Genomic DNA, 54,867 nt, shown 5'->3' with positions numbered 1-54,867 from the left:
GACCGCTCCCAGGTCTTCGAGCGCGTCTCCCTGCTCAGCCAGGATTTCCAGCGCTGGCCGGTGACCGCCGCGATGAACATCCGCCTCGGCCGCCCCGCCCACCCCGCCACATCGCAGGACCTGCAGCCGTCGGTCGACTACGCCGGCGCCGCCCCGGTCATCGCCAAACTTCCCGACGGTCTGCGCAGCCTGCTGGCCCGCATGTTCCGCGGCGCCATCGAACTCTCCGGCGGCGAGTGGCAGAAAGTGGGCCTGGCCCGCACCCACTGGCGTAGTTCGACATCGCAGGCGGACAGCGTCCTCATCGTGGACGAGCCCACGTCCGCGCTCGATCCCGAGGCCGAGATCGAAGCGTTCGACCGCATCCGGCGCCTCGCCGCCCCGAACCGGGCCGTCGTCCTGGTCACCCACCGCATGTCCGGTGTCCGCCACGCCGACCACATCTACGTCCTCAACGCGGGACGCCTCGCCGAACACGGCACACACGACGAACTCATCGCCGCACGCGGGCGGTACGCCGCCATGTTCGACGCCCAGGCCGCCCAGTACGCGCCCACCGCCAGCATCCCGAAACCCGCCGCGCCCACCGTCCCGGACCCCGCATGAGCCGCTCGACCGAAAGGCCCACCGTGACGACACCCACCGCAGCCGCAGCATCATCGGCGCCCCCCCTCGTCCTCATCCGTGACGGAGGTGTCCGGTCGTACGCGAACCGAAGAGCCCCGCTGCACTGCCGTCCCCAGCCCCGCTATCGAGAAGGGTGCCTCCGCACATGTTCACCACGCAGGATGAATGGGACCGCGGCTACGCCGAAGGGCGCCGCTACCGGCTGCTCACCGACGCCGAACGCTCGCTGCTCGCCACACATCTGCCGGCCGCTGCCGGGAGACGTGCTCTCGATGTCGGGTGCGGGACCGGCGAACTCGCCGCACACCTGTCGTCAGCCGGGTACACCGTTGACGCCGTCGACTGGTCCGAGACCGCGCTCGCCGAGGCCGGCACCCGCTACCGCGAGGCCGCTCGCTGGCTCCGTCTCGACGTCGAGGAAGACGACGGGTCATCGCTGCATGCCAACGGCTACGACCTGATCACCCTTCGATTCGTCGCTCCCTTCCTCACGTCCCGCGACCGCACCCTGGACGCGCTGGGCCGGCGGCTGCGGCCGGGCGGCGCCCTCGTGCTCATCACCCCGCTCGCCGCCGAAACTCCCGCCGAACGACGCGCCATCGCCCTCGACGAAGGCGCGCTCGCACGACTGCAGAACCAGTGGACGGCGGCGGAGCGCCACGACACCGACGGGCTGGTCTTCCTCATCCTGCGTGGGCCACGCCAGGACAACGGGGAAGGCGACGCCTCCCGACGTCGGCATCACTTTCCCTGAAAAGGTGGGTTTCATCTTCGCTGGAGGCAGGCTCAGCACGAAGCAGCTCCGCCAGATCTGCACGGAACACAGCTGCTGAAGGAGCGAGAGCTGGCTGCCCGGAAGCGGGGCGAGGCCCTGGCGTCACCAGTGCGACTGTCACCTGCCCGGGCACTGGCTGGGGTGCCGGCGAATACCGGCTCTGGCCCTGACAGGGTTGGGCCGTCGCGAGCCACCTGAGGGGCGGGTACGGCCTGCTGTACCGGGAGTTGGGGTGCGTACCGCAGTGATCGGTCGTGGTCTGCCTGGTGTGCTGGGGAGCGTCATCCCGAGCGTCATCCCCCGCAGCCCGAGAGGTCACTGCTGTGAGCCATCAGGTATCTGTCGACGTCGTTCGTCCTCCGTCGGACGCTGGTCCGCGGGGGCGCGTGCGCTTGCGAGGCCGTATCCGGCGCCGTCCGCTGGTCTGGTTCTTCTCTCTCGCCTTCCTGATGAGTTGGATGGCGTGGACGCCGTACGTGCTGTCCGACAGCGGCCTGGGTGTCCTCGGTTTCAGTTTTCCGGTCGTGCTCGGCACCACGCAGCTCGTGGGTGTTCTTCCCGGTGCCTACCTCGGCCCGATCGTGTCGGCTCTGGTGGTGACGGCGGTCGCCGGGGGTCGTCCGGGGCTACGGTCCTGGGTCGGGCGGATCACGAAGTGGCGGGTCGGCTGGCGTTGGTACGCGGGCATCGTCGTCGCGGTGCCTGCCGTACTCACCCTGGCCACCACCGTACTGTCCAGTCGGCTCCCGGTACTGCCGGCCGCCACGGTGCTGCTCGCGCTCCTGCCCGGACTGATCCTGCAGATGGTCACCACAGGACTCGCCGAGGAACCGGGCTGGCGCGACTTCGCCATGCCCCGGCTGCAGCACAAGTACGGCCCCTTCCTCGGCACGCTCGTTCTCGGCCCGTTGTGGGGCGTCTGGCACCTGCCGCTCTTCCTCACCGAGTGGGGCGGATGGCCGGACGTGCACTGGAGCGCGCCGGTGGAGTTCATCGCCGCCACGACCGCGTTCAGTTTCGTCATGACCTGGGTGTTCAACCACACCGGGCAGAGCCTGCTGCCGGCCATGCTGCTGCACACCAGCGTCAACAACTTCTTCTCCTTCGGCTGGTCCGACGTGTTCCCGACGCTGTCACCCACGTTCACCACGCATGCGTTTCTGGTGAGTTCCGTGGCCGCGACGATCGTCCTCCTCGTCGCCACCCACGGCCGGCTCGGCTGCCCGCCTGCCCGCCCGGCGGGCTGACGGCTGCCTCGGCTAACCCCGTTGCCGCGCGCCCTCCAGGTACTGCAGAACCGCCGCCACCCGTCGGTCCGCCCGGTCCGCCGGGGACAGGTCGAGCTTGGCGAAGATGCTGCGGATGTGCTTGTGCACGGCGCCGTCGGTCACGACGAGCCGCTCCGCGATGGCGCTGTTGCCGAGGCCCTCGGCCATGAGGGCGAGCACGTCCCGTTCGCGGGGGCTGAGGCGTTCCAGGCGGGTGTCCCGGCGGGAACGGGTGAAGAGCTGGGCGACGACCTCGGGGTCGATGGCCGTGCCGCCCGACGCCACGCGGTGCAGGGCGTCGAGGAACTCCTCCACCCGGCCGACCCGTTCCTTCAGCAGGTAGCCGAGGCCGCCGACACCGCCGGTGAGCAGCTCGGTGGCAAAGCTCTGTTCCACGTACGCGGACAGGACGAGGACGGCCAGTCGGGGGTGGCGGCGCCGGGCCTCGACGGCGGCGCGGATGCCCTCGTCGGTGTGGGTGGGCGGCATGCGGACGTCGAGGATGGCGACGTCGGGTGTGTGCTGGTCGACGGCGTCCAGGACCTCGTCGGCCGTGCCGGTTCTGGCCACCACGTCCAGGCCCTCCGCGCCCAGCAGCAGGGCGAGGCCCTCGCGCAGCAGCGGGTCGTCCTCGGCCATCACGATTCGCATGTCGGCAACTCACTTGTCCCACGGGACAGTTCGGGGCGGTCAGGTACCGGTGGGCAGATCCACCTCGAGAACCGTCGGGCCGCCCGGCGGGCTGGTCACGCGGAGCGTACCGTCGTGGGCCGCCACCCGGCGGCGGATACCGGCCAGCCCGGTCCCGCCCTCCTCGTCCGCGCCGCCCCGGCCGTCGTCCTCGATCCGCACCTGCAACCGGCCACCGCGCGTGCGGACGGTCACCGCGGCCCGCGTGGCGCCGCTGTGCTTGGCAATGTTCGTCAGCGCCTCGGCCACCACGAAGTAGGCGGTCGACTCGACCGACGCGGCGCACCGTTCGCGCGTTTCCGCGTCGGTCCGGCACGGCACCGCGCACTCGGCGGCGAGTCCGGCCAGCGCCTCGGCCAGGCCCCGGTCGGACAGCACCGGCGGCAGGATGGAGCGGGAGACTGCCCGGAGTTCGGCCAGCGCCTGCTCCGCCGCGCTCTGCGCACGTTCGAGGAGTTCGTCGGCACGCCCCGGATCGCGGGCGGCCATGCGGCGGGCCGCGCCGAGCAGCACGGCGACCGTGACGATCCGGTTCTGCGTGCCGTCGTGCAACGAGCGCTCGATACGCCGCAGTTCGGTGGCATGGGCGTCCAGTGCGGCGGCACGGCTGGCGGTCAGCTCGGCCACCCGCAGGGAGAGATCGGTGTCGGGGCCGGCCGCGAGGAGGCTGCGTCCGGGGCGGGCCTGGAGGCGGGCCATGCCTGGAGTCAGCCCCAGGATCACCGCCATCCAGCCGACGCCCAGCAGGCTCACCGACAGCGCCCCGGGCCAGGAGTGCACGGTCCCGAACCCCAGCGACGTGCTGGTGGCGCCCGCCGGCAGCACCGGCCACACCAGCGGGAACAGGCTGTCGCGGAACGCGGCCAGCGGCAGCCACAGCCCGAACAGCCCCAGCAGGAGGCCCAGCGTGGAATGGCGCAGCAGCCAGCGCAGTTCACGCCGGGTGGCCGGGTCGAGGAGAGCTGCCCGCAGCCGGGCCGGCGGCGGGTCCGGAGCGTGAATCCCGGGCCCCCAGCGGGCGAGGCGTTTCCTTTCCTGGCCGGCCACAGCGTGCAGCGCGCGCAGCGCGAGGGGTGCCGACAGCAGGCCCACGCCGACCGGCGCGGTCACTGCGCAGACTGCCATCAACACCATCACCGCGAGTGCCGACACGGCCGTGCGGAGCCCGGAGACGAGTTGCCGCAGCGCTGACGTGGATGTTCTCAGGGCCCGTACCAGGACTTCTCGAAGGCTGTCGGCCGTGTCCTGCGGGATCGTCGTCATGCTCGCTCCGCTCCTGTGCGCGCGGACGACCCTATGGCTCGCGCGGCTTCGGCGTGAAGTGCAGCAGGCTGTACTCCCTCTTGGGCGGGCTGCGGGATCGGCCCGGAGGGCCCGTGATCCCCGACCGCGCACCGTTCGGATTCCTTGCCCTGTTCAACGGTGATCCCCAAGCCGGTCAGCGCGTCGAGTACTGACAGGTGATCTTCCCGGCCGTTGGGTCGGCCGATAGGTTCGCCCCATGGGATCACCACAGGCGGGCGTGCATCACTCGGCTTCGTCCTGGCGGCAGCCCTGCCCTCCGGCGGCCTCCGCCGAGCGCAGCACGCTGGTCGAAGAGGTCGCCAAGCGCGTCCTGGCTCTCGGGCAGGGGCGCCTGCTCGTGGGGATCGACGGCTTCACCGCTGCCGGCAAGACGAGCTTCGGGCATGAAGTAGCCGAGTGGATCAGTGCCGCGGGGCGGCCAGTGCTCCGGGCGACTCTCGACGACTTCAAGAAGCCGTGGAGGGACCGGCACCTGTACGACCGGGAGTCCGGCGAGGGCTACTACCGCAACGCGTTCGACTACGAGGCGGTCAGGAACCTGCTGCTGAACCCCTGCCGGTCGTCGGGAGCCACATCCTGCGTGCTGTGCAGCATCGACCCGCTGACCCAGCGAGACCACTCGTCGCAAACGACGCCGCTCGGTGCGGACGTGGTGCTGATCATGGACGGTGTCTTCGCGTTCCGGCCCGAGATCAACGAGTACTGGGACTTCCGGGTCTGGTTGCGGGTGGATGCGGAGCTGTCCGTTCAGCGGGGTGCCGAGCGTGACCAGGACTGGGCCGGATCCGAAGCGGAGTCGGTCCACCGCGACAGGTATCCGGTGGCCGAGTGCATCTACCTCCAGGAGGTCGACCCGTTGCCGATGACGGATGTCGTCATCGAGAACTCGGTGTTCGAGAGTCCACGGATCATCGCACCGTGACGTCGGCTTGACGCCGGGCAGAGCAGGCGCCGCACCCGCTGCCCTGCTCCCCGCGCACGGGCTCCGCCGCCGACGGCGGCCAGTTGTGCAAGTTCGATCCAGTGCTGGAGGTCGAAGTCCGCCCGTGGGTTGCTGTCGGGGAGCCGCCAGTAGGAGCCGTCGGTTGCCGCGATCATCCCTCGCTGTCGTGTACGCCCGGCGGCGGCGTCAGGCGGGAAGGGTGAAGGGCGGGTGCGCGCCGTTGAGGAAGTAGTCCCCGATCTCGCGCAGTCTGTGGGCGACCGGCTCACGCAGGGTGTGTGTCCGGGCGTTGCGCCAGAAGCGGTCGAAGCCGGGCCGCGCGGCAGCGGCGTCGGCGCCGATGACGTCCAGGGCGCGGGTGGTGATGTCCTGCGCGGCCCGGGAGGCTGCGGCCTCGGCCGCGCTCGCGACGACGGCGATCTCCGCGCACTCCTCGTCGTCGAGATCCTCGCCCTGCGCGAGGCCGCGCGACAGGGCGTCCACCGCCTGGCCGGCGAGGGCGGACGCGGCACGTGCGGCGACGGCGAGTTCGCCGTACAGGGTCAGCGCGTACGGATCCTGCGGGGGGCTGCCCGGCCAGGGCTGGGGCGAGAAGGGCTGCCAGGGCGACCGTACGGCCCTTCCGTGCTCGTGGACCTCGGCCAGCAGTCCGTCGGCGATGCCGAGACAGAGCTGCGCGGAGACAAGACGCGCGGTCGGCACGGCCAGGGAGGCGAAGGGGGACAGGACGCCCTCGTCCGGCGAGAGGGAGCCGAGCACGTCGTCCGCCGTGACCGGGACGGAGTCGAACTCCACGGCGCCTCCGGCTGCCAGGCGCTGGCCAAAGATGTCAGCGCTGCCGGCGCTCACCACACCCGGGCGGGTGGGGTCGACGAGGACGGCCAGCGGCTCACCGGTGCCGTGCCTGGCGGCTCGGACCACCAGCCTGTCGGCGATCCCGACTCCGGCGGCGTACCTCTGGTAGCCGTCCAGCAGATGACCGTCCGCCGTGGGGGTCAGGATGAGCGGTGGTTCGTTCGAGGGGATACCGCCTCCCCAGCACCACTGTCCCGCCGTCGACTCCCGCTCGATGCGGGCGGCACGGGTGGGGCCGGCGAAGAACCGGGCGCTGAAGGACAGGAAGTAGTGGTTGCCCAGCAGGTGGCCGATGCCTCCGTCGGCCGCGGCGATGGTCCGGACGACCGTGTAGGCCGTGCGCCAGTCCGCGCCCCCTCCCCCGTGCTCGGCCGGTGCCAGCAGTGTCAGCAGCCCCGACTCCCGCAGCCGTACGACCTCGTCGAGCGGTGGCTTGCCGGCCCGTTCGCGCTCGACCGCGTCCGTGGCGAGGTCGTCCGCCATCTCGCGGGCTGTGTGCGGCCAGTCGGCCTGCCCGGCTCCCCCGTCGGCCGACTCGTCCGCCGTCACCGTCATGTCCGCACCCGCTTCACGCGACCGCGGCTGCCGCTACAGCTCCCTGCTGCGGTCACGCGGTGGCCGCCAGCAGCGTCGCACGGCCGCCCAGCGCGGCGGAGAACCGGTCCGTGACCTGCGCGAGAGCCTCGGCCGAGCCCGGTGCGACGGTCAGTGTGCCGTCCTCGCCCACCGTGACGTCCTTGTCGAGTGTGAACGAGCCCGAAGTGATGTGCGCGGGGCCCATGGAGGCCAGCACCGGGCGCAGGGCGTAGTCGATGGAGAGGACGTGCGCGGTGGTGCCCCCGGTGGCCGGCGGGAGGACCGTCTTGCCCGCCAGGGCGTACTGCGGGAGCAGGTCGAGCAGTGACTTCAGCAGTCCGGAGTAGGCGGCCTTGTAGACGGGGGTCCCGATCACCACTCCGTCCGCCCGCTCGACCAGGGCGGCGGCCCGGGCGATCGCCGGGTGGCCGAAGTCGGCTCCGAGCAGCGCCTCGGCGGGAAGGGCGCGAACGTCCAGCGGGATCACTTCGTGCCCCTGCGCGATGAGCCGCTCGTCCAGGTGGCGCAGCAGCCGGGCGGTGCGGGAGGTGGCGGAGGGACTTCCGGAGACGGACAGGACGGTGGCCATGCGAAGACCTTTCGGTTCGTCGTTGCGTGTGCGGGCGGCGGCCAGGCGTGAGCGCCGACGGGACCGAACTCCGTTTCCTGCGACTCCAGTTCGCGCCGCTTGTAGGCCACGATCCGCTCCCGGCGATCCGGACGCTGCCGTTCGACAAGTGGGCCGCGGTGGCTCCGAGTTCGGCGAGCAGCACACCCGGGCGGGCCCGGACGCGCGGCGGCGATGACTGTGAGCCGCTGCTTGGTGAGCAGCGGGGCGAGGCATCACGAAGGGAGGCGGCCGGGACCGGAGTTCATGAGAGGAGATCGCTGAGGGAGCGAGTGGGAGGGTTTCCCTCCGTGCGCTCAGACCTGGCAGCGACAGCAGGCGCTGGAGACACGCGCGAGGTCGACGTGGCGTCGCCGCGTGAGGTCCGGTCGCTTCATGTCACCGATCGAACCAGTGGGGAGTCACGCGGGTCAAGAATGCCTGGCCGTGATTCCACATGGTGAGAGTCGCCGGCGCTCACCACCCCGGGCGGCTGGAGGGCGCCTTCCGCCAGGATCCGCGCGGTCGGCAGCGCCGGACCGCGCGGATACCCGCCCCCAGCCTGATCGCAGCCGTCGCCGGCCGCAGCAAGGTCTCCCCGATCGGGGACCGTCGCATGGCCCACAGGGGCCGCGGGTGTCACGACCTCACAGCTTGTCCAGGTTGTCGCGGCTGGTCATGAAGTGCTTGCGGCCGCCCGCGTACCACGACACGAGCGCGAACAGACCGACCACGGCCACCGCGATCGGCGCATAGTTGAAGCTGTCCACGTTGACCGGCCGGGTCGGCGGCAGCACGAACAGCACACAGATGATCACGACCCATACGATCGCGATCCAGCCGACCAGGCTGCTCCACTTGCCCAGGTGCCACGGTCCCGGAACGAACTCGTTGCCGCGCAGGCGGCGCAGCAGCACCGGCGTGACATAGGCGATGTAAAGGCCGATCACCGCGATCGAGGTCACCGCCAGGTATGCGGTGGTGTTGAACAGCGCCGGCACCGTCAGGATCGCCGAGAGCGTCACGCAGAACCAGATCGAGTTCGTGGGCGTCCCGGTGCGCGGGTTGACCTTCGCCCAGATCCTCGATCCCGGAAGCGCGTTGTCGCGCGAGAAGGCGTAGCTCATACGGGAGTTGGCGGTCACCGAGGCCATGCCGCAGAAGAACTGCGCGGCACACACGATGAACAGCAGGAACTTCGCCATGCCCGGATTGTTCAGCGAGTCCAGGAAGACCTGTGCCGGCGGCAGCCCCGTACTCGACTCGGCCAGCTTGTCCAGCCCCGCGGAACTCTTGTCCTGGATCGACGCGGTGATGGAGTAGAGCAGGATGAAACCGCCGATGACCGATATCACCACGCTCATCACGATCCCGCGCGGCGCGCTGCGGGCCGCTCCCCTGGTCTCCTCCGCCACGTGGGCAGATGCGTCGTACCCGGTATAGGTGTACTGCGCCATCAGCAGGCCCATGAGGAAGACGTAGATGCCGGAAGTCCAGCCGGTGGCGTTGTGCCAGCCTGTCAGCGTCCACCCGGCGGACTGGTGGTGCTCGGGCAGCGCCCACAGCACGGCGACGATGACCAGGACGCCCACCACGTGCCACCAGGCGGAGACGTTCGACAGGAACGCGACGAGCTTCACGCCGAACGTGTTGAGCAGCGCGTGCAGAAGAATGATCGCGAGGAACAGCAGGAAAGTACGGCCGGCAGTGACCTCGGTGCCCCAGACGAGGTTCATGAACGCCATCCAGGTGGTGGCGCACCCGAAGTCGATCGCGGCGGTCACGGCGACCTCGCCCATGAAGTTGAACCAGCCCACGAACCAGGCCCAGGCACGCTTGTTGCTCCTGGCCAGTTCACCGGCCCAGAAGTAGAGACCACCCGCGGTGGGGTAGCGCGAACACACCTCGGCCATGGCCAGCGCCACACACGTCACGAAGACACCGACCACCGCCCAGCCGAGCACGATGGTCGACGGACCGCCCGACTTCAGCGCGATCCCGTACGACGTGATGCAGCCCGCCAGGATCGAGATGATCGAGAAGGACACGGCGAAGTTCGAAAACGCGGACATACCGCGATGAAGTTCCTGCTTGTAGCCCATTTCCGCGAGACGGGCAGCATCCTCGTCCAGCTCTATCTCTGGCTGGACTTCTTCTTGCGCAGACATCCGCGACTCCTCATCGACGAGGGAAGAGGCGAACAAAGTGGCGCACGACACACCGCTTGTCAATGGCCTGGTCTCAAACCTTTTCCGAACGCGGTACAGCGGCTCGACCGGGCCGCCGGGGAGGCATCCATGCCTCAGACCCTGCTGACGTGCCGGAACAAGCTTCGGCAGCGGTCCACGACCGGAATCAACTGACGGAGCATCAGTCGAAAAGTGGGAGCCGACGCTGGCACTCGCCCGCCTCGGTTTGGGGATGAGTTCGGGCAGGCCGCCTACGGCGGCCTGCCCGAGGGTGCGCGTGTGCTGGGTGTACGGGGATGTCAGTCGGGCAGGCGGTCGATCAGCCAGCTGCCGAGTTCCTCCGTGACGGCCGTGTGAGCGGTCGTGCCGGAGGAGCAGAGGAAGTCGTCGACGTCGCTGTCCGACGGGTCGAGTGCGTCGATGTCCGCGTAGAGGTCCTTCTGCGTGTCGATGTCGCGGATGGAGACGGCGCTGACCGAGGGTACGAAGCAGACCTCTTCGTGGCGGAGGTCGACCTCGGCGCCGAACTTCTTCAGCGTGTCGGCGAGGATCCCGTAGGTGCGGAGGGTGCCGCCGGGGGCGCCGTCGAGCTCCGGGAAGCCGGAGGTCTTGATCGCCTTCTCGGCCTTGGGGAACCGCCGCTTCAACTCGGCGACGATGACGTCCTTGCCCTGGGCCTGGGTGTGGAAGGTCGTGCCGGGGTAGATCCGCTCGACCTTCAGGGCGGTCTCGCCGGGCGGCACGGACGGGCCGGTGCCGTCGCCGCGGCCGTTGGCGAGGGCGAGGATGCGCGGGATACGGGGCCAGTTGCCGACCTCCGCCAGCTTCTGGAGGAACTCCGTCCGCTCCGGCGCGATCCCGATCTCGCCGCTCTTGGGGTCGTAGTGCCGCCAGAGCGTCTGCCGGGCGGCCGGGCTGTTCATCTGCCGGGCGAAGTCGTTGGTGCCGGAGATGAAGTGGGCGAACGCCTGGACGCCGGCCGGGATGACGGCGCCGCGGTGCGGGCTGTCCCAGGAGAAGTACACGGCGGTGCGGTGGTCCGTCCGCTCCGCCTCCAGCTTGGCGAGGGCGTAGCGGGTGACCAGGCCGCCCATGCTGAAGCCGCCCACCATCAGCCTTGCGCTGCCGAGTTGCTCGGCCTGCGTGCGCATGATGCACGCCTTCGCGGCCTGGGCGTTGTCCAGGATGGAGGCGCTGCGCTCCTCGAAGCCGAGCAGGATGACGTCTCGGCCGCGGCGGCGCAGCTCGCTGAGGAAGGGGTGGTCGCGGTCGAGTCCGGCGTAGAGCCACTTCAGGTCGCTGCGGCCGAGGTTGAAGCCGTCGGCCATGATCACCGGCCGCATGATCCCTTGGTGGCGCTCGCCGTAGAAGACGTGCGCGAAGCCGTTCGGCAGCTGCCACTGCTCGTCCGGCTCCGGTACCGGGTAGGGCAGCTCGGTCGGGGGCGTGGAACTCAGGGGGGTGGGAAGGGTGAGCTCTCCGACGCTCTGCTCGGCCTTCTCGTCCTGCTGTTCGGACACAGCCGGTCTCCTGTTCGGATCCACGCAGGGCGCAGCAGTCCGGCGGGCCCGGACTGGGAGGCTGCGAACGGCGCGAGGATCGCGACCATTTTCAGCACACAGGCCACCGCTTCTCCGGACGCCGCTCCCTGTGTCCCCCGTTCGAAGGCACCGCTGAGGGTGGGGGCTTGAAGCGGACAGCTGCCCGACTGGGGCGCCCGAAGGATTTTCGGGTCACGGCGGCGCGTCGGGCACGAAGACGATCCGGTCAGACGGAAGCGGGGCCGAGACCGGTCCGAACGTCTCTTCGAACGCCGATACGCGGGGTAACGCCCGTTACCTCCGTGGCGAAGGCGGCGGAATTCGGACTCGGGGGCGGAGTTGAACCCTTGGCCAAATGTTGAACTTGCAAGCATTAATTGCGTCGGCCTAACGTGTCGTCGTTCGTCTCCGTCCCCCTCGAACGGTCCGTGCACGGACCGGAAACAAACCGTAGGAGCCCCCCACATGACCGCGCACCTCAACATGGCCAAGCCCTATGTCGTCGGGCTGTTCCGCATCGTCTTAGGGCTGCTCTTCACCTGCCATGGAGCCGCCTCGCTCTTCGGCGTCCTCGGTGGCGCGCCGGGCACCAAGGGCGGCACCGTCGCGACCGGTGCCTGGCCGTTCTGGTTCGCCGCGCTGATCGAGCTCGTCGCCGGCGCCCTGGTGCTGCTCGGACTCGGCACCCGCGGTGCCGCGTTCCTGGCGTCCGGCTCGATGGCGTACGCGTACTTCGATGTGCACCAGCCGTCCGCCCTGTGGCCGATCCAGAACGGCGGGGAGCTGTCGGCAATGTTCTGCTGGTCCTTCCTGCTGCTGGTCTTCACCGGTTCCGGAGCGTTCGGCCTCGACCGGCTCATAACCTCCCGGCTCACGGGCGGGCAGGAGACCGAGCCGACCTCGGAGCCCGTCACGGCCTGAGCCCTCACCTGCACTGCGGCACTCAGCCAACTGCAGCGCGGGTCCCCCAGTGGGCCCGCGTTGCGGCGCGGTCGGGACCTGTCGTACGGCAGAGCCCTGAAGTGTGCGCCGCGGACTTCCTCGCCCGGGACGCGGGGGCTCGGGCGGAAGCCCTGCTCGGTCGCCAGTCACAACCCCTCGCGGACCTCGCCGAGCGGGATACGCAGGTGGAGGCTTCGCTCACGCGGGTCAAGAACGAGCCGGACCTCGTGGCGCCTGGCTGGACGCTGTACTCGATGTGCCGGGAGTCGGTGGAGTTCTGGCAGGGTGACAGACAGCGTCGGCACACCCGGCTCGTCCACGTGCCGTCACCCGACGGGTGGAGCAAGCAGATGCTGTGGCCGTAATCCACGACAGCCGGGTGAGGTCACCGGTGTGGTGGGCGCCATTCGAAGAGCAGGATGGTCGCGTCGTCCCGTAGCCGGTTGCGCTGGTGGTCGAGGATGGCGTGGATGAGCAGCCGGAGCACTTCGGCCGGGCGCTGGCCCGCGGCGGAGGACCGGATGATGAAGTCGGTGAACCGGTCGAGGCCGAACTCCGCGCCGTCCGTGTCGCGGGCCTCGACGACACCGTCGGTGTAGAGCAGCACGCAGTCGCCCGGTTCGAGTTTCGTCTCGTGCACCTGCCGTGCTGCCGGGGCGAGTTGCCCGGCCAGTCCGATCGGCGGCTGCGGGGATCTGTCCAACGCCCCGTCGAGCACCCGCTCGGCACGGATCAGCAGCGGCGGCGGGTGACCGCAATTGACCCAGCGCAGCACCCCGGTCTGCGCGTCGAGCCGGCACAGCACGCCGGTGCAGAACTGGTCGGGAAGCCACTGGGCGAGCGCCTGGTCGACGGAGGCGACGACATCGGGCAGGTCGCAGCCGCCGCGGCGGGCGTTCCGCGCCGCGGCCATGGCGACCGACGCGGTCAGGCCGGAGGTCAGATCGTGCCCCATGGAGTCGAGGATCAGGGTGTGCAGCACGTCCTTGACCACCGAGTGGTCGAAGGCGTCGCCGGCGACGTCGTACGCCGGTTCCAGCACCGCGGTGGAGACGCACCTGCTGCTGCCGATGGTGCGGGGTGGCAGGAAGGCCCGCAGCATCTCGGTGGGCAACTGCATGGTCGCTGTGCGGGTACGGGCGGCGAGCCAGTCGCTGTAGGCACGCTTGGAGGTGATCAGCATGGCGAACAGATGGGCCAGGATCCGGCTGCGGCGCATACGCGCCCCGTCGAGCGCGGCCGTCCGCACCTCCAGCACGCCCAGCCGCTCCGCACCGTCGACCAGGGGCATCCAGATGATCACGCCGTCGTCGGCGTCGGCCACCCGCGGGGAGACGGTGCGGTACGCCCAGCCCGCCGGAGAGTCGGCCACCGGCAGCGGCTCCAAGGCCTCGTCGAGTGGGATGAGCAGTCGTTGTTGCAGGTCGACGAGGTGGATCAGGGCGGTGTCCAGGCCGAGGGCCGAGGCGCACCGGTTCGCCAGTGCGGGCAGTTCGACGGGCAGGGCCATCTGCGCCTCGATGATCAGCTCCTCCAGCCGATTCTCATCGACGGCGGTGTCGGCACCGGCGGGGGCATGCGGTGGGTCCGACACGGAGATCACCCCTTCCGTGCCCAGTCTCGCACCGATTCCGACCTCTCTCACGTGAGGGTCTCGCCGGGCACACGGCGCGGTGCCCCTGCCGGCAGGGGCACCGCGCCGAGCCGTTCTCCGAGCGTCACCAGGTGAGGGCATCGTCCATCGACTGCTGCCAGTAGGTGACGTTGAGCGAGTCGTCGACGTAGGCGCCCGTCGCGGGCAGCGACGGGTGGGCGCCGGCGCCCACGCTCTCGTTGCCGGAGGGGCCGTGGAAGTAGACGGTCAGCGACTTCTCGATGCGGCCGTGCGAGCCGCTGCCGTCGGCGGCCGACAGCTTCACGGAGGCGTAGCCGGACTCCCCCGGGGCGAGCGTGACGACGGCCTGCGGCTTGGAGTCCTCCACGACCGGCGGCACGGCCTGGGCCTCGCCGAAACGCAGCGCCGGGTACGTGTAGAGGTAACAGGGCCTGCTGCCGGTGTTGGTGACGGTCAGCAGCATGTGGTTCACGGGGCGGTTCAGCGGAGCCGCGACGGTCTTGGTGTTGGAGCCCTCGCAGGTGACCGGCTTGCTGGAGGAGACCGGAGTCTTGGTGGCGGGGGTGTTCGCCGCCGGCTTCGAGCCGGCGGGCGCGGGCTGCGCGGCGGAGGAGGGAGAGGACGACGAGGGCGAACCGTCCGCGGGCGCCTCGGGCGCAGGGGCGCTTTCGGAAGGCGACACGGTCGTGGACGAGCCCGCCGAGCCCTCGTCGTTGACGCCCGCTCCGTCGTTGCACGCGGTCAGGGGGAGCGCGGAGAGAACGACGGTCGCGGCGGCGCGGACGAGACGGGTACGGGAGGTTCGGAATCCGGACATGTGGCTGTGCCCCTTCGCTGTTCGGGTGGGTGTGCTGCTTGGATGGCTGGAGCTTGTGGGGTGATCCGTCCCAACCGCCAGGCACGATGGCCAGTTGGGGACGCTGGAACGCCGAAACATGCTTTGACCAGGGGGAATACGGTGTCCTTGGAACGCGTGAATGGGACACGGGGAGATGGAGGAACGGGTGTCAGGGGCGTCAGGGGCCGAGAGGACGGACGAGTTCGCGACACTGCTGCGGGAGCTCAAGGACCGCTCGGGACTGAGCTACGGGGTGCTGGCCAAGCGGTTGCACATGAGCACCTCCACGCTGCACCGCTACTGCAACGGGACCGCGGTGCCGAACGAGTACGCGCCGGTGGAGCGCCTCGCACGGGTGTGCCGGGCGACGCCGCAGGAGCTCGTGGAACTGCACCGGCGCTGGATCCTGGCCGACGCGGCACGGGGACGCAGAGTGGACCAGGCCGCGGCGGAACGAGAGCGGGCGACACGGGCGGAGGCGGGCGACGCCACCACGGATTCGCCTCCGGCCGGGGATTCTTCCGAGAAGGCCGGTTCGGCCGGGACCACTCCCGCGGCCGCGGACAGACCGGGTGAGGGCGATGAGCAGCGTGAGCCGGTTGTGGTCGACGTGACGCCGGGGCGCGCGCGGCCACGGCGTCGTACCGCGCTGATCGCCTGCACCGCGGTGGCCGCCGCCGTGGGAGCCGTGGTGCTCGCCGTCGTGCATGAGCCATCAGGGGGAGACAGGAACGACACGCAGAACCAGCAGGCAGCCGGTGCCTCCGCGATCGATGGCACGGCCGACGTGAAGGAGCCGCCCTCCTCCCCGGCCACGAGCGCGCGGAGCCGCACGCCGTCCGCACTGGAGTCCGCGCCGTCGTCCGCCTCCGCCACCGGGCCCGGCAGGGCCGGCTCCGGCGCCTCGCAGGGCGGCGGCAAGCAGGACCCGGCCAAGCCCACCGGTGCCGTGCCGCTCACCGTCGGCACCCGCCCCTACGTCTACGACAGCCCGTGCAGCCAGCACTTCCTCGTCGACAGCGCACCCGAGCAGGTCGGCCCGCCCGCGAACGAGCAGGACGCCCCGCGCTGGGCCGCCGCGTACGGTGCGGTCTCCTCGGGCGAACAGCGGATCGCCCTCACGGTCCAGGGCACCGGCGGGGAGACTGTCGTCCTGGAGGCGCTGCACATGCGCGTCGTCACCAAGGGCGTGCCGCTGACCTGGAACGACTACGCGATGGGCGTCGGCTGCGGCGGCGGCGTGGACACCAAGTCGTTCGACATCGACCTGGACAACGGCAGTCCCACGGTGACCGTCAAAAACGGCCAGCGCGACTTCCCGTACAAGGTCAGCGAGTCCGACCCCGAGGTCTTCTACGTCACCGCCCACACCAGGGCGCACGACGTCCGCTGGGACCTCACCCTGGACTGGTCCAGCGGCAGCCGCCACGGCACCGTGCACATCGACAACCACGGCACACCGTTCCGCACCAGCGGCAACGTCGGTCGTCCGGGCTACGACTACCCGCTGGGCGGCAGCGACTGGATCAAACGGGAGGGCTGACGGGGAGGGCAGGCGCTCGCGGCCTGTCAGGGGGCGGCGAGTGCCAGCACGAGTGAGGCGGCGGCGAGGGCGAGGTAGGCCCCGGGGAAGACGATGTTGTGGTAAACGGCCGCCCTGATGTGGGCGGCCAGGGCGCCGACGTAGAAGAGGACGAGCCCGCCCGCGGCGGCCACGCCGATGAACGGCACGCCCAGCAGCCCCAGCAGCAGTCCGCCCGCCCCCGCTGCCTTCAGCACGGCGAGCGCCGGGATCCAGGTGGGCTCCACGCCGACCTCGGCGGAGTTGACGCGGACGAACTCCGCCCGCGCGAGGTCCGCGACGGCGATGGCGGCGTTGGCCAGGATGGTGACGACTGCGACGACGACGAAGGCGGTGTCCATGTCTCCACCCTCGCCGTGGATCAGTCAGCACGTCCAATACCTGTGTGTATAACCTGGTGGCATGGATGTGGACATCCGGCTGCTGCGGTACTTTCAGGCCGTGGCGGAGGAAGGGACACTCACCCGCGCCGCCGGGCGGCTGTACGTCTCGCAGCCCGCGCTGACCAAACAGGTACGCCGGTTGGAGAACGAACTCGGGGTGCAGTTGTTCACCCGGTCGCGCACCGGCATGGCCCTCACCGAGGCGGGCCGCGCCCTGGCGGCGAACGTTCCGGACGTGCTGGAGCGCTGGGAGCGCGCGCTCCGCGACACCCGCCGCGCGGCCGGCCGCGCCGCCCGAGTGCTCCACGTCGGGTTCCTGGCCGGCGGCGCCAACGAGGCCACCCCCAGGATCGTCGCGGAGTTCGCACGCCGGCGGCCGGGCTGGCGGGCCGAGATGCGTCAGGCGCCGTGGTCCGACCCGACCGGTGGACTGGCAGCAGGCAGCGTCGACGTCGGCCTGCTGCGGCTGCCCTTCCCCGGCCAGAAGGCGTGGCGGGTCGTGGAGCTCTTCAGCGAGCCGCGCTGGGTGGCCCTGCCCGCGGACCATCCCCTGGCCGCCCGTACGACCGTTCCGTTCCGTGAGCTGTGGGACGAGCCGTTCGTGGCCGCACCGGCCCGGACAGGCGCGTGGCGGGACTACTGGCTGGCCGCGGACGAACGGGAGGGCCGCCCCGTACGGATCGGAGCCGTCGTCGATCAGCCCGACGACTGGCTCGGTGCCATCGCCAACGGCTACGGCGTCGCCCTCGCACCCGCGTCCGCCGCGCGGTTCTACGCCCGTCCGACCGTCGTCTACCGGCCGACCGAGGGGGTGAGCCCCAGTTCGGTCGGCGTGGTCTGGGCTCCGACCGACGACGCCGACCCGGTCGTGCGGGACTTCGTGAGCTGCTGCGTCGACGCCGTGGCGGCCACGATCCCGGACGGTGGGACGCCCGGGAAACCGCACGCCTGAGGGCGGCCCGGAGGGTGGGCCGTAGGCCGGTCAGCCTGCCTGGCTGCTGTCCTTGTACGCGCCCCAGCCGTGCCAGCGCTCGACCTCGATCCAGGCGCTGACCCGTGCCCGGTCCCGTTGGGCGTAGGGCTTGCCGAGGTACTGCCGGCTGAGCCGGTCGATACCGTCGAAGTCCGGGTCGTCCCGGATCTCGGTGGCCCGGCCGACGAGGCTGATGTGGTTGTACCAGTTGCCTTCGTCCAGCACGGTGAGGGCGACCCGTGGATCGTTGCGCAGATGCTCCAGGCGCTTGCGGCCCTCGTCCATGTTGACGAGGACGCGGCCGTCGTCCTCCCACAGGTACCAGGTGGCGGTGGAGACGGGCTGGCCGTCCGGCCGGAGCGTGGTGATTACCGCCGGATTGGCCTTCTTGACCATGCCGATCGCATCGGGGGTGAGCGGAGGCTTCGACATCGTGCTTCTCCTCGACATCCGGTGCTGTGGGGCGAGAGCGCTGTCCTGTGACGGCGGATGTTGAAATCGTGCCGTCGAAGGCCGAGTGCGGCAACGCCGTCGCCGGGCCGGCAGGTCAGCCGGGGCCTGGCGAGGGGCGCAGGGCGAGGAGGGCGGCGTCGTCGGTGCTGTCGGCGGCCAGTCCGCCGAGCAGTTCGTCGCAGAAGGTCTCCAGGGGTTCGCGGGACAGTGCGGCGGTGTGCTGGCGCAGCCGGGCGAATCCGCGGTCGAGGGATTCGGAGCGGCGTTCGATCAGGCCGTCGGTGTAGAGCAGCAGGGTGGAGTGCGGCGGCAGGTGGTCGACGGCGGTGGGGCGCTGGTGCTGGGGGTCGAGGCCGATCAGTAGTCCCGCGCCGGTTTCGAGGTAGCGGGTGTCGCCTTCGGCGGTGGTGAGCAGGGGTGGCAGGTGTCCGGCGCAGGAGTGGTGCAGGGGCCAGGGGCCGTTGGGGTGAGGGGGGCCTTTGACGAGGGCGTAGATGCAGGTGGCGGTCGCCTCGTGCTGGAGTGTGTGGCTGGCGATGTCCAGGCGGCGCAGGACTTCGCCGGGGGGTTCCTGGCGGTCGACGGCGATTCCGCGCAGCATGTTGCGCAGGGCGCTCATGTCGATGGCCGCCTGCAGGTCGTGGCCGGTGACGTCGCCGATGACCAGGGCGGTGTTGCCCCGCGGCAGGACGAAGGCGTCGTACCAGTCGCCGCCGACCTGTGCGACGGTCTGGGCGGAGGCGTAGCGGGCGGCGATCTGAAGGTTGTGGACGTGGGGCAGTTCGGGTAGCAGGGCGCGTTGGAACCGCTCGGCGATGCGCTGGGTCTGCTGGTACAGGCGCGCGTTGTCCACTTGTACGGCCAGGCCGCGGACCAGGTCCTCGATGAGGGGGAGGTCGGCGTCGGTGAAGGGGTGGTGGGGGTCGGTGCGGGCCACGGTCAGGGCGCCGAGGACCTCCCGTCGGGCCCGTAGTGGAGTGATGACGGCGCTGCAGGCGGCGAGCTGCTCGAACAGTTCCAGCTGCCGCGCGTGCAGCGGGTTCACCGCCCGGTTCGGCGGGGAGATGTCGGCGAGCAGCAGCGGGCCCGCCCCGCGCAGCACCCGGGGCAGCGGCCCGCCCGCGTTGTCCGGCACCTGCGGAAGCGGCCCTTCGTAGCCGCCCGGCACCAGCGCCTCGGGCGTGCGGTGGACGACGACGGCCCGCTCCAGCCGGCCGCACTCGTCGAGCAGGTCGACCACGCACCAGTCGCCCAGCCGCCCGGTCAGGACTCGGCACGCCCGCCGCAGCCCGTCCAGCAGGTCCAGCGTGCTGGCCAGTGCCGCCTCGGCGTCCGCCAGCAACGCGAGACGGTCCAGTCGCGCCCTGCCGGGCTCGTCCTTGCTCACCTCCTACGTCTTCCCCGCCCTCGACCTGCCACGACAGGAAGCTTGCTCCGACTGTTCGCCCTCGCCCTGTCACGACAGGTCCACGCCGCGGACAGCGGCCGTGGCCTGTGAGCCAGCCCGCGAGTGCGGCCGGGGCCGTCCTGGTGAGCATGCGTGCCGGGTTGTGCGGGGTGAGGTGGCGATGACGTCCCGGTCGACCCCGCGTGCGACGAGCATCTCGCCGAAGACGGTGGGAACGTGGGCGAGGCCGTTGCCGCCGTGCCGGGTCCACATCTGTTTGAGGAACAGGTCGTGGCTCAGCAGGACCTGCCCGGCGTGGCCGCGGTCGCACAGCAGCGCGACGGCGGCGGCGGTCGCGGCCGGAGAGGGCGACTCGCCCTCTCCGGGGAAGGCGATGTCCGTGCCGATCATGTCGAACTCGAGCCACACACCGCGGTCGGCCACCGAGTCCTGGTAGTCGGGGTCGGCGCCGGACGGGTCCATGTGCGCCAGCACGACCTTCGACGCGGGGACGCCGATCTCGTCGAGCACGTCGTGCGCCCGGCGCTGCCAGCCGGGCAGGTGGATCATCAGGGAGATGCAGGGTGGTCGAACTGGGCCAGGGCCGAGGCCCGGAGAGAGCCGCGCTCGGCGGCGGTGAAGTCGGGCGACACTCCGATCTCGCCGATGACGCCCGGGCGGACGCCGGTGTCCCCGACTCCGTGGGTGAGTTCGTGCCTGATCGCCGCCGCCTGCTCGTCGACCGTGGCTGCCGAGATCCGGGTGCCCTCGAACTTCTCCAGGTAGGCACCGCACCCCATCACGATGTTCAGACCGGTGCGCCGCGCGAGGTCCAGCAGGCGTAGCGGGTCGCGGCCGATGGCGGCGCTGGAGGTGGCGTCGACGACGGTGCGGCCGCCGACCGACTGGAAGACCTCGACCTCTTCTCGTACGTCCTCGACCCGCTTCGCGGTGACGTTGTCGAAGCAGCAGTAGGGGTCGTGCCGCAGTGCCCAGGCGGAGGAGGCGGTGACCGGCCGGTCGGGCAGGGACGCGGAGAACCGGTGGCTCGGCTTGTCGAGGACGCCCGACAGGTCGTTGAACAGATGCTCGTGCGGGAGGACGAGGCCGAGTCCGGCGGCGGGAACGGCTCCGGTGACGATCTGCGCGCAGTGCTGTTCGCCGGTCATGCTTCCTGCTCGGACGGGGTGGAGCGTGAGGGGATCATGCCGATGCCCGCCGCGGCGAGGGCGATGACGGTGCCGATGACGGTCACGGGGTGCAGGGGCTGGCCGACGGACGGGCTGATCACGTCGAGGACGAGCGAGCCGAGCAGCTGGCCGGCGATCGAGGCGACTACGGCGGCGCCTACCAGGCGACGACGTACCTCATCCAGCTCGGCCACCGGCACATCGCGCACATCGCCGGTCCCCGGGGACTGTCCACCACCCGCGACCGGTTGCGCGGCTACCGCGACGCGATGGAGCACGCCGGGCTGAAGGTCGAGGAGGAACTCGTCCTGCACGGCCCCTACACCGAGCAGTTCGGTGCCAGCACCTTCCCCTACCTCGCGCGCGCCGGCCAGCCGCCGACAGCGGCCTTCGTCGGCAGCGACATCGTCGCCGTCGGCACTCTCGGCGCCGCCGAGCTGCACGGACTGCGCATCCCGAAGGACCTCTCCGTGGTCGGCTGCGACGGAATCCGCGTCGGCGAGTGGCTGCGCCCGAAGCTGACCACGCTGCAGCAGCCGATCACCGACCTCGGCCGCACGGCACTGGAAACCGTGCAGAACCGGATCGAGAACCCGGACGGCGCCAGGGTGGCCAAGACCTTTCTCCTGCATCTGGTGGTCCGCGGCTCCGCGGTCGCACCGCGGCACTGACAGGAGACACACGCGTGCTTGATCCCATATCGCATCGTGGCCGCCGCGACCCGCCGGGCCGCCACGCATCCGGCCGACACCGATGTGCAACTCGTGTTCACCTTGGGCGAGGAGACCGGCTGTGAGGGAGCCGCCCGGCTGAACGGGCCGGCGGCCAGTCCGCTGCTCCTTGTGGCCGAACCCACCGCGAACCGAATCGTCCTCGGACACAAGGGCGCCTTGTGGCTGCGGCTCACCGCCGAGGGCCGCAGCGCCCACGGCTCCCGCCCGGAACTGGGGGACAACGCGCTGGCCAGGCTCGCGGCGGCGGCCGTGCGCATCCACGACCACCAGCACTGGCCGCACAGCGCGACGCACGGCCCGGCCACCGTCAACGTGGGCACCTTCCACGCCGGCGTCCAGCCGAACCTGGTCCCCGACCACGCCGAGCTGATGCTCGACATCCGCACCGTCCCGGAGTTCACCTCCGAGGACGCGCTTGCGGCGATCGAGGGGCTGGCCGGACCCGGCACCCGGATCGAGCGGGTGCTGGACCTGAACGGGGTGGCCACCGATCCCGACGAGGCCCTGGTCCGCGGCGTCTTCGACGCCCTGCGTCCCGCCGCCCCGGACGGGCAGCCGCAGTACGCGACCTACTTCACCGACGCCTCGGTCCTGGCCGGGAAGCTGGACTCCCCTGCGGTCGTCATCTACGGCCCGGGCGAACCCGAACAGGCCCATGTCACCGACGAGTCCTGCTCCACAGCCGCCATCTCCGAAGCGACCGAGGCCGTCCACCGGCTGCTCGCGTCCTGGGGTGGAGGGCACTCCTGAGGAGCAGCGCCCATTTCGAGCGCCGTGTCGGCGGCCCGGGCGGGGACACGGTCGGCCGGCCCGAAGGAACCGGGCCGGCTGGGATGTCGGGGCGTGTACGCCGTCAGGACACGGTGGCGGGCAGGGCGGCGAGCCAGTCGGTCAGGATCCGGTTGACCTCGGCGGGGCGTTCCTGCTGGATCCGGTGACCGCAGCGCGGAAGACGTCAGGCCGGAGCAGGGCCGAGTTCGCGGCGATGGTGGCGCCCCAGTCGTGGCCGACGACCACCGCCGACCGCACGCCCAGGGCGTGCACCACCGCGACGTTGTCCTCGACCAGGTCGAGCATCCGGTACGCCTCGGTGGCGGCCGGCTTGGAGGAGCGGCCGTAGCCGCGTACGTCAATGGCGACCGCAAACGGTATCCCGCCGCCGCGACCCGCGGTCCCCGGCTCACCGCCCATCTTGCGAAGGCCTGTTCCAGAGGGGGGTTCGTTTGCCGATTCGGCAGGACCGACCCTCGACGTCGGCACTCTTGCGCCGGTCAGGTCATGGTCCCGTGCAGGCGGGGCGTGGCCGACGAACCGGCGGCCGTGGGCACCCGACAGCCGGGCGTTGCAAGGCGCCCGGCTGTCTGGGCCGTGGTGGCCGGGAGGGGTACTACAGCGGTGTGACGTAGGCGCCCGAGATGCCGCCGTCGACGAGGAAGTCGGTGGCGTTCACGAAGGACGAGTCGTCGCTCGCGAGGAACGCGACCGCGGCCGCGATCTCGTCGGCCTCCGCGAAGCGCCCCACCGGGATGTGCACGAGGCGGCGCGCCGCCCGCTCCGGGTCCTTCGCGAACAGTTCCTGGAGGAGTGGGGTGTTGACGGGGCCCGGGCAGAGCGCGTTCACGCGGATGCCCTCGCGGGCGAACTGCACGCCCAGTTCACGCGACATGGCGAGCACACCGCCCTTGGACGCGGTGTAGGAGATCTGCGAGGTGGCGGCGCCCATGATGGCCACGAACGACGCGGTGTTGATGATGGAACCGCGGCCCTGGCTCCGCATGTAGGGGATGGCGGCCTTGCAACACAGGTACACGGAGGTCAGGTTGACCTCTTGAACCCGCCTCCAGGCGTCCAGGCCGGTCTCCAGGATGGAGTCGTCGTCCGGCGGCGAGATGCCCGCGTTGTTGAAGGCGATGTCGACGGAGCCGTAGGTGTCGAACGCGGTCTTGAACAGCGCCTCGACCTGCTCGGCGACGGTCACGTCGACCTTCACGAAGGTGCCCCCGACCTCCTCGGCGGCGGCCTTGCCCGCGCTCTCGTCGATGTCGCCGCAGACGACGTTCGCCCCCTCGGAGGCGAGGCGGCGCGCGGTGGCCAGGCCGATGCCGCTGCCCGCGCCGGTGATGACGGCGGTACGGCCGACGAGGCGGCGGCAGACGCTGCTGGTGTCGGTCATGAGTGTTCAGCCCTCCGTGGTGTCCGTGCTGGTGGAAACGTCGCTGATGAAGACGTTCTTGGTCTCGGTGAAGGCGGCGAGCGCGTCCGGGCCCAGTTCGCGGCCGAGCCCCGACTGCTTGTAACCGCCGAACGGGGTCCAGTAGCGGACGCTGGAGTGGGAGTTGACGGAGAGGTTCCCGGCCGCGACCGCGCCGGAGACGCGCAGGGCACGGCCCACGTCCCGCGTCCAGATCGACCCGGACAGGCCGTACTCGGTCGCGTTGGCGAGCCGCACCGCGTCGGCCTCGTCCTCGAAGGGCAGGACGACGGCGACCGGGCCGAAGACCTCCTCGGTGGCGATGGGCGCGGCCGGGTCGACGTCGGTGACGACGGTCGGGGGGAACCAGAAGCCGGGTCCTTCGGGCGCGCTGCCGCGGATCGCCTTCAGGTCGTCGGTGACGTAGGACCGCACGCGCTCCAGCTGGACCTTCGAGATCAGCGGGCCCATCTGGGTGCGCTCCTCGTTCGGGTCGCCGACGACGACGGACTCGACGCCGGGCGTGAACAGGTCCAGGAAGCGGTCGTAGACCGAGCGCTGGACGAGGATGCGGGTGCGGGCGCAGCAGTCCTGCCCCGCGTTGTCGAGGAACGACATGGGCGCGGCTGCGGCGGCGGCCTCGATGTCGGCGTCGGCGAAGACGATGTTGGGGCTCTTGCCGCCGAGTTCGAGGGTCACGCGCTTCACGCGAGCGGCGCACTTGGCCATGATCGCCTTGCCCACGCGGGTGGATCCGGTGAACACGATCTTGGCGACGCCGGGGTGCTCGACGAGTGCGTCGCCGGCCACATCGCCCGCGCCGGGCAGTACTTGGAAGAGGTGTTCCGGAAGGCCTGACTCCAGGGCGAGTTCGGCCAGCCGGAGTGCGGTCAGCGGGGTCGTCTCCGCGGGTTTGAGGAGGACGGCGTTGCCTGCCGCGAGCGCGGGTGCGGTCCCCCACGCGGCGATCGGCATGGGGAAGTTCCACGGCGCGATGACGCCGACGACGCCGAGGGGTTCGAGGATCGTGATGTCGAGTCCGCCGGGCACGGGGATCTGGCGGCCGGACAGTCGTTCCACTCCCCCGGCGGCGAAGTCGAGCAGATCGCGGGCGTTTCCCGCCTCCCAGCGTGCGTTGCCGATGACGTGCCCGGCTTCGCGCACCTCCAACTGCGCGAGCTCTTCGAGGTGTTCGTCGACCGTGACGGCGAAGCGGCGCAGCAGTCCGGCCCGGTCGGCGGGCGCGAGGGCGGCCCAGCGGGTCTGGGCCACGGCCGCGCGGGCGACGGCCGCGTCGACGTCCTCGGGCGTGGCGGCGGGGACGGTCGCGACGACTTCTTCCGTCGCCGGGTTCAGTACCTGGTGCTCGTGCACGTACGTGTCCATGTCCTCGTGGTCAGCGTGGTCCTCGTGGTCCTCGCGCTCGTACGACAAGAAGGGCCTCACATGCGTTCGAAGGAGCGGCGGAGTTCCCAGTCGGTGACCGCGGCGTCGAAGGCTTCGAGTTCGACGCGGGCCATGTTGCGGTAGTGCGCGACCACTTCGTCACCGAAGGCGGCCTTGGCGATCGGGCTGTTCTCCCAGAGCTCGGCGGCCTCGCGCAGGGTGGTGGGGACGTGTTCGTAGGAGGCTGTGTACGCGTTGCCCGGACAGGCGTCGGGCAGCTCCAGGCGCTGCTCGATCCCGTGGAGACCGGCGGCGATCAGGCCCGCGACCGCGAGGTACGGGTTGACGTCGCCGCCGGGCAGCCGGTTCTCGAAGCGCAGTGAACGGCCATGGCCGACGACGCGCAGCGCGCAGGTGCGGTTGTCGTGTCCCCAGGCGACGGCGGTCGGCGCGAAGGAGCCGGGCTGGAACCGCTTGTAGGAGTTGATGTTGGGGGCGTAGAGGAGGGAGAAGTCGCGCAGCGCGGCCAACTGGCCGGCGAGGAAGTGCCGCATCACCTCGGACATGCCGCCGGGTCCGTCCCCGGCCATGCTGCTGGTGCCGTCCGCGTCGGCGAGGGAGAGGTGGATGTGGCAGGAGTTCCCCTCGCGTTCGTTGTACTTCGCCATGAAGGTGAGGGCGTAGCCCTCCTGGGCGGCGATCTCCTTGGCGCCGGTCTTGTAGACGGCGTGCTGGTCGCAGGTGACCAGGGCCTCGTCGTACCGGAACACGATCTCGTGCTGGCCGGGGTTGCACTCGCCCTTCGCGGACTCGACGGTCAGGCCCGCCGCGCTCATCTCGTTGCAGATGCGGCGCAGCAGCGGCTCGATGCGGCCGGTGCCGAGGACCGAGTAGTCGACGTTGTACTGATTGGCCGGGGTGAGGTCCCGGTAATCGGCGTCCCAGGCCTGTTCGTAGGAGTCCTTGAAGACGATGAACTCGAGCTCCGTGCCGACGTTGGCCGTGTAGCCGAGTTCGGCGAGCCGTTCGAGCTGGCGGCGCAGGATCTGCCGCGGCGCGGCCACGACCGGTGTTCCGTCCTCCCAGGCGAGGTCGGCCATCAGCATCGCGGTGGCTCGGTTCCAGGGCACCCGGCGCAGGGTGGCCGGGTCGGGGCGCATGGCGAAGTCACCGTAGCCTCGGTCCCAGGAGGACATCTCGTAGCCTTCGACGGTGTTCATCTCCGCGTCGACGGCGAGGAGGTAGTTGCAGCACTCCGTGCCGTGCTGGAGGACTTCGTCGAGGAAGAAGCGGGCGGCGAACCGCTTGCCCTGGAGCCGTCCTTGCATGTCGGGGAAGGCCAGGACGACAGTGTCGATCTCACCGCTCGCGACGAGGGCGCGAAGCTCCTCGACACTGAGCGGGGGTGTGCGGTCTGCCACGGGAAAGCCTCCTTCGGTCAGCCGAGACCTAATAAGGTATTGCCGAGAACCATTGCTTGGGAAGGGGATGCGGCCAGATGTCGCAGACGGACGCGGGCGAGGGCGCCTCCACGGACGACCGGCTGTCTCCGGTGCTGCGGCCGGTGCGGGCGGGGAACGGTTTCGAGGAGGCTCTCGAACAGATACTCCAGGTCGTACGGCTCGGGCTGGTGCCCAGCGGCGAGCGGCTGCCGTCGGAGCGGGAGCTCGCGGACCGGCTCGGCATCAGCCGGGTGACGCTGCGCGAGGTGCTGAAGGTCCTCCAGGACCAGGGTCTGGTGGAGTCGCGGCGCGGCCGCTACGGCGGAACGTTCGTCCTGCCGAAGGCGGCCGCGCCCGGCGAGGGCGAGCTGCGCCGCCGTATCGAGGAGGTCGACGTCGAGGACGCCCTGCGGTTCCGGGAGGTGCTGGAAGTGGGCGCCGCCGGACTGTGCGCGGCGCACGGGCTCACCGACGAGCAGGCGGAGCGGCTGCGGGACGCGCTCGCCCGCACGCACGACGCGCCGCTCACCGAGTACCGCCGGCTCGACACGCTGCTGCACCTCACCCTTGCCGAGCTGGCCGGATCGCCCACCCTCACCGCGCAGTACGCGGCCGTGCGCGCGACCGTGAACGACCTGCTGGACTGCATTCCGCTGCTGGTCAGGAACCTGGAGCACTCGCAACGGCAGCACACCGCCCTGGTCGAGGCCGTGCTCGACGGGGACGCCGACGGCGCGCGGGAGATGATGCGCGAGCACTGCGCGGGCACGGCGGCCCTGCTGCGAGGCTTCCTGACGTGAGCAGGGCGTTCGGCGGCGACGTCGCGCACGGGACTTGATTTCCCGGCACAGCGACACAAAGGTATGAATCCGTTCCATGGAGTGCTTCGCAGCGCTCGCCGCAGCGGAGGCCGAGTGGGAACCCGGCTGAGAACCGTGAAGGAGCACACAGTGGGCAAGCCGCTCATCGGGGTCAGCACCTATCTGGAGTCCCGGGCGTCCTGGGGGGTCTGGGAGCTGCCCGCGGCGCTGCTGCCCGCCGGGTATCCGCGGCTGGTGCAGGCCGCGGGCGGACTCGCCGCCATGCTGCCGCCGGACGAGCCGTCCCACGCGGCGTCGGTGCTCGCCCGCCTCGACGGGCTGGTCGTCGCGGGCGGCCCGGACGTCGAGCCGCAGCGCTACGGCGCCGAGCGCGAGCCGCGCACCGGGCCGCCCGCGCGGGAGCGTGACGCCTGGGAACTCGCCCTGATCCGGGCTTCGTTGGACTCCGGCACGCCGCTGCTCGGCATCTGCCGCGGCATGCAGCTGCTGAACGTCGCGCTCGGCGGCACCCTCGTCCAGCACATCGACGGCCACACGGAGGACGTCGGCGTCTTCGGCGCGCACCCGGTGACGCCCGTGGCGGGCACGCGGTACGCGGCCGTGGTACCGGAGGAGACGTACGTCCCGACCTACCACCACCAGGCGGTGGACCGCCTGGGCGAGGGCCTGCGCGCCTCGGCCCACGCGACGGACGGCACGGTGGAGGCGGTCGAGCTGCCCGGCGACCGTTTCGCGCTGGGCGTCCAGTGGCACCCCGAGATGGGCGAGGACGTACGGGTGATGACCGCGCTGGTGCGTGCCGCGTCGGGGGGCTGAATCCGGGTGCTGTAACCCCCCGTGCGTCCGCGCGAGCTGGTCGCGCGCAGGCCCCGCGGGCCGATGCCCCGTGGGCGGGCGGCGGGTGACATGCGCGTTCCGGGGAGCGACTGCGCGGATTCGCAGGATCCCGTCGTGATCCGCACCTCGCCCTCGACGGACACCCAGGTGGTACGCCCTACTTCGGTGCCTGGAAGCCGCCGATCTTCTGCTCAAGCAATTCGGCCAGCCGCAGTGGGGTGCGGTCCTCGAACGTCGGACCGATGAGCTGCACTCCCACCGGCAGACCCTCGGGCGACCGGCCCGCTGGTATGGCGGTGGCGGGGAGACCGGGCATGGTGGCCAGACCGGCCCAGACGAGCTGGTCGAAGTACGGATACTCGACGCCGTCGATGTCGATCCGGCGTTTCATCAGGTCGGGGTTGTGGTCGTGCGGGAACGCGGGAGTGGGCGTGATGGGACACACCACGGCGTCGAACTCGGCGAAGAACTGCCGCCAGCCATGGCGGTGCAGCTCGCGAAGGCTGTTCGCCGCGATCCGGTCGCGGTGGCTGAGCACCATGCCGCGCAGCCGCGCCGCATCGAGACTCTGGTCGTCTGCGCTCAGTCCGGCGGCGCGGGCCTGCAACTGCTCGTACGCTTCGACGGGAAAACGTGCAACGGAGCCCGAAAACAGGAACGTCGTGTAGAGCACCGCGGCTTCGACCAGATCGGGCAGCAGCGGACTGTCCCGCTCGACGCGGGCACCGCCGTCGGCAAGCGCGTCGGCCACCCAGCCCACGCCGGCCCGCACGGCGGACCCGGTCGGAATGAGCGGATGCTCGTCGAGGACCAGGATCCGGATGTCGCGGAGCCGTTCGTGACGCGCGGGCGGCAGCGTCAGGCGGTGCGCCACGCCCAGTGTCAGCGGGTCCGGTCCGGCCATGACGTCGAGCAGGAGCGTGAGGTCGCGAGCGGTGCGCGCCATCGGACCGACGACGGCGAGGTCGTGTTCGACCGGCAGGGCGGGCCCGGGCGGCGGGACCATGCCGCGGCTCGCCGCCAGCCCGAGGGTCGGCTTGTGCGCGTAAATGCCGCAGAAATGCGCGGGGGTGCGCAGCGAACCGGCGAGGTCGGAGCCGATGGACAGCGCGCCGAATCCGGACGCCAGGGCCGCCGCCGAGCCGCCGGAGGATCCGCCCGACGTGCGACGGTGGTCCCACGGGTTGTTGGTGGTGCCGTAGATCTCGTTGAAGGTCTGTATGTCTTGCAGCCCCACGGGCACATTGGTCTTGCCGAGCACCACCGCGCCCGCGGCCCTGAGCCGTGACACCTGCACCGCATCCTTTGCCGGCATGAAGTTCCGGTGCGGCGGCAGACCCCAGGTCGTGGGCAGCCCGGCGATGTCGTACGACTCCTTGACCGTCACCGGAATGCCCAGCAGCGGTCGGTCCTCACCGCGGGCACGCGCCCGGTCGGCACCGCGCGCGGCGGCCCGTGCACGGTCGAAGTCCGGCACACAGATCGCGTTGATCGCGTCGTCGTCCCGTTCAATACGGGCGATCGCCTCGTCGGTCAGTTCCGCCGAGGTCACTTCACCGGCACGTAAGGCAGCCGCGAGTTCTTCGGCCGTCGGAAAATTCGACTCCATGAATCCGACCGTAGGGGCCGGTGGAAGAGGGCACGAAATGCCGCTTCGCACAACGGGGTGGATCTCTCCATACTCCGGGTTGTCCGTGAACTCCCCCGGAATTGTCCGTGATCGGTAACGGACGCATCCCGTGGGCGCCGTTCCTCGTCCTGCCAAGTGGTCGGAAGGCGACCGAGGATCGGCGAGGAACTGCGGGAAAGCGGGGCGGACATGGCACGGCACGGGAGCGGGCACGGCTGGTACGGCAAGGTGGCCGGGGCGGCGCTCGGGGTGACGGTGCTTGCCGCCGGTGCCTCGTTGTGGACCGCGCAGGCCGATGCCGTGCGCGGCCCGTCACCTCGGGCCGCCGCGTCGGCCACGCCGGGCAGTGACGTCAAGCCAGTGGCGGAGACCATCGCGCACGCCTCGGAGCAGGGGGCGCGTGGCCTCAACATCACCATCGACGACGGGCCCGACCCCGTCTATACACCCCAAATGCTCGACATTCTGCGGGAGTACGGGGTGAAGGCGACGTTCTGCATGGTGGGGCCGCAGGCGCAGGCGCACCCGGACCTCGTGAAGAAGGTCGTCGCCGAGGGGCACCGGCTGTGCGACCACACCGTGTCCCACGACACCTCCATGGACAACAAGTCCGAGACCTACCAGTCGCAGCAGATCCTCGACGCCGAGCGCATGATCACCGAGGCGTCCGGGGGCGTACGGCCGATGTACTACCGGGCGCCCGGCGGGGCCTTCACCCCCTACAGCCGCAAGCTCGCCGCGTCCCGGGGCATGCGCCCGCTGGGCTGGAACGTGGACTCCAAGGACTTCGAGCGGCCGGGCACGGACGCCATCGTCGCCACCGTCGAGCGGGAGCTGCCCAACGGGCCGACTCTCCTCTTCCACGACGCCGGCGGCGACCGCTCCCAGACCGTCGAGGCCCTGCGCCGGATCCTGCCCCGACTCAAGGAGCAGGGCTACTCCTTCGGCTTCCCGACGCGCTGAACCCGGCTCTGGCCGCTCACGATCCCGCGGGGGCGGCTTGTGCGAGCTGCTGAAGAGTCATGGGACCGCAGGTCGCCTCCTCGCCCCGTGCCGGCGAACGTACGGCCCCGGGTGTCGATGGCGCGTAGGTCGCCGACGAGATCCGCCAGGTCGTGGGCGAAGGCAACCGATTCGCCCGGGTCCTCGTCGTCGGCGACGGTCCCCGGAAGCCAGGTCTGCACCGACCAGGGAAGCGGGTGGCCCGGCCCGGGTTCACCGAGCGCGACCGGCTCGGGCGTGGGGAAACGAATGCTGCCCACCAGCTCACGAGCGGCCTCCGCCTCGCTCTCCAGCCGGCGTCCCGCCGACTCGGCGTCCGCGGATTCGAGAGGGAATCGGGCTGCGAACCGATCGCCGATGCGGAAGATCGCGTTGACCGTCCCCTGCTCGGCGATGCCCCTGACGGGCAGGCTCCGCCACTCGGGGAACTGCTGATTCACCAACGCGCGCACCGTCGCAGGTGACACCGTCAGCTGGTGGGGGTGCATCTTCACGCCGAAAGCATCGGCATCACGGTCTTCGACCGCAACCACGTTTCCCTTGCGCCGCCACCCGCGCTGTGCCGGACAGCCACGGTTGCGTCACGCTGGAAGTACGGGCCGCGTGGTGCCCGTGCCGTTCCAGTCGGTGAGCAAGGTGAGGCAGGTGAGGTGCTCATGGCCACTCTCGACATCCGTGACCTGCACTGTTCGGTCCACACCGACGCCGGGCCGCGCGAGATCCTTCACGGGGTCGACCTGGCCGTACGCCAGGGCGAGACCCACGCGATCATGGGCCCCAACGGCTCCGGCAAGACCACCCTCGCCTACGCACTCGCCGGCCACCCGAAATACATGGTCACCTCCGGCAGCGTCACCCTGGACGGCGAGGACGTGCTCGCGATGAAGGTCGACGAACGGGCGCGGGCCGGGATCTTCCTCGCCATGCAGTACCCCGTCGAGGTTCCGGGCGTATCCATGACCAACTTCCTGCGCAGCGCCGCCACCGCCGTCCGCGGCGAGGCCCCGAGGCTGCGCACCTGGCTCAAGGAGGTCCGCGAGGCGATGGAACGCCTCCGGATCGATCCCGCCTTCGCCGAGCGCAACGTCAACGAGGGCTTCTCCGGAGGAGAGAAGAAACGCCATGAGATCCTCCAGCTCGAACTGCTCAAGCCGAAGATCGCGATCCTGGACGAGACCGACTCCGGTCTGGACGTCGACGCGCTGCGCGTCGTCGCCGAGGGCGTCAACCGCGTCCGCGCCACGGGACAGGTGGCCACCTTGCTGATCACGCACTACACACGCATCCTGCGCTACGTCCATCCCGGCCACGTCCACGTCTTCGCCGACGGTCGCATCGCCGACTCCGGCGGCCCCGAACTCGCCGACCGGCTGGAGGACGAAGGCTATGAGGCGTACGTGAAGGGCACGGCGCAAGGCTGAACGACCCGGTCCCCCCTGCTCCCGGGCCGATCACTCGGCTGCCCGGCCCCGCGCCGCAGCCCCGGCCCGCTGTCCGTGTGGCCGTTGTGAGCCCCGGTTCTCCGGCGCGTCACGCCGGAGAATCTCGCGCGAGTTCCGTCTCGATGAGGCGGTTCAGATGCCGGCGGGCGTCCTCCGTCGTCAGCGGGGGTGTCTGCCGCAGATGCTGCAGGGCCAGGCCGTCGGCGAGGGCGGCGAAGCGGACCGTGACGCCGTCGAGGTCGTCGCAGGTGAACTCGCCCTCGGCGACGCCCCGTTCGATCAGGTGGCGGATCTGGTGGTGCCAGGCCTCGTAGCGCTGGGCCTGGCCGCGGGCGAAGGTCTCGTCCGCGCCCTGCTCCCCCGCGTTCCAGTAGTCGAACCACATGCGCCAGTGCCGGTCGGTGTCCTCGGTGAACAGGGCGTCGACCATGAGCCGCAGCCCCTCGGCACCGCTGGTGGCCCGCTCCGCCGCCTCGTTGAGCGCCGCGTAGTACCTCTCGATGTGCAGGATCATCGCCTCGGAGAGGATCTCCTGGACACTGCCGAAGTGGTACGTGACGGTGCCGACCGACACCCCGGCCGCGGCGGCGACGTCACGCACCCCCACCGACGCGTAGCCGCGTTCGGCGATCAGGGGGACCGCCGTCTCCACGATGAGGCGCCGGCGTACCTCGGTGGGCTGGCGCGTGCGGTCCGCGGCGGCGACGGCGCGACGCGGGCTCTTCGCCGCCGTCATCCCGACGTCCTCGGCGTGGTGCGGTGCCATGCGCGCTCAGCCACTGTCTCTCCGTTCGCCCGTGCTTCGATGCGGCTGTCCATGACGAAGTCCGCGGCCGTGGCCCGCAGCTCCGTGCGCGCCATGATCTCAGCGTCCCAGTCGTCCCCGCGACGCAGCCGGATGGGCCACTCCGAGACGGCCCGCGCGGACAGCGGGTCGTCGTGACGGATGCGGTAGGTCTCGCGCGCGCTCTCCTCGTAGCGCAGTCCGTCCGGGTACGTGCGCGATCCCCCGTAGTTGGGGTCGAGCGGGGCGAGGACGGCGGCCTGCGGGGAGGCCGTCGCCTTGTCGAGGATGTGGCGCAGTGTGTAGGCCGCGTCGGCGGCGGTGAAGGCGCGCCCGTCGTGGAACGTGACGCCCTTGCGGAGGCGGAAGGTCCAGGTGGCGGCCTTGTCGTCGGGCTCCCAGGACTCGGCGAGGTCGGGGGCGAGCATGCCGTCCGGGCCGATCCGGACGAGCCGGTTGTAGAGGGCGCCCAGGTATTCGTAGGCCGACAGGGAACTGGCCGGATTCAGTGTCTCGGCGTCGGATGCGGCCGGCCGCGCGATCCGCAGCGTGCCGCCGCGGGCGGGCGCGCCCTTGTGCGCGGCGGCGGGCAGGACGGGGGTGGACGCGGCCCCCGTGCAGCTGGTCATCAGCCAGGACGCGCCCAGGGAGGCGACGCCCGCGGCGAGGACCGAACGTCGTCCAAGGTGGTGGGTGTCGGGCATGAACCGACCGTCCTTCTCGCTATTCGTTCAACGGAACGATTGAGTGAAGTGCGTGAACGATAACGAGTGGACGATTTCGCACCAACCCTTGGAGGGCGGAAATTCAACGTCGGAGACGCAGTCGTTACGCACCCCGAGACGCCTGGCACGGAAGACCGCCCGCCCGTGGTGCGGCGGGTCAGCTGTCCGGGGCCGTCTGCACCAAGGACTCGTGCAGGGTCGACAGCTCGGTGGACAGGAAGGGCGGCACCTGCCCGAGCGGTGCCGGGGCGGCGCCTGTGCGGATCGCGTCGGCAAGGGCCGTGAGTGCCCGATGCAGCTGATCGTCGCCGTGGGCACTGAACAGCGAGTGGGAAACCCCGTGTTGTGCCGCCTCGCTGCCGCTGCCGCTGCCGACCTGCTCAAGTGCCCAGCAGGCGGCGAGTACCCGGTAGGCGAGCCGTTGGGTGGCGACCACTGTGGGCCACATCCGCTCCGCGTCACCGCGCCGGACGACCGAGGAGTTGACGCTCGCGTCGTAGGCCTGGAGTACGCCGATGGCCCGCAGCTGAAGATCGCGTCGGGCCGCCCGGGCACCCGGGGTGGTGACGGCGCCGTCGGCCAGATGGTCCGCCACGGCGCCGACCGCTTCCAGGGTGCGATCGATCGCCGACGGGATGCGTGCCGCCGCTCCGGCCCGCATCGTCACCAGGAACACCGCGAGCGCCACCGCGCAGCCGATCGCGGTGTCGATGCCGCGGGCGAGCAGCAGTCCGCCGAGCCCGGAAACGCGCTGTCCGCCGCTCACGATGGTCAGCGCGACGGCGGTGATGAAGACGACGGCCAGGGCGTAGTTGCGCACGACGAACATCTCGATGGAGAACTGCAGCAGCACGACGGTCAGCGCGAGCCACAGTCCCGTGGGATGCGCGGTGAGCACGCCGAACGCGAGAATCAGCCCGACCCAGGTGCCCACCAGACGCTCCAGGCCGCGCTGCACGGTGCGGACCCAGTCGAAGCCCTGGTGCAGCATCAGCACCGCGGCCGCGATGGCCCAGTAGGCGTGGTCCAGGCTCAGGACGGCGCCGATCATTCCGGCCACCAGGGCCGCGGCGCCGACCCGCAGGGCGACGAGGAGCTGTTCCGACCCTGCCGAGAGCGCCTGCCGCACCAGACCGACCGGCCCGGGGCCGCCGTGCGGGAGTTCCTTCTCGCCGGCCGTGGCATCGGCCGGGGACGGGTGCTGGGCCTGAGCGGCGAGTCGTCGCGCGTGGTCGGGCACGGCGTGGTCCATGGGTGCGTCGCGGGCCGCGGCCCGCATGGCGTCGGCGAAGATCAGATGCAGTTCGCGGTTGAGTCGGCGCAGCCTGTACAGCGTGCTGTCGGGGGTGGTTCGGATCGGCTGGTAGCCGACCAGCGCCGCCCATGACTCGTGCATCGCCAGGGCGGCCCAGTGCCGGACGGTGTCCTGCCGGGGTGTGCCCACCGCCTCGGCGAACCGCGCCACCGCGTCTCCGGCGGCCGCGACCGCGGACTTCTCCGGACCCCGCGGCCACAGCAGGGCGCCGGACATGTGGACCAGCCAGGCGAAGCCGCCGCCCCCCAGCACCAGCAGGCCGGCGTGCCACGGGCTCAGGTGCCCCGCGTGCATCGAGGTGCCGGCGGCACAGGCGAGGGCGACCATGTAGGCCCCGGGCGGACCGACGGCCAGGGCGTTGCACAGCAGGGTCGCCACCATCGCGATGAGGGCGACCACGAGCACGCCGACCCACACGACGGAGGCCGCCCATATGCCCATCCCGACCGCGAACGCCAGGGACACCGCGATGAGCGCGAGCCTGCCCGCGCGGTAGAGGTAGGGCAGGGCGCTGCCGTACAGCGCCGTGAAGCCACCGATCGTCGCCATGAGACCGGCCGCGGTGTCGCCTGCGGCCCAGCCGATCACGACCGGCACGCCCATGCACAGCCCCGCGCGTGCCGCGAACGGCCACCGCCGCCTCGCGTCACGCAGCGCGAACAGGGGGCGGATCCCGATCGGGCGCGGCCCCGGCGCGGGCGGGATCGGCGCGGGGGGCGCTGCCGGTCCTTGAGGCATGTCTCCAGAGCAGCACGGACAGCGTCCCGACGCGCGCCCTGGGGGTCGCGGGGGCGGACGGACCTTGTCGCGCGCTATTGCGCCGCCTTCGAGCCTCCCGTCGACGGCAAGGATCTGCCCGGTGATCGACTTGGCTCTGTCGGAGGCCAGGAAGAGGGCCAGCGCGGCAATGTCCTCGGGATCCGTGAAGTGCTCGAGGGACTGGATGCTCAGGGCGTCAGCGGTCACGTCCGCCACAGGGTGCGTCCGCTGGTGTCGGCTCGGCCCTGAAGGACCCGCTGGATGCGTTCACCGGCGACGGCACCGGGGGCGATGGCGTTGAAGCGGATCCCGTCGTCACCGAGTTCGATGGCGAGCGTCTCGGTGAGACCGAGCAGTCCGCGCTTGGTGGTCGCGTGGGCGGCGCGGTTCGGGTAGCCGTAGCGGCCGCCGACGGAGGACATGGTGATGACGACACCGGCGTCGGACTTCTTCAGGAAGGGGATGCAAAGCCTGGTGACGTCGAAGGTGCCGGTGAGGTTGACCGCCAGTACCTTCTCCCACTGATCAGGATCCAGCTCCGCCACCGGTGGGACCTGAGATCCCCGCGTTGTCGACCAGGACGTCGATGCCGCCGAGGGCGCGCGCCGCAGTCTCGAAGAGTTCGGGGCTGGTCCTCTTCGCCGCCGAGTTCTCCGGCGCGCGGTACGTGCACCGCGAACCCCTGCCGTCTCCGCTGAGCGACATGCGGCCGACCGGGTGACGATGGATGTGTACTGACGTGACCACGCTGCTCTCCTGAGGAGGTAGGTGTCATGACATCTCCGTCCGGTTCCACATCTCCTTCCGAAAGCCCGGGCCCCGTTCCCCAACGCGGCGCCGAGCGGCAAGAAGGTCCGCTGGCCGAAGGCATGGCGGCCCTGGCGAACATGGGCTGGCAGATCATGCTCACCATGGGCCTCGCCACCATCGCCCTGGGCGTCGTCGCCCTGGTCTGGCCGGGCGCGACACTGCGGGTCGCCGGCGTGCTCTTCGGCATCTATTTGCTGGTCACGGGTGTCTTCCAGCTGGCCGGCGCCTTCGGCACGCATGTCCCCCGGCATCTTCGCGTACTGCACTTCATCACCGGTGCGGTCTCCATCCTGCTGGGGCTGATCTCCTTCCGGGGCACCCTGGAGTCGATTCTGCTGCTCGCCCTGTGGATCGGCTTCAGCTGGCTGCTGCGCGGCACCACCGAGACGGCGGCGGCGGCCTCCGCTCCGGAGATGCCGGCGCGCGGCTGGCACGTGGCCTTCGGCATCATCGGAGCGCTGGCGGGTGTCGTGATGATCATCATGCCGTTCGCCACGATCGCGACGCTGACCCTGGTCGTGGGCGTCATGGCCATAGTCCTGGGCCTGACCGAGGTGATCCGCGCCATCAGGACCCGCATCGAGATCGGCCATCTCGCCGCGGGCACGACCACCGAGCGGCGGCCCCTGTTCCACGCCCGTCCGCACCCCCAGCACTGACCGACGGAGCCGGACCGGAGGGCTCGCAGCAGCCGGGCGTCACAGTTCGGCCGCCACGGTCAGGCCCTCCAGGACCGCTTCCTCCACGGTGCGGGGCGTGACGCAGTCCCCGGCGGTGAAGACACGGTCGGCCGGAACGCCGAGAGCGACGGGGTCAAGGTCGTCGACCGGGTCGTGGCCCTGGGCGAGGACGGTGCCCGCGACTCCTTCGAGCAGGACCGGCTCCTCGGTGAGGGTGTGCTGGAGGTACACGGTGTCGCTGTCGGCGCCGTAGAGCCGCACGTTGGGCACGATCTCGATCCGTGCCCGGGCAGCCTGGGCCAACATGGCGGCACGCACGTACTGCTGCATGTGCTCGCCGGCCGCGAAGCCCGTGACGCACAACGTCACCTTCCTTCGCCGGCTCGCCAGTTGGAGAGCGACGCCCAGGCCGATCCAGTCGCCGCGCCAGTCCGCCACCACGATCCGTCCGCGCGGCACCTCGCCGCCGCGGATCACCGACCACGCGTCGAGCACCACGGGATGGTCGATCAGCTCCAGCCGTGGGCGTCGGGGCCGTGCGCCGGTCGCGAGCACCACCGCGTCCGGCGCCGCGGCGGCAACAGCCGGGCCGTCCACCCGCGAGCCCAGGAGGATACGGGCCCCCGCGCGTCGCGCCTCACCCTCCAGATTGGTGATCGCGCCGCCGAACTCGGCGCGGCCGGGCAGCAGTTCCGCGAGAAGCACCTGCCCGCCGACGCGTCGCCCCGCCTCGTGCAGTTCCACGTCGTGACCGCGTGCGGCGGCCACGGCCGCGGCCTTCAGGCCGGCGGGTCCGCCGCCGACCACCAGCACCTTCTTACGCCGTGTGATCATCGGCAGTACTCCGAAGCGGCGCTCGCGGCCGGTCTCCGGGTGCTGGATGCAGGAGATCGGGTAGCCGAGCTGGAAGTGGCCGATGCAGGCCTGGTTGCAGCCGATGCAGGCGCGGATCTCCTCGGCGCGGTCGTCCGCGGCCTTGGCCGGCAGGTCCGGGTCGCAGATCAGGGCCCTGGTCATCGCGCACATGTCCGCCTGGCCGCCCGCGACGATCTGCTCCGCTTCCTGCGGCTGGTTGATCCGCCCGGCCACCATCACGGGGACGCCCACGACCGCGCGCACCTTCGCGGCGAGCGGCGCGGTGTAACCGGCGGGCTGGAACATGGGCGGGGCGATGTGCTGGGCCCCGGACAGGCTGGACGAGCTGCCCGCGCACACGGAGACGTAGTCGACGAGTCCCTCGGCGTCGAGCTCGGCGACGGACTGAAGCACCAGTTCGCTGCTGAGGCCGTCGTGGCTCAGTTCGTCGCCGGAGATGCGCAGGCCGACCACGAAGCCGTCTCCCGCCTCCTTCCGGGCGTTGCGCAGCGCCGCGCGCAGGAAGCGCATCCGGCCCTGGCGGTCGCCGCCCCAGCCGTCGACGCGGACGTTCACCTCGGGGTTGAGGAACTGAGCCGGCAGGTAGCCGTGGCTGGCGACGATCTCCACACCGTCGAGCCCGGCCTCGCGCAGTCGGCGGGCCGCCTGGCCGTAGCCGTCGAGGACTTCGTGGATCTCGGCCTCGGTCATGGCGCGCGGCATGACGTGGAAGCGCTCGCTCGGCGTTGCGGAGGGCGCCCAGGCGACCGGTGCGCTGCCGTCCTTGGACTCCAGGATCTCCCGGCCGGGGTGGAAGAGCTGGCCGAAGACTTTCGCTCCGTGCCGGTGCGCCGCCTGGGCGAGCCTGGCGTAGCCGGGGACGCAGCCGTCGTCAGTGGCCATGAGCACGTGGGTGGTGTAGCGGGCCGACTCGTGCACGCCCGAGACCTGGAGCACGATCAGGCCCACGCCGCCTTTCGCGCGGGCCTCGTGGTAGGCGATCAGTTCGTCGGTGACCTCGCCGTCCCTGACAAGGACGGTGTCGTGGCCCGAGGACAGGATCCGGTTGCGTACTGTCACCTCGGCTATCCGCAGCGGGCTGAACAGGTGAGGGAACCGCACTCCCATGAGATGTCCTCTCCGAAGCTTAGGCGCGTACGCCGAGCAGGACGCGCGCGGTGCCGAGCATCAGCTCGGCGTAACGTTCGGCGGTGAGCCCGGATCCGGAGGCCACTGCCATTTCGCAGCCGTCGACCAGGGACACCAGCGAGCCGATGGCGAGGTCGGCCGGGACGGCGGGGTCGAACTCCTTGCTCCGCAGGCCTTGGTGGACGATCTCGCGCATCAGCGCCTGCCACTCGGCATGGACCCGGTGCACGCCCTCGCGCAGTTCCTCGCGACGGGAGGCACTGGCGCAGAACTCGATCCAGGTGGCGCAGCGCCGGGTGAGGGTGGGGTCGGTGGTGAGTGCCGTGACGAGCAGTTCGAAGCGGCGCCAGGCACTGGTCGCGTCGGCTGCCGCCGCCCGCCAGCGTTCGATCAGATCGTCGATCGACCAGGCGAAGGCTTCGCGGAAGAGGGCGTCACGGGTCTCGAAGTGGTGCTGCAGCGCGCCGATCGACACACCGGACGCCGTGGCGACGTCACGCAACCGGCCCGCGTCGAAGCCCCGTTCGGCCACCACCTCGGCCGCCGCGCGCAGGATGCGCTCCCTCTGCTCGTCCATCGCCGCTCCCGCTGCTCAAGCTCTCGCCGTCCCGCCTCGGCGTTCATTAATAACGTATTATTGCCACTCTGAACAGACAACGCGGCCTGGCCGGCCGAGTCGGCCTCGACCGGCTTCTCTCCAAGGTCGGGGCGGGGCTCTCCCCCGCCCCCGGAGACGGTCGCGCCGGTGGCGGGCGTCAGGCGCGGTGGGTGATGCGGCCGTTCGACATGGTCAGCGGGACCGGGGTCTGTGCGAGTTCGTCCGACGGGGTGGTGAGGGGGTCCAGGGCGAACGCGGTGAGGTCGGCTCGCAGGCCGCGTGCGATGCGTCCGGCGCGGTCGGCTTCACCTGCCGCGATCGCGGCGTGAGTGGTGTAACCCTCCAGCGCCATACGCGGGGTGAGCGCCTGCTCCGGGCAGACGGGCGTGATGTCGGTGCCGGCGTGGCGGGGCAGCCGGGCGTAGGCGAGGATCTCACGGGCGTCGAAGTGGGCGATCGGCCAGTCGGAGCCGAGGGCCAGCACCGCGCCGCTGTCGCGCAGCGTACGGCAGATCCAGGCCCGCTGGGCGCGCTCGGCGCCGACCCTTGTGGACCACTCGTCGGTGTGGTCGGCCCGGGTGTAGGCGGAGTGGGTCGGCTGCATCGACGCGATGACGCCCAACTCGGCGAAGCGGGCCGCTTGTTCACGGGGAAGCGTCTCGATGTGCTCGACCCGGTGCCGCATCCGGCCGTCGGCGCCGAGAGCGGTGACAGTGTCGAGGACGTGGCGCACGCCCGCGTCACCGATGGCGTGGGTGGCGGTGCGGACGCCGGCCGCGTGCAGGTGGTGGACGGCCGTGGTGTAGTCGGCGGGGTCGAGCCACAGTGCCTCGTTGCTCTGGCCGTGGCAGTCGGGGTGCTCCAGCCAGGCGGAGCCACCCTCGACGGTGCCGTCGATGAAGAACTTGACGCCGCCGACCAGCCAGTTGCGTCCGACTGTGGCCTGCAGGGCGACCAGTTCGTCCAGGCCGTCCTTGTCGATGCCGGGCATGCACCACGGGTGCAGTCGCAGCCGCAGCGGGACCTGCCCGTGGCGTTCCTCGACGGCGCGCAGCAGGTCGAGCACGTCGCCACCGGCGTCCATCACATGCGCGCCCGTCAGGCCGGATGCCGCCATGTCGGACAGCAGCGCGTGGAGGGCGTCGCGGCGTTCGGTGAAGGGCCGCCTCGGCATCACGGAGACGACCAGGTCCATCGCGGCATGCTCGATCAGGTGCCCGGTGGGGATGCCGTCGGGGTCGCAGACGACGGTGGCGCGTTGGGCGAAGGAGCGGGGCCCGGTCACGCCGGCGGCGCGCAGGGCGGCGCCGCCGGCCAGTGCGGAGTGGCCGTCGTAGAGGCGGATGAAGACGGGGGTGTCGGGACCGAGGGCGGCCTCGAGGATGTCGCGGTGAATCGGATGGCCGCCGAAGGCGTTGTGGTCCAGTCCCCAGCCGAGGACCCAGCCGTCGATGCGCTCGGCGGCGGTGAGTGCGGTGCGCAGCCCGTCGAGGTTCTGGACCCTGGACAGGTCGACTCCGGTGACGAGGTCGAGGCCGAGCGCGGGGTGGCTGTGCCCGTCGACCAGTCCGGGAACGACGGTGGCGTCGCCGAGGTCCACCACCTCGGTGCCCGGTCCGCGCCAGTGTCGTGCCTCGGCCCGGTCGCCCACCGCGGTGATCACCCCGTCCCGGACGGCCACGGCAGTGGCCTGCGGCCGGCCGGGGTCGAGGGTGTGGACGCGTGAGGCGAGGACGATGACATCCGGGGCGACGGACATGGGCTCTTCCTAGGGGTAGTACGAGTGCGGAAGTGAACGCGGGCCGTTCGGAGCCGGCCCGCGCGAAGCGGTGTCAGGGCGCGGTCGGCAGCACGGAGGTCGCGGCCTCCGCGTTCTCGAAGCCGGCGCGGACGCCGGGGTCTTCGGCAGGGCCTGCGGCGAAGGTGGCGCTGGATCTCGCCGCGCCGGAGAGCATGTGGCAGCCCGCTCCGGACGGTTCGACTCCCCTGCTCAAGCGTGCGCTTGCCGCCGTCGCCAGCGGGCGCCGTGCCGACGCGGCGTTCGATCTGACCCTGGCCGGCTTCCTTGACCATGTCCGCGGCCTGGCGGCATCCGCGGGTCGCGTCTGACCTCACTGCGGCGCGAGCGGGTATCAGCCCGTCCGTCGATTATGTCCGGCCGGGGGATGGGAGCCGGGCGGGTCCTCAGTCACAGTGGACGTACTCGGCCGGGGGGGAGGAAGACCAATGACGGAACCCGGCCTGCTCGACCTGGAAGCCGTTGTGGTGGGGCAGCCGAGGCGTTCACGGTGGCGCACATACGTGGGCCCCGCGTTGGTCGTGTCCACCGTGGAGGGGACCCCGCTCGCCCGGGTCACGTACCCCGACGACACGTACGCCGTCCTCGCGACAACGTCGGGCGAGTTCATCGTCGGTATGGAGCAGTTCGGCCCAGTGGAGTTCCGCTTCATCGACGCCGAGGGCCGGGAGGGCGGCACCACCGGTGCCCCTGGGCTCATCAAAACCCTGCGGTTGAGCCTGCGGACGGAGCGGGGGCGCCAACTCCTCCTCACGCGGCCGAGTCTCCTGCACGCCGAATGGCAACTCACGGAGACCGATCCGGAAGAGAGCCCGGCGCCGGAGATTCTCGGCCGCGTCACGGTGAGCACCATCGACTCGTGGCTCGGGTTGCAGCAGTACGTCGTCGAAACGGACCCTCGCCTGAACACCTCCGAACGACGAACCGTCATCGCCTCGGTCGTCTGCCTGCACCTACTCCGCCGCCCCCCGGGCAGGAGCGCCACGCCGGAGTGAGCGGGGCCCCGGTCGTGCAACTGCTCCTCGGACGGGTCGTCCCATGACGTCCCGTCTCACTCGATCGCCCGTAGCACTGGTGTTGCCACAAGGACGACTGTACTGGCCGATCACGCAGCGGACATCAGCGGGCGGCCAGTTGCGAAATGCCCCTGAATGTTCGCCTCCAGTCGGTGCAGCCCGAGTTCGCCGAACCGGGTCCAAGGCCGACCGCGAGGGCCTGGCCGCCGTCGTCGGTCGGTTCGACCGGATCCGCATCCGACCCGCGCCATCTCCTCGTCATGTGCCGGCCACCGGCGGTGGGGGAACTACTGCATATGATGCGCAGGTGCGTGAATACTGCATCAGAGCAGCCACGGCCGCGGACCTCGACGGGGCGCGGGCCGTGATGCTGGACACCGTTTATCGCGACTTCGAGACCGGGTACGTGCCGCGGTGGCACGCCGACATCATCGATCCGGAGTCCTTCTATCTCAGCCCGCCCCGGCACACCCTGCTGGTCGCGGTCGACGAGCGGGACGGGGCCGTGGTCGGCACGGCCGCGCTCGACGCGCGCGGTCCGGAGCATCCGCCGAACCCGCAGTGGCTGGCCGAGCGGTATCCGTCCGGCGAGACCGCCCAGTTGCGGCGGGTGTACGTGCGCCCGGAGCACCGCCGACGCGGACTGGCGCGGCAACTGGTCGCCGGACTGCTGGACTTCGCCCGGGTGGACGGCGGATACCGGGCCGTGTACCTGCACACGTACCCGCACTCACCCGGCGCCATGGGCCTGTGGCAGGCGCTGGGCAAGGTCATGTGCGACGAGCGGGAGGACGTGCCCGGCGGCGGCAGCGGCGTCGTGCACTTCGAGATCCCCCTCAACTAAACGAACATGATATTCATATGGTATTGGTCGGCGTCAGCCGGCAAGTCCGGCTCCAAGGAACAGACAGAAGCAGGAACATGAGATCTCCCCGCCCGCGGCTGATGGCCGGGCTGCTGCTCGTCCCGCTGCTCTCCGGCTGCTTCTCCACCTCCGGCGACGACTCGTCCTCGGACTCCTCCGGCTCCGGCAAGGGAGGACGACTCCGTGTCGCGCTCGCCTTCCCGCCGGCGGAGAACTACTCCCCATACGGCCAGGACGCCTTCGGCCTCTCCCGGCTCGGTGTCACCGAAGGGCTGACCAGGCTGGACGCCAACGGCACCGCCGTGCCCGCGCTCGCCCAGTCGTGGAGCAGCGACAAGAGCGGCAAGGCTTGGGTGTTCACGCTGCGGGACGCGAAGTTCCAGGACGGCACCGACGTCACCGCCGAAGCCGTCGCATCCGCCCTCACCCGCGCTGCCGAGGCCGACCCGGCGCCGTCCGCCGTCTCCGGCGTCAAGCTGACCGCCAAGGCCGTCGGCGCCGGCCGGGTCGAGGTCAGCACGGCCGAGGCCGATCCGGTGCTGCCGCTGCGGCTGAGCAACCCGAGCCTCGCGGTGTTCTCCTCGAAGGCATACGGCCAGGACGGCAAGGTGAACCCGGTCGGCACCGCCACCGGTCCCTTCGCGCTCACCAGGATCACCGGAAGCACGACGGCCGCCCTGGACCGCTTCGACGACTACTGGGGCGGCCGCGCCCAGGCCTCCGGCATCGACGCGAAGTTCGTCTCCGACGGCACCGCCCGCGCCAACGCACTGCGCACCCGCGACGTGGACTTCGCGGAGGCGATCCCCGTCGCGCAGGTGAGCACTCTGGACAAGGGCACCGTTCACGAGGTCAACACCGCCCGGAACACCAGCCTCTACCTCAACACCCGGACAGGCGTCTTCAAGGACGCGCGCCTGCGGGCCGCCGCACGCGAGGCGATCGACACCACCGCGATCGCCAAGGGCGTGTACGAGGGATACGCCGAGCCAGCCCAGGGTCTCTACGGCCCCGCCCTGACCTGGGCGGCCGGGAAGCGGACCGAGCCGACCGCCCGGGCGAAGGCCGCCGACCCCAAGGGCAGGACCATCACCGTGGCCACCTACAACGACCGGCCCGAGTTGCCCGAGGCCGCCCAGGTGCTCCAGCAGCAGCTGAAGAAGGCCGGATTCACGGTGAAGCTGGAGGTGCGCGCCTACGCGCGGCTCGAAAGCGACCTGCTGGCGGGGAAGTTCGACGCCTCCGTCGCCTCCCGCAACATGATGCTCGACACCGGTGACCCGGTCACCGTCCTGGCCGGCGACTTCGGCTGCGGCGGCTCGTACAACCTGTCGCTCCTGTGCGACAAGAACGTGGACGGGCTGATCACCGCCGCGCAGACCGAGTCCGACCCCGCCGAGCGGCAGAACGCGGCGATGAGGGCGGAGGCCGCGATCCTCGGCACGGACGCGGTGATCCCGCTGGTGCACCTGAAGGTCGTCACGGGCGTCGGCACCTCCGTCAAGGGCGCCCTGCTCGACCCGTACGAACGTGATTTCGTCGGCACCGGGACCCGGCTCTGAAGTCCGCGACCGCACCCCGCGGGACCCGAGTCACCGCCGCCCTGCGCACGCTCGCGCGGGGCGGCGGTCTCACACTGCTGTGGCGAACCGTGCTCACGGCCACCGTGGTGTGCGCGATCGGCCTGCTGCCGTGGCTCTCGCGCACCGACCCCGCCCTGACCGTGCTCAAGGCCCGCTCGGCCGAGCGGAACCCGACCCCCGAGACACTGCGCGCCATTCGGGACGGACTCGGCCTGGGCGACGGCCCCCTGGCTCTGCTCGGGCGCTGGCTGGGTGGGCTGCTGCGCGCGGACGCCGGCCGCTCCTGGGTGTCGGACACCGAGGTGCTGCCGGCCGTTCTCCAGGCTCTCGGAGCGTCCCTGCTGCTGATGGCCGGCGCCATCGTCGTCGCCGTCGCCACGGTGGCGGTCGTATGCGCGCGCACCCTCCGGCAGGGCGCGCGGAGACAGCCCGGCGGGCGCGGACCCGGCGGTGGCGGCTCCGCGATGCTGGCCGCTCTGCCCGAGTTCCTCGTCGCCTCCGTACTGGCCTCCGTCATCGGCGTACAGCTCGGCTGGCTGCCCGCGCTCGGCTGGTACGGCCCCCCATGGATGCTGCTGCCCTCGCTCGCCCTCGGTCTGCCCGCGGGTGCGGTCCTCGGGCGGATGCTGGACGACCTGCTGCCCGCCGCCTTCGCCGAACCGTGGGCGCGGGCCGCCGCCGCGCGCGGGGTGCCGCCGAAGTCCGTTGCCCGGCAGGCGCTGCGCCGCTGTGCGCCCGCGCTCCTGCCCAACCTGGGGCTGTTCGTGGTCGGCCTGACCGGCGGATCGGTCGCCGTCGAGCAGATCTTCGACATCCCCGGACTCGGGCGGCTCACCCTGCGGGCCGCCCTCGCCCAGGATCTGCCCGTGCTGCAGACCGGCACGCTGATGCTCATGGTCCTCGCGGCCGCGGCCGCTCTACTGGCACGGTTGGGGGCGCGACGGCTGACCGGGCCCGCGCTGCGCGACGGCGCCCTGCACTCCCTGCACCGGCCGACCCCGCCCGCGCCACGCGTCGTGCCTCTCGTGTACGGGCTGCTGCTCGCCGCGGTCGTCGCTTTCGGCCTGCCCCACGACCCGCTCGCCCTGGACACCACCGCCCGCCTCCAAGCACCGTCCGCCACGCACCCGTTCGGCACCGACGCCCTTGGCCGGGACGTGCTGGCCCGTGTCGCGCACGGCGCGCTGAGCACGCTCGGCGTCGCCCTCGCCGTGAGTGCCGTCGCCCTGGTGGGCGGCGTACTGCTCGGCCTGCTGCCCCGGCTGTCCGGACCGCTGGTCGACACCGTCAACTCCGTACCGCCCGTACTGGCCGCCCTCCTCGTCACCGGCATCGCGGGCAGCGGACCGTGGACCCCGGCGCTGGCCGTGGCCGTCGTCGCCTGGTCGCCACTGGCCACGCACACCTCCGCCCTCCTGCGACAGGAGCGCGCGACCCTGCATCTGACCGCGACCCGCGCGCTCGGCGCGGGACCGGGATACCTGTTCTGGCACGAACTGGTGCCCGCCGTCCTGCCGCCCGTCGTCCGCCACGCCCTGCTCAGACTGCCCGGAATCGCCCTGAACCTCGCCGCGCTCGGCTTCCTGGGACTGGGCTCCCAGCCTCCCTCCCCCGAGTGGGGCCTGTTGCTCGCCGAGAACCAGCCCTACGTCGAACGCGCGCCGTGGGCGGTCCTGGCGCCCGCCGCCGTGCTCGCCCTGCTCGGCGCGCTGGCCGTCACGGCGGCGGGCGGGGCACGGCTGCCCCGGCTCGCACGACGGGCGAAGCAGCCGGCCCCGCGGGCCGGCGGGCCCGAACCGGCCGCACCGCAGGCCGCATCGCAGGCCGAGCCGAACGCCGTCCTGACCTCGTCCCCCGCCGACACCCTCCAACAGACCTGACCTTTTGGTGGCCGACGTGTTCTCCCGCCTCCTGACCAAGCGACCCAGCACCGGCGGCAGGCCGCCGCACGAAGGCGCCCGGAAGCGCCTCTCCCCGCTGCTGCGGCTGCTGATACTGACCCAACTCGCCTTCAACGTCGGCTTCTTCGCTGTGCTGCCGTTTCTCGCCGACCATCTCGGCACAGCCATCGGCATGGCGGGCTGGACGGTCGGTTTCGTGCTGGGCCTCAGAACCTTCAGCCAGCAGGGGCTGTTCGTGGTCGGAGGGCGGCTCGTCGACCGGCACGGCGTGCGGCCGGTCGTCCTGGCGGGCTGCGTGCTGCGGATCGCCGGGTTCGTCTGGCTGGGGTTCGCCGAGGAGACCTGGGCGGTGATCGGCGCGGTGCTGCTGATCGGCTTCGCCGCCGCACTGTTCTCCCCCGCCGTGGAGTCGGAGGTGGCACGGCAGGCGGTGGTGTGGGAAGAGCAGGGCAACGGCTCCCGCACCAGGGTCCTGGCCCTGTTCTCCGCCGCGGGCCAGGCCGGTGCCTTCGTCGGCCCGTTGCTCGGCGGCCTGCTGCTCGCCGTGGACTTCCGTACCGCCTGCCTCGCCGGGGCCGGGGTCTTCGTGCTCGTCCTCGCGGGTCACGCGTGGCTGATGCCGCGGCACATCCCCGGCCGGGTGCGATCGCGGGAGGGCGGTGGAGTGCGCGAGTTGCTGCGCCACCGCCGCTTCCTGGCCCTGTGCTGCGCGTACGGGAGCTATCTGCTCGCCTACAACCAGCTCTACCTCGCCCTGCCGGACGAGGTGGAGCGGGCGACGGGTTCGCAGGCTGCGCTGTCCTGGCTGTTCGCGCTGTCGTCCCTGCTGGTCGTGTCCGCGCAGCTGCCGGTCACCGGGTGGGCGAGCGGCCGGCTCGGTCTGCGCCGCTCCATGGCCGCCGGGCTGGTGCTGGTCGCTGCCGGGTTCGCGGTCGTGGCGGCGGCGCGCCCGGCGGGCTGGACGGGCCTCGTGGGTCTGCTGCCGGCCGCCGGGTACGTCGTCCTGCTCACCCTCGGCCAGATGCTGATCGTGCCCGCCGCCCGCGCGTGGGTGCCCGACCTCGCCGAAGAGGGGCGCATCGGCCTCTACACCGGGGCGCTGTCCTCCGTCTCCGGCCTGATCGTGCTCGTCGGCAGCTCGGCCACCGGGTCCCTGCTCGACATGGGGCTTTCGCCCGCCGTGCCGTGGCTGGTTCTCGCCGCCGTTCCAGCACTGGCCGTAACACTGCTGCCGCGCGGGCCGGAGCCCGCGCGGGCCCGATGACGACAGACGGGATCTGCTCACCCCCGGCTCGTTCGAGCCGAGTCGGACGAGCCACGCGCTACGGCAGCGTCGCCGTACTGGAGACCGGGGCCAGGTCGTCCCCGTCGTCCGTCAGAGTGGACACCGCGGCGAGGACATAGAGACATCCCGCCGTCACCACCGCCAGACCGGCCAGAAGCGGGGTCCAGGCCCTGAGCCTGGCGATGGCCGGCCTGCCACGGAACTGCCTCTCCATGACGGTGAGACCGCGGATGGTGGCCACACCGACGCCGGTGAGGGTCAGCGCCATTCCGACACCGAACGTGATCACGATGGCCAGCGCCCCGAGCGCGCGACCCGTCAGCAGACCGCTGACGAAGATCAGGAAAGCCGACGGCGACGGCAGCAGCCCGCCCGAGAGCGCCAGTGCCACAAGGCCCTTGCGGGACCAGGGATTTGTCAGCTGCTCCACGTGGTGGTGGGCGTGCGCGGCGGCGTCCAGCGGGGCCGACTCGTGGTCGTGGGAATGCCCGTGGTCCTGATGGTCGTGGGAGTGCCGGTGTTCGTGACCGTCTTCATGGGAGTGACCATGGTCGTAGGAATGCCCATGGGAATGGCCGTGGTTGTGGCCGTGCGCATGGCCGTGACTGTGGCCGTGCGCAGGTCCACGGCTGCGGAGATGCCGGTAGACCAGGCCCGCGCCCACGATCGCCACGATCGCTCCGGCCGCGGCCTGCATCCACGCGGTGGCGCTCTTCGTGCTGATCGCGGTGCTGCTGACGCCCACCCACAGCAGGGCGAGCACCAGCACCGAGAAGGTGTGCATCGTGGCGACGATCACGCCGAGGCGTACCGCGTCCTTGTAACGCCCCCGCGTTCCCACCAGATACGCGGCGGTGATGCTCTTGCCGTGGCCGGGGGCGACGGCGTGGGCCGCGCCGACACCGAGCGCGACGACCAGGGCGACCCAGAAGAGCGCGTGCCCGTCGAAAAGGGCTATCAGGTGGTTGTCGAGACTGCCGATGCCTGTCATGCGCTGCTCCTGGTGCCTGTGCCGGGGTCGTTCGTCAGGGCTTCGGCACCTGGGCCGCCCTGGGTTGCCGGGGACGCGGCGGCCGCGCCGTGTCCGGGGGACGTGGTGCCGCCGGCGCGGGCGGCCGCCCGGCGACGCGACCGGTGGAAGACCCACCCGCCGATGGCGAGGGCGGCGACGAGAGTGCCGGCGGAGTAGACCGCGACCGTCCTGCGGACGCTTCCGCCCGAGACCGTGAACCGCATGTGCGCGGTCGGCCGGGCGGAGGTGAACAGCGTCTGCTGCGGCTCGGCCGGGCCCCGGGATGTGAGCATGGTCCGGTACGCCGGGTGAAGGTCCGTGAGGGCGCTGATCGTCACGTCCGCCTCGGCCACGGGGGCCGGGCAGGCGAAGGAGAGCTGAGCCCCTTGGGCAAGGAAGTCCTTCATGTCGCCGACCACGGTCCCCCGGCAGGGCCGCCCGGCCTGAGTCACCGCGATGTGCTGGAGCAGGTAAGCCCGGACAGCAGGCGCCTGCCGCAGGCGCTGCTCGAACGACAGCCGCGGCGAACTCCCCGCGGCCCGGCCGTCGAAGACCCCGAGTGACTGACCGAGCGTCACCCAGTCGAGCTTGTCGGTGTTCCAGGCGAGCAGAAGACGGGAGTCCTGGACGCCGACTTCGGCCGTGGAGGGCGGACCGAACGGGTGCGCGGCCGCGGAGGGAGCGGGTGCCGCGAAGGCGATGAGCACCGCCAGCGCCGCCCCTGCGAGCAAGGTGCCCGGCGCCGGCCGGAGCTGAGCCCTCCAAAGGGCGCGGATGTGCAGGGACACGGTGCGGTTCTTTCGTACGGTCTATGCGTCATGGCGCTCGTGACGCGGCGCCGAAACCGTACTTTGTCCAACTGGTCGGACGTTTTCCCGACGATCACGTGGAGACCAGATGAACTCGCCGCCGCTGAAGGGCATACGCGCAAGCCGCCCTCAGCTTTCCTGCCGGAACCGGGCGATCCATTCCGACGTGGCTCCGAGCCCGCCGAAGGTGTAGAAGTGCACCTTCACCGCCCCGTGACGCCCGGCGTCGTAGCCCTCGGCCAGGGCGCGCAGGAACCGGTCGGGGCCGGCCGTGCCCATGAGGTTGGTCAGGGAGAAGCCGTACTTCCTGGTGATGGAGGCGCTGGCGCCGACGCCGAAGCGGGCGGCGTACGTCATGAGTCGCTTGACGCCGGCCGGTCCGGGCACACCGATGCGGATCGGCAGGCCGACGCCTCGCGTGCGCGTCCTCTCAAGCCAGGCGAGCACGGGGTCGACGTCGAAGCCGAACTGCGTGATGACGTCACCCGCCAACCCCTGTGCCGCCAGCGCCGCGTGCTTGTCCGTCAGCGCGGACCACAGCACGTGGTCCGCGATGGCCGGGTGGCCTTCCGGGTAGCCGCTGATCCCGGCGTGGCGCACCCCGTACTGCTGGAGCAGTCCGGTGCGGATGACGGCCAGGGCGTCCTCGTACGGGCCTTCGGCACGGACGGGGTCCCCGCCGACGACGAACACGTTCTCCACGGTGCCGTCGTCCCGCAGACCGGACAGGAACCGTTCCAGATCGGTCGGTGACCTCAGGCGGCGGGCGGAGATGTGCGGTACCGGAACGAAGCCGAGCCGCTTGACCGCGCGGGCGGCCGCCAGACGCGTCGGCAGGTCCTCGTGGGCGAGGAACGTGATGTTGATGCGGGTGCCCGGCGGGATCCCGGGGTGGGCTTCCTCCAGTCTCGGTATGTCCTTGCCGGTCATCTCGAGGGAGAAGTCCTCCAGCAGCGATGTGCCCACCGCCACCGGAGCCGTGGATCCGGGATTCATGCTTCTCCTCGCCGCAGGATGGGGTCGGGCGTCGCGGCGGTGGCGGGTCGCGCGTGCCGGTGGGACGGCGCGGGCCGACCGGTGGCGCGGACGCGGGGGAACCCGAGATCCGCGTCCCGGGATGTGCCCGGTCCGGTGCCCACCGGGCAGATCATCGCAGACCGCATGGCCATGCCGATCAGACCCCTGGCGTGCTGTGTGCTCCACCACGCCGGCTGCCCTGTCATCGCCGTCCCGGCACGCCGCTGAGCGGCCGGGACCACGTCAACAATTGGCAACGATTTTCAGGTGCAGCCAACCCCACCTTGGTTCTGACATTCGTTTTCACTTAGCGTGGTGTGTGCGCCCGGTCCGACGCCGGGCGGTCCCCCTTGTGTGAAAACACCGTCACGACCTGTCCCGGAGGAACCATGCCCCCGTCCACGTCCCGCTGCCTGGCGCTGATAGCCGGCGCCTCCCTGGCCCTTCTGACGGGCTGCGGCAGCTCATCGGACACCGGAAGCGGCGGGAGCGACCGGAGCCCGGCGTCCTCGTCCGCCGTCCCGGTGGTCGCCTCGACGAACGTCTACGGCGACATCGCCGAGCAGATCGGCGGCGACCGTGTCGAGGTCACCTCGGTCATCAGCGACCCCAGCCAGGACCCGCACTCCTACGAGGCCAGCACCCAGAACCAGTTGGCCCTGTCCAAGGCGAAGGTCGTCATCGAGAACGGCGGCGGCTACGACGACTTCATCGACAGGATGCTGAAGAACGGCGGCAACTCCTCCGCCGAGGTCGTCAACGCCGTCAAGGTCTCCGGCCGGACCGCCCCCAAGGGCGGTGAGCTCAACGAGCACGTCTGGTACGACTTCCCCAGCGTCGCCAGGCTCGCCGACAGCATCGCCGCCGCGCTGGGCAAGGCCGACCCGGCGAACGCCGGCACCTTCACCAGGAACGCGGAGACCTTCAAGGAGAAGCTGAAGCCGCTGGAGGCCAAGGAAGCGCAGATCAAGGAGGAGCACGGCGGCGACGCGGTGGCCATCACCGAGCCCGTGCCGCTGTATGTGATCGAGGCGAGCGGTCTGGTCAACAGGACGCCTGAGGAGTTCAGCGAGGCCATCGAGGAGGGCGGTGACGTCTCCCCGAAGGTCCTGCGGGAGACCCTGGCGCTGTTCACCGGCAAGAAGGTCAAGGCCCTGGTCTACAACGAGCAGACGTCCGGCCCCCAGACGGAGAGGGTCGAGCAGGCGTCGAAGTCGGCCGGCATCCCGGTGGTTGCCGTGACCGAGACCCTGCCGAAGGGCAAGGACTACGTCGGCTGGATGACCGCCAACGTCGACGCGCTCGCCGGCGCGCTGGACAAGTGAGCCGACCGGGCATGACTTCCGAGTCCCGAGCCCGGCACGGCACACGCGGCGGCGCCCCGGCGATCAGTCTGCGTGGCGCGGCCCTGTCGTTCGGTGACCGCATGGTGTGGAGCGGCCTCGAACTCGACGTGCGTCCGGGCGAGTTCCTGGCGGTGCTCGGGCCGAACGGCGCGGGGAAGACCAGCTTCGTGCGGGCCCTGCTGGGCCGGCAGCCGCTGTCCGCAGGGACGTTGACCGTTCTTGGCCGGCCGCCCCGCGCGGCCGGCCGGGACATCGGCTACATCCCCCAGCAGGCCGCCCTGGCCGCGCAGTCGATGCTGCGGGCCCGCGACCTCGTCCGCTTCGGCATCGACGGGCACCGCTTCGGCCCGCGTCTGCGCACGTCCGCCGTGCGCGGGCGGGTGGACGAGATCCTCGAGTCGGTCGGGGCGTCGGCGTACGCCGATGTCCCGCTCGGCATGCTGTCGGGCGGCGAACGCCAGCGCGTACGCATAGGGCAGGCCCTGGCCACCGACCCGCGGATCCTGCTGTGCGACGAACCGCTGCTCTCCCTCGACCTGCATCACCAGCGAGCCGTCACCCGGCTCGTGGACGCCCGGCGCCGCTCGCACGACACCGCGGTGGTCTTCGTGACCCACGAGATCAGCCCGGTGCTCGATCTGGTGGACCGGGTGCTGTACCTGGCCGGCGGCGGTCATCGGGTCGGCACCCCCGAGCAGGTCCTGACCTCCGAGTCGCTCTCCGAGTTGTACGGCTCGCGGGTCGACGTCGTCCGCGTCGACGGCCGGATCGTGGTCGTGGGGGCGCCCGACGAGCCGACCGCGCCTCCCCATCACCCCCACGAGACCCGTACGACCGACGGAGTGCGCCCATGACACTCGCCGACGGGATCTGGCACCAGATCTTCAGCTTCGACAACTACGGCGAACTGCTGGCGCTGGTCCGCAACTCGCTCATCGCCGGTGTCCCGCTCGGCCTGGTCGGCGGCCTGGCCGGGGTGTTCGTCATCATGCGCGACCTGCCCTTCGCCGTGCACGGCATCAGCGAGCTGTCCTTCGCGGGCGCCTCGGCCGCGCTGCTGCTCGGGACGAACATCGTGGCGGGCTCGATCACCGGCTCGCTCCTCGCGGCCGGCGCGATCGGCGTCCTGGGCGCCCGGGCCCGGGACCGCAACTCGGTGATCGGCATCATCATGCCGTTCGGCCTGGGCCTGGGTGTGCTCTTTCTCGCCCTGTACAAGGGCCGGGCGGCCAACAAGTTCGGTCTTCTCACCGGCCAGATAGTCGCCGTGGACACACCGCGGACGGCCTGGTTGCTCGGCAGCTCCGCCGTCGTACTCGTCACCCTCGCGGTCATCTGGCGGCCGCTCGCCTTCGCCAGTGCCGACCCCGACGTCGCCGAGGCCCGCGGAGTGCCGGTGCGCGGCCTGTCGATCGCCTTCATGCTCGTGCTCGGACTCGCCGTCGCCCTGTCGGTGCAGGTCGTCGGTGCGCTGCTGGTCCTCTCCCTGGTCGTCACACCCGCCGCGGCGGCCGCTCGGGTCACCGCGTCGCCGGTCCTGCTGCCCGTGCTCAGCGTGCTGTTCGCCGTGGCCTCGATCGAGGGCGGCATCCTGCTCGCCCTGGGCAGCAGCATCCCCATCAGCCCCTACGTCACGACGATTTCGTTCACCCTCTACGTCGTGTGCCGACTGGCGGGCCGCCGGCGCGCCCGGCGGTGGGGAGCCAGGAGGCCGACGCCGCAATCCGCCTGACCGACGGGAGCGTCCGCCGGCCGACGGGTGTGCGCGTCCGCACGCACGCGCTGCCGCCCACTCCCCCAAGCTCGTCAGCCGGCCTGGGCAATTAGTAATGGGATTCGTTTTCATGTAACGTCCTGCGTGCTCACCGATCCAGGAGGAAACCCATGGCCGTTCCCAAGCGGAAGATGTCCCGCAGCAACACCCGCCACCGCCGCGCCCAGTGGAAGGCGACCACCCCGGCGCTCGTCCCGATCACCCTCGACGGCGTCCCCTACCTGGTGCCGCAGCGGCTGGTCAAGGCGTACGAGCGCGGGCTGCTGCGCCCCGAGGGCTGAGCGTTCATGCCTTCCGACCGCCTGCCCGTCACCGTCCTTTCCGGATTCCTCGGCGCGGGAAAGACCACCCTCCTCAATCACGTGCTCGGCAACCGCGAGGGGCTGCGTGTGGCGGTCATCGTCAACGACATGAGCGAGGTCAACATCGACGCCGCCCTGGTGCGCGGCGGCGAAGCTGCCCTGTCGCGCACCGAGGAACGCCTGGTCGAGATGACCAACGGCTGTATCTGCTGCACGCTGCGCGACGACCTGCTCGAAGAGGTGGACCGACTGGCCCGCGA

At 71.1% G+C, this 54,867-nt stretch carries 56 protein-coding genes and 2 pseudogenes (1 of these 58 only partly in view); 27 read left to right on the top strand and 31 right to left on the bottom strand.

The window, feature by feature from the left end; genetic code table 11:
• From ACIP4X_RS33090 to ACIP4X_RS33080, 3 genes are all read left to right on the top strand, one after another.
• A protein-coding gene (locus tag ACIP4X_RS33090) for an ABC transporter ATP-binding protein (protein WP_401351946.1) crosses the window boundary here: on the top strand, positions 1-606 show its 3' portion. It extends 1,386 nt beyond the left edge of the window; only the last 606 of its 1,992 coding nucleotides appear in the window; its start codon lies beyond the left edge, outside the window; its stop codon occupies positions 604-606.
• A gap of 166 nt (positions 607-772) precedes the next feature.
• Positions 773-1,381 (top strand): class I SAM-dependent methyltransferase, encoded by a 609-nt coding sequence (locus ACIP4X_RS33085; protein ID WP_358735523.1) that lies wholly within the window; start codon positions 773-775, stop codon positions 1,379-1,381.
• Positions 1,382-1,788: 407 nt separating this feature from the next.
• Complete coding sequence (locus tag ACIP4X_RS33080; RefSeq protein ID WP_401351942.1) at positions 1,789-2,649, top strand: CPBP family intramembrane glutamic endopeptidase; 861 nt, start codon at positions 1,789-1,791, stop codon at positions 2,647-2,649.
• A 12-nt stretch (positions 2,650-2,661) separates the two neighbouring features.
• Here ACIP4X_RS33080 and ACIP4X_RS33075 read toward each other — a convergent pair whose 3' ends face one another.
• Positions 2,662-3,321 carry a response regulator transcription factor gene (locus ACIP4X_RS33075; RefSeq protein ID WP_358735527.1) on the bottom strand — a complete coding sequence of 220 codons (660 nt, stop codon included), beginning with the start codon at positions 3,319-3,321 and terminating at the stop codon, positions 2,662-2,664.
• 39 nt (positions 3,322-3,360) lie between these two features.
• Positions 3,361-4,623, bottom strand: coding sequence for a sensor histidine kinase (locus ACIP4X_RS33070; RefSeq protein WP_401351939.1), 1,263 nt, complete (start codon positions 4,621-4,623; stop codon positions 3,361-3,363).
• Between the two features lie 238 nt (positions 4,624-4,861).
• On the opposite strand from ACIP4X_RS33070, the gene ACIP4X_RS33065 reads away from it, so the two are divergent.
• A complete protein-coding gene (locus ACIP4X_RS33065; protein WP_401351937.1) occupies positions 4,862-5,587 on the top strand; it encodes a uridine kinase in 726 nt (241 codons plus the stop codon).
• 207 nt (positions 5,588-5,794) lie between these two features.
• On the opposite strand, the gene ACIP4X_RS33060 is transcribed toward ACIP4X_RS33065, so the two are convergent.
• The 5 genes from ACIP4X_RS33060 to ACIP4X_RS33040 all read right to left on the bottom strand — a co-directional run bounded on the left by ACIP4X_RS33060 (position 5,795) and on the right by ACIP4X_RS33040 (position 11,355).
• The gene (locus ACIP4X_RS33060; RefSeq protein WP_401351934.1) at positions 5,795-7,018 is read right to left on the bottom strand and encodes an acyl-CoA dehydrogenase family protein; all 1,224 of its coding nucleotides are present in this window, start codon (positions 7,016-7,018) and stop codon (positions 5,795-5,797) included.
• Positions 7,019-7,070: 52 nt separating this feature from the next.
• Positions 7,071-7,628 (bottom strand): NADPH-dependent FMN reductase, encoded by a 558-nt coding sequence (ssuE, locus tag ACIP4X_RS33055; protein WP_401351931.1) that lies wholly within the window; start codon positions 7,626-7,628, stop codon positions 7,071-7,073.
• A gap of 335 nt (positions 7,629-7,963) precedes the next feature.
• The gene (locus ACIP4X_RS33050; RefSeq protein ID WP_358735618.1) at positions 7,964-8,044 is read right to left on the bottom strand and encodes a putative leader peptide; all 81 of its coding nucleotides are present in this window, start codon (positions 8,042-8,044) and stop codon (positions 7,964-7,966) included.
• Positions 8,045-8,293: 249 nt separating this feature from the next.
• Positions 8,294-9,814 (bottom strand): amino acid permease, encoded by a 1,521-nt coding sequence (locus ACIP4X_RS33045; RefSeq protein ID WP_401351928.1) that lies wholly within the window; start codon positions 9,812-9,814, stop codon positions 8,294-8,296.
• Between the two features lie 320 nt (positions 9,815-10,134).
• Positions 10,135-11,355: a hypothetical protein gene (locus tag ACIP4X_RS33040; RefSeq protein ID WP_358735537.1), complete on the bottom strand. Its 1,221-nt coding sequence runs from the start codon at positions 11,353-11,355 to the stop codon at positions 10,135-10,137.
• Between the two features lie 486 nt (positions 11,356-11,841).
• Here ACIP4X_RS33040 and ACIP4X_RS33035 point away from each other — a divergent pair, with 486 nt between their 5' ends.
• Positions 11,842-12,297: a DoxX family membrane protein gene (locus ACIP4X_RS33035; RefSeq protein ID WP_391455764.1), complete on the top strand. Its 456-nt coding sequence runs from the start codon at positions 11,842-11,844 to the stop codon at positions 12,295-12,297.
• A 206-nt stretch (positions 12,298-12,503) separates the two neighbouring features.
• Positions 12,504-12,683 (top strand): pyridoxine 5'-phosphate oxidase C-terminal domain-containing protein, encoded by a 180-nt coding sequence (locus tag ACIP4X_RS33030; RefSeq protein WP_401351924.1) that lies wholly within the window; start codon positions 12,504-12,506, stop codon positions 12,681-12,683.
• 20 nt (positions 12,684-12,703) lie between these two features.
• Here the strand turns inward: ACIP4X_RS33030 and ACIP4X_RS33025 are convergent, their stop codons facing one another.
• Together ACIP4X_RS33025 and ACIP4X_RS33020 are read right to left on the bottom strand one after the other, a co-directional pair.
• The gene (locus tag ACIP4X_RS33025) at positions 12,704-13,912 is read right to left on the bottom strand and encodes a PP2C family protein-serine/threonine phosphatase (protein ID WP_358735543.1); all 1,209 of its coding nucleotides are present in this window, start codon (positions 13,910-13,912) and stop codon (positions 12,704-12,706) included.
• A 124-nt stretch (positions 13,913-14,036) separates the two neighbouring features.
• Complete coding sequence (locus tag ACIP4X_RS33020) at positions 14,037-14,750, bottom strand: DUF4232 domain-containing protein (RefSeq protein WP_358735545.1); 714 nt, start codon at positions 14,748-14,750, stop codon at positions 14,037-14,039.
• A gap of 187 nt (positions 14,751-14,937) precedes the next feature.
• On the opposite strand from ACIP4X_RS33020, the gene ACIP4X_RS33015 reads away from it, so the two are divergent.
• Complete coding sequence (locus ACIP4X_RS33015; protein ID WP_391455758.1) at positions 14,938-16,314, top strand: helix-turn-helix domain-containing protein; 1,377 nt, start codon at positions 14,938-14,940, stop codon at positions 16,312-16,314.
• A gap of 26 nt (positions 16,315-16,340) precedes the next feature.
• On the opposite strand, the gene ACIP4X_RS33010 is transcribed toward ACIP4X_RS33015, so the two are convergent.
• Positions 16,341-16,694, bottom strand: coding sequence for a DoxX family protein (locus ACIP4X_RS33010; protein WP_358735548.1), 354 nt, complete (start codon positions 16,692-16,694; stop codon positions 16,341-16,343).
• Positions 16,695-16,755: 61 nt separating this feature from the next.
• On the opposite strand from ACIP4X_RS33010, the gene ACIP4X_RS33005 reads away from it, so the two are divergent.
• Positions 16,756-17,688 (top strand): LysR substrate-binding domain-containing protein, encoded by a 933-nt coding sequence (locus tag ACIP4X_RS33005; protein ID WP_391455755.1) that lies wholly within the window; start codon positions 16,756-16,758, stop codon positions 17,686-17,688.
• Between the two features lie 30 nt (positions 17,689-17,718).
• Here ACIP4X_RS33005 and ACIP4X_RS33000 read toward each other — a convergent pair whose 3' ends face one another.
• The 4 genes from ACIP4X_RS33000 to ACIP4X_RS32985 all read right to left on the bottom strand — a co-directional run bounded on the left by ACIP4X_RS33000 (position 17,719) and on the right by ACIP4X_RS32985 (position 20,718).
• Positions 17,719-18,141 (bottom strand): PPOX class F420-dependent oxidoreductase, encoded by a 423-nt coding sequence (locus ACIP4X_RS33000; RefSeq protein WP_358735550.1) that lies wholly within the window; start codon positions 18,139-18,141, stop codon positions 17,719-17,721.
• 115 nt (positions 18,142-18,256) lie between these two features.
• Positions 18,257-19,549 carry a PP2C family protein-serine/threonine phosphatase gene (locus ACIP4X_RS32995; protein WP_401351917.1) on the bottom strand — a complete coding sequence of 431 codons (1,293 nt, stop codon included), beginning with the start codon at positions 19,547-19,549 and terminating at the stop codon, positions 18,257-18,259.
• A gap of 69 nt (positions 19,550-19,618) precedes the next feature.
• Complete coding sequence (locus ACIP4X_RS32990) at positions 19,619-20,119, bottom strand: hypothetical protein (protein WP_401351914.1); 501 nt, start codon at positions 20,117-20,119, stop codon at positions 19,619-19,621.
• Positions 20,119-20,718 (bottom strand): hypothetical protein, encoded by a 600-nt coding sequence (locus ACIP4X_RS32985; RefSeq protein WP_401351911.1) that lies wholly within the window; start codon positions 20,716-20,718, stop codon positions 20,119-20,121. The genes ACIP4X_RS32990 and ACIP4X_RS32985 overlap by 1 nt, the downstream gene beginning before the upstream one ends.
• An 89-nt stretch (positions 20,719-20,807) precedes the next feature.
• Here ACIP4X_RS32985 and ACIP4X_RS32980 point away from each other — a divergent pair, with 89 nt between their 5' ends.
• Together ACIP4X_RS32980 and ACIP4X_RS32975 are read left to right on the top strand one after the other, a co-directional pair.
• The gene (locus ACIP4X_RS32980; protein WP_401351908.1) at positions 20,808-21,410 is read left to right on the top strand and encodes a substrate-binding domain-containing protein; all 603 of its coding nucleotides are present in this window, start codon (positions 20,808-20,810) and stop codon (positions 21,408-21,410) included.
• Between the two features lie 18 nt (positions 21,411-21,428).
• Positions 21,429-22,223: a M20/M25/M40 family metallo-hydrolase gene (locus ACIP4X_RS32975; protein WP_401351905.1), complete on the top strand. Its 795-nt coding sequence runs from the start codon at positions 21,429-21,431 to the stop codon at positions 22,221-22,223.
• A 159-nt stretch (positions 22,224-22,382) separates the two neighbouring features.
• Here the strand turns inward: ACIP4X_RS32975 and ACIP4X_RS32970 are convergent.
• The 4 genes and pseudogenes from ACIP4X_RS32970 to ACIP4X_RS32955 all read right to left on the bottom strand — a co-directional run.
• Positions 22,383-22,645 (bottom strand): annotated as a pseudogene (locus ACIP4X_RS32970) (alpha/beta fold hydrolase); the annotation flags it as partial.
• Positions 22,646-22,860: 215 nt separating this feature from the next.
• Entirely contained in the window at positions 22,861-23,646 is a 786-nt protein-coding gene (locus tag ACIP4X_RS32965; protein WP_401351902.1) for a 3-oxoacyl-ACP reductase, read from the bottom strand.
• A 6-nt stretch (positions 23,647-23,652) separates the two neighbouring features.
• Positions 23,653-25,050 (bottom strand): aldehyde dehydrogenase family protein, encoded by a 1,398-nt coding sequence (locus ACIP4X_RS32960; protein ID WP_358735620.1) that lies wholly within the window; start codon positions 25,048-25,050, stop codon positions 23,653-23,655.
• A 56-nt stretch (positions 25,051-25,106) separates the two neighbouring features.
• Positions 25,107-26,471 carry a glutamine synthetase family protein gene (locus ACIP4X_RS32955; protein WP_401351899.1) on the bottom strand — a complete coding sequence of 455 codons (1,365 nt, stop codon included), beginning with the start codon at positions 26,469-26,471 and terminating at the stop codon, positions 25,107-25,109.
• A 77-nt stretch (positions 26,472-26,548) separates the two neighbouring features.
• Between ACIP4X_RS32955 and ACIP4X_RS32950 the strand changes: the two genes are divergently transcribed.
• Together ACIP4X_RS32950 and ACIP4X_RS32945 are read left to right on the top strand one after the other, a co-directional pair.
• Complete coding sequence (locus ACIP4X_RS32950) at positions 26,549-27,292, top strand: FCD domain-containing protein (protein ID WP_358735563.1); 744 nt, start codon at positions 26,549-26,551, stop codon at positions 27,290-27,292.
• Between the two features lie 150 nt (positions 27,293-27,442).
• On the top strand, positions 27,443-28,129 hold the full coding sequence (locus tag ACIP4X_RS32945; protein ID WP_358735564.1) for a gamma-glutamyl-gamma-aminobutyrate hydrolase family protein: 687 nt from the start codon (positions 27,443-27,445) through the stop codon (positions 28,127-28,129).
• A 178-nt stretch (positions 28,130-28,307) separates the two neighbouring features.
• Here ACIP4X_RS32945 and ACIP4X_RS32940 read toward each other — a convergent pair whose 3' ends face one another.
• The gene (locus ACIP4X_RS32940; RefSeq protein ID WP_401351896.1) at positions 28,308-29,759 is read right to left on the bottom strand and encodes an amidase; all 1,452 of its coding nucleotides are present in this window, start codon (positions 29,757-29,759) and stop codon (positions 28,308-28,310) included.
• A gap of 210 nt (positions 29,760-29,969) precedes the next feature.
• Here ACIP4X_RS32940 and ACIP4X_RS32935 point away from each other — a divergent pair, with 210 nt between their 5' ends.
• Positions 29,970-30,743 (top strand): polysaccharide deacetylase family protein, encoded by a 774-nt coding sequence (locus tag ACIP4X_RS32935; RefSeq protein ID WP_358735566.1) that lies wholly within the window; start codon positions 29,970-29,972, stop codon positions 30,741-30,743.
• On the opposite strand, the gene ACIP4X_RS32930 is transcribed toward ACIP4X_RS32935, so the two are convergent.
• Positions 30,716-31,270: a phosphotransferase gene (locus ACIP4X_RS32930; protein ID WP_401351987.1), complete on the bottom strand. Its 555-nt coding sequence runs from the start codon at positions 31,268-31,270 to the stop codon at positions 30,716-30,718. The genes ACIP4X_RS32935 and ACIP4X_RS32930 overlap by 28 nt on opposite strands.
• Positions 31,271-31,438: 168 nt before the next feature.
• Here ACIP4X_RS32930 and sufC point away from each other — a divergent pair, with 168 nt between their 5' ends.
• Entirely contained in the window at positions 31,439-32,203 is a 765-nt protein-coding gene (sufC, locus tag ACIP4X_RS32925) for a Fe-S cluster assembly ATPase SufC (protein ID WP_401351891.1), read from the top strand.
• A 109-nt stretch (positions 32,204-32,312) separates the two neighbouring features.
• On the opposite strand, the gene ACIP4X_RS32920 is transcribed toward sufC, so the two are convergent.
• The 5 genes and pseudogenes from ACIP4X_RS32920 to ACIP4X_RS32900 all read right to left on the bottom strand — a co-directional run bounded on the left by ACIP4X_RS32920 (position 32,313) and on the right by ACIP4X_RS32900 (position 36,352).
• Positions 32,313-32,990 carry a TetR/AcrR family transcriptional regulator gene (locus tag ACIP4X_RS32920; protein WP_401351888.1) on the bottom strand — a complete coding sequence of 226 codons (678 nt, stop codon included), beginning with the start codon at positions 32,988-32,990 and terminating at the stop codon, positions 32,313-32,315.
• Positions 32,957-33,712, bottom strand: coding sequence for an ABC transporter substrate-binding protein (locus ACIP4X_RS32915; protein WP_401351885.1), 756 nt, complete (start codon positions 33,710-33,712; stop codon positions 32,957-32,959). Before ACIP4X_RS32915 ends, ACIP4X_RS32920 begins: the two co-directional genes overlap by 34 nt.
• Before the next feature lie 178 nt (positions 33,713-33,890).
• The gene (locus tag ACIP4X_RS32910) at positions 33,891-35,786 is read right to left on the bottom strand and encodes an FUSC family protein (RefSeq protein ID WP_401351984.1); all 1,896 of its coding nucleotides are present in this window, start codon (positions 35,784-35,786) and stop codon (positions 33,891-33,893) included.
• Positions 35,787-35,894: 108 nt separating this feature from the next.
• Positions 35,895-36,014: pseudogene (locus ACIP4X_RS32905) on the bottom strand (SDR family oxidoreductase); the annotation flags it as partial.
• Positions 36,011-36,352 carry an SDR family NAD(P)-dependent oxidoreductase gene (locus ACIP4X_RS32900; RefSeq protein WP_358735574.1) on the bottom strand — a complete coding sequence of 114 codons (342 nt, stop codon included), beginning with the start codon at positions 36,350-36,352 and terminating at the stop codon, positions 36,011-36,013. The gene ACIP4X_RS32900 and the pseudogene ACIP4X_RS32905, both read right to left, overlap by 4 nt.
• Before the next feature lie 23 nt (positions 36,353-36,375).
• Here ACIP4X_RS32900 and ACIP4X_RS32895 point away from each other — a divergent pair, with 23 nt between their 5' ends.
• Both ACIP4X_RS32895 and ACIP4X_RS32890 read left to right on the top strand, forming a co-directional pair.
• A complete protein-coding gene (locus ACIP4X_RS32895; RefSeq protein ID WP_358735576.1) occupies positions 36,376-36,528 on the top strand; it encodes a hypothetical protein in 153 nt (50 codons plus the stop codon).
• 52 nt (positions 36,529-36,580) lie between these two features.
• Positions 36,581-37,276, top strand: coding sequence for an HdeD family acid-resistance protein (locus ACIP4X_RS32890; RefSeq protein WP_358735578.1), 696 nt, complete (start codon positions 36,581-36,583; stop codon positions 37,274-37,276).
• A 39-nt stretch (positions 37,277-37,315) separates the two neighbouring features.
• On the opposite strand, the gene ACIP4X_RS32885 is transcribed toward ACIP4X_RS32890, so the two are convergent.
• The 3 genes from ACIP4X_RS32885 to ACIP4X_RS32875 all read right to left on the bottom strand — a co-directional run bounded on the left by ACIP4X_RS32885 (position 37,316) and on the right by ACIP4X_RS32875 (position 41,658).
• The gene (locus tag ACIP4X_RS32885) at positions 37,316-39,280 is read right to left on the bottom strand and encodes an FAD-dependent oxidoreductase (protein WP_391455737.1); all 1,965 of its coding nucleotides are present in this window, start codon (positions 39,278-39,280) and stop codon (positions 37,316-37,318) included.
• Between the two features lie 19 nt (positions 39,281-39,299).
• Positions 39,300-39,878, bottom strand: a complete 579-nt coding sequence (locus tag ACIP4X_RS32880) for a TetR/AcrR family transcriptional regulator (protein ID WP_358735582.1) — start codon at positions 39,876-39,878, stop codon at positions 39,300-39,302.
• Between the two features lie 178 nt (positions 39,879-40,056).
• Complete coding sequence (locus tag ACIP4X_RS32875; protein ID WP_401351880.1) at positions 40,057-41,658, bottom strand: amidohydrolase; 1,602 nt, start codon at positions 41,656-41,658, stop codon at positions 40,057-40,059.
• Positions 41,659-41,690: 32 nt separating this feature from the next.
• Between ACIP4X_RS32875 and ACIP4X_RS32870 the strand changes: the two genes are divergently transcribed.
• From ACIP4X_RS32870 to ACIP4X_RS32845, 6 genes are all read left to right on the top strand, one after another.
• The gene (locus ACIP4X_RS32870) at positions 41,691-42,008 is read left to right on the top strand and encodes a hypothetical protein (RefSeq protein ID WP_401351877.1); all 318 of its coding nucleotides are present in this window, start codon (positions 41,691-41,693) and stop codon (positions 42,006-42,008) included.
• Positions 42,009-42,125: 117 nt separating this feature from the next.
• Positions 42,126-42,692, top strand: a complete 567-nt coding sequence (locus ACIP4X_RS32865; RefSeq protein ID WP_401351873.1) for a hypothetical protein — start codon at positions 42,126-42,128, stop codon at positions 42,690-42,692.
• Between the two features lie 328 nt (positions 42,693-43,020).
• Positions 43,021-43,557: a GNAT family N-acetyltransferase gene (locus ACIP4X_RS32860; RefSeq protein WP_391455729.1), complete on the top strand. Its 537-nt coding sequence runs from the start codon at positions 43,021-43,023 to the stop codon at positions 43,555-43,557.
• 77 nt (positions 43,558-43,634) lie between these two features.
• Positions 43,635-45,140, top strand: a complete 1,506-nt coding sequence (locus ACIP4X_RS32855) for an ABC transporter substrate-binding protein (RefSeq protein ID WP_401351870.1) — start codon at positions 43,635-43,637, stop codon at positions 45,138-45,140.
• 89 nt (positions 45,141-45,229) lie between these two features.
• On the top strand, positions 45,230-47,041 hold the full coding sequence (locus ACIP4X_RS32850) for an ABC transporter permease subunit (RefSeq protein WP_391455725.1): 1,812 nt from the start codon (positions 45,230-45,232) through the stop codon (positions 47,039-47,041).
• Positions 47,042-47,072: 31 nt separating this feature from the next.
• The gene (locus ACIP4X_RS32845) at positions 47,073-48,326 is read left to right on the top strand and encodes an MFS transporter (RefSeq protein ID WP_358735628.1); all 1,254 of its coding nucleotides are present in this window, start codon (positions 47,073-47,075) and stop codon (positions 48,324-48,326) included.
• 58 nt (positions 48,327-48,384) lie between these two features.
• On the opposite strand, the gene ACIP4X_RS32840 is transcribed toward ACIP4X_RS32845, so the two are convergent.
• The 3 genes from ACIP4X_RS32840 to ACIP4X_RS32830 form a co-directional block, all read right to left on the bottom strand.
• Positions 48,385-49,338, bottom strand: coding sequence for a nickel/cobalt transporter (locus tag ACIP4X_RS32840; RefSeq protein WP_391455723.1), 954 nt, complete (start codon positions 49,336-49,338; stop codon positions 48,385-48,387).
• Complete coding sequence (locus tag ACIP4X_RS32835; RefSeq protein ID WP_358735598.1) at positions 49,335-50,147, bottom strand: hypothetical protein; 813 nt, start codon at positions 50,145-50,147, stop codon at positions 49,335-49,337. The genes ACIP4X_RS32840 and ACIP4X_RS32835 overlap by 4 nt, the downstream gene beginning before the upstream one ends.
• A 150-nt stretch (positions 50,148-50,297) precedes the next feature.
• Positions 50,298-51,164 (bottom strand): methylenetetrahydrofolate reductase, encoded by an 867-nt coding sequence (locus tag ACIP4X_RS32830; protein WP_391455721.1) that lies wholly within the window; start codon positions 51,162-51,164, stop codon positions 50,298-50,300.
• Between the two features lie 410 nt (positions 51,165-51,574).
• Between ACIP4X_RS32830 and ACIP4X_RS32825 the strand changes: the two genes are divergently transcribed.
• The 5 genes from ACIP4X_RS32825 to ACIP4X_RS32805 form a co-directional block, all read left to right on the top strand.
• Positions 51,575-52,510, top strand: a complete 936-nt coding sequence (locus ACIP4X_RS32825) for a metal ABC transporter solute-binding protein, Zn/Mn family (RefSeq protein WP_401351865.1) — start codon at positions 51,575-51,577, stop codon at positions 52,508-52,510.
• Between the two features lie 11 nt (positions 52,511-52,521).
• Complete coding sequence (locus ACIP4X_RS32820) at positions 52,522-53,385, top strand: metal ABC transporter ATP-binding protein (protein ID WP_358735603.1); 864 nt, start codon at positions 52,522-52,524, stop codon at positions 53,383-53,385.
• The gene (locus ACIP4X_RS32815) at positions 53,382-54,263 is read left to right on the top strand and encodes a metal ABC transporter permease (protein WP_401351861.1); all 882 of its coding nucleotides are present in this window, start codon (positions 53,382-53,384) and stop codon (positions 54,261-54,263) included. The genes ACIP4X_RS32820 and ACIP4X_RS32815 overlap by 4 nt, the downstream gene beginning before the upstream one ends.
• A gap of 152 nt (positions 54,264-54,415) precedes the next feature.
• The gene (rpmF, locus tag ACIP4X_RS32810) at positions 54,416-54,586 is read left to right on the top strand and encodes a 50S ribosomal protein L32 (protein WP_358735607.1); all 171 of its coding nucleotides are present in this window, start codon (positions 54,416-54,418) and stop codon (positions 54,584-54,586) included.
• 6 nt (positions 54,587-54,592) lie between these two features.
• A partial coding sequence (locus ACIP4X_RS32805) for a GTP-binding protein (RefSeq protein ID WP_358735609.1) occupies positions 54,593-54,867 on the top strand: 275 nt, incomplete at its 3' end.

The sequence above is a fragment of the Streptomyces sp. NPDC088817 genome (assembly GCF_044750345.1).
GTDB lineage: Bacteria > Actinomycetota > Actinomycetes > Streptomycetales > Streptomycetaceae > Streptomyces.
This window is presented reverse-complemented; position numbering and strand designations above follow the sequence as displayed.

Bases quoted from the DNA above. Each gene is read 5' to 3' on its own strand.
- ACIP4X_RS33085 (WP_358735523.1), top strand. From the start codon at position 773: ATGTTCACCACGCAGGATGAATGGGACCGCGGCTACGCCGAAGGGCGC.
- ACIP4X_RS33075 (WP_358735527.1), bottom strand. From the start codon at position 3,321: ATGCGAATCGTGATGGCCGAGGACGACCCGCTGCTGCGCGAGGGCCTC.
- ACIP4X_RS33070 (WP_401351939.1), bottom strand. From the start codon at position 4,623: ATGACGACGATCCCGCAGGACACGGCCGACAGCCTTCGAGAAGTCCTG.
- ACIP4X_RS33065 (WP_401351937.1), top strand. From the start codon at position 4,862: ATGGGATCACCACAGGCGGGCGTGCATCACTCGGCTTCGTCCTGGCGG.
- ACIP4X_RS33060 (WP_401351934.1), bottom strand. From the start codon at position 7,018: ATGACGGTGACGGCGGACGAGTCGGCCGACGGGGGAGCCGGGCAGGCC.
- ssuE (WP_401351931.1), bottom strand. From the start codon at position 7,628: ATGGCCACCGTCCTGTCCGTCTCCGGAAGTCCCTCCGCCACCTCCCGC.
- ACIP4X_RS33050 (WP_358735618.1), bottom strand. From the start codon at position 8,044: ATGAAGCGACCGGACCTCACGCGGCGACGCCACGTCGACCTCGCGCGT.
- ACIP4X_RS33045 (WP_401351928.1), bottom strand. From the start codon at position 9,814: ATGTCTGCGCAAGAAGAAGTCCAGCCAGAGATAGAGCTGGACGAGGAT.
- ACIP4X_RS33035 (WP_391455764.1), top strand. From the start codon at position 11,842: ATGACCGCGCACCTCAACATGGCCAAGCCCTATGTCGTCGGGCTGTTC.
- ACIP4X_RS33020 (WP_358735545.1), bottom strand. From the start codon at position 14,750: ATGTCCGGATTCCGAACCTCCCGTACCCGTCTCGTCCGCGCCGCCGCG.
- ACIP4X_RS33010 (WP_358735548.1), bottom strand. From the start codon at position 16,694: ATGGACACCGCCTTCGTCGTCGTCGCAGTCGTCACCATCCTGGCCAAC.
- ACIP4X_RS33005 (WP_391455755.1), top strand. From the start codon at position 16,756: ATGGATGTGGACATCCGGCTGCTGCGGTACTTTCAGGCCGTGGCGGAG.
- ACIP4X_RS33000 (WP_358735550.1), bottom strand. From the start codon at position 18,141: ATGTCGAAGCCTCCGCTCACCCCCGATGCGATCGGCATGGTCAAGAAG.
- ACIP4X_RS32990 (WP_401351914.1), bottom strand. From the start codon at position 20,119: ATGATCCACCTGCCCGGCTGGCAGCGCCGGGCGCACGACGTGCTCGAC.
- ACIP4X_RS32985 (WP_401351911.1), bottom strand. From the start codon at position 20,718: ATGACCGGCGAACAGCACTGCGCGCAGATCGTCACCGGAGCCGTTCCC.
- ACIP4X_RS32965 (WP_401351902.1), bottom strand. From the start codon at position 23,646: ATGACCGACACCAGCAGCGTCTGCCGCCGCCTCGTCGGCCGTACCGCC.
- ACIP4X_RS32960 (WP_358735620.1), bottom strand. From the start codon at position 25,050: ATGGACACGTACGTGCACGAGCACCAGGTACTGAACCCGGCGACGGAA.
- ACIP4X_RS32950 (WP_358735563.1), top strand. From the start codon at position 26,549: ATGTCGCAGACGGACGCGGGCGAGGGCGCCTCCACGGACGACCGGCTG.
- ACIP4X_RS32940 (WP_401351896.1), bottom strand. From the start codon at position 29,759: ATGGAGTCGAATTTTCCGACGGCCGAAGAACTCGCGGCTGCCTTACGT.
- ACIP4X_RS32935 (WP_358735566.1), top strand. From the start codon at position 29,970: ATGGCACGGCACGGGAGCGGGCACGGCTGGTACGGCAAGGTGGCCGGG.
- ACIP4X_RS32930 (WP_401351987.1), bottom strand. From the start codon at position 31,270: ATGCACCCCCACCAGCTGACGGTGTCACCTGCGACGGTGCGCGCGTTG.
- sufC (WP_401351891.1), top strand. From the start codon at position 31,439: ATGGCCACTCTCGACATCCGTGACCTGCACTGTTCGGTCCACACCGAC.
- ACIP4X_RS32920 (WP_401351888.1), bottom strand. From the start codon at position 32,990: ATGGCACCGCACCACGCCGAGGACGTCGGGATGACGGCGGCGAAGAGC.
- ACIP4X_RS32915 (WP_401351885.1), bottom strand. From the start codon at position 33,712: ATGCCCGACACCCACCACCTTGGACGACGTTCGGTCCTCGCCGCGGGC.
- ACIP4X_RS32910 (WP_401351984.1), bottom strand. From the start codon at position 35,786: ATGCCTCAAGGACCGGCAGCGCCCCCCGCGCCGATCCCGCCCGCGCCG.
- ACIP4X_RS32890 (WP_358735578.1), top strand. From the start codon at position 36,581: ATGACATCTCCGTCCGGTTCCACATCTCCTTCCGAAAGCCCGGGCCCC.
- ACIP4X_RS32885 (WP_391455737.1), bottom strand. From the start codon at position 39,280: ATGGGAGTGCGGTTCCCTCACCTGTTCAGCCCGCTGCGGATAGCCGAG.
- ACIP4X_RS32880 (WP_358735582.1), bottom strand. From the start codon at position 39,878: ATGGACGAGCAGAGGGAGCGCATCCTGCGCGCGGCGGCCGAGGTGGTG.
- ACIP4X_RS32875 (WP_401351880.1), bottom strand. From the start codon at position 41,658: ATGTCCGTCGCCCCGGATGTCATCGTCCTCGCCTCACGCGTCCACACC.
- ACIP4X_RS32865 (WP_401351873.1), top strand. From the start codon at position 42,126: ATGACGGAACCCGGCCTGCTCGACCTGGAAGCCGTTGTGGTGGGGCAG.
- ACIP4X_RS32855 (WP_401351870.1), top strand. From the start codon at position 43,635: ATGAGATCTCCCCGCCCGCGGCTGATGGCCGGGCTGCTGCTCGTCCCG.
- ACIP4X_RS32840 (WP_391455723.1), bottom strand. From the start codon at position 49,338: ATGACAGGCATCGGCAGTCTCGACAACCACCTGATAGCCCTTTTCGAC.
- ACIP4X_RS32830 (WP_391455721.1), bottom strand. From the start codon at position 51,164: ATGAATCCCGGATCCACGGCTCCGGTGGCGGTGGGCACATCGCTGCTG.
- ACIP4X_RS32825 (WP_401351865.1), top strand. From the start codon at position 51,575: ATGCCCCCGTCCACGTCCCGCTGCCTGGCGCTGATAGCCGGCGCCTCC.
- ACIP4X_RS32820 (WP_358735603.1), top strand. From the start codon at position 52,522: ATGACTTCCGAGTCCCGAGCCCGGCACGGCACACGCGGCGGCGCCCCG.
- ACIP4X_RS32815 (WP_401351861.1), top strand. From the start codon at position 53,382: ATGACACTCGCCGACGGGATCTGGCACCAGATCTTCAGCTTCGACAAC.
- rpmF (WP_358735607.1), top strand. From the start codon at position 54,416: ATGGCCGTTCCCAAGCGGAAGATGTCCCGCAGCAACACCCGCCACCGC.